The organism is Pseudarthrobacter sp. DSP2-3-2b1, assembly GCF_049895945.1.
Lineage (GTDB): Bacteria > Actinomycetota > Actinomycetes > Actinomycetales > Micrococcaceae > Arthrobacter.
Window position 1 is genome coordinate 105,573 of the sequence record NZ_JAFCTI010000011.1, and the last position, 54,229, is coordinate 159,801.

A 54,229-nucleotide genomic window follows, 5' to 3' on the forward strand; every position below is an offset into this window, starting at 1 on the left:
GGCTGGTGGCTGCCGGGCTGGTGCAGGGGGTGGTGGGTGCGGGTCCGGCGGGCCAGGTGGCGTCGGTTTCGTTCAGGGTTTCGGTGCCGTTGTCCCAGCCGGTGATCCAGGTCCGGGTGGTCCTGGTGCGGGCGGTTGCGGCGTCGGTGATGGCCTGGGTCCGGGTGCGGTCCACGGCTCCGGCGGCGAGGATCTGGAGGTATTCCACGGTCCGGGAGATGTCTTCGACGTGGCCGGCGAAATCCGCGGTTTCAACGTAGCCGGCCATCGCGAGCCGTGCGGGCGCGGCAGCAGCGGCGGCGTTCACAAGAGCGAGCAGCGCCGCCAACCCGCCGTCGGACATCCCATCAGCGGCCCTATCAGCCGTTCCCTGGTTGGAAGCGCCCCCGGCGGGCTGATCCGCGCGCGTGAGCACGGCAGTGGTACCGCCGGATTCCGCGACCTGATCACTCAAAGCTTCCATGGGAACACTCTGCCAACGGGGTACGACATTTAAGCCGTCGCCGTCCCCGTCGCCGGCGTTCGCTAGCCGAGCAGTGGAAGCGCCCCCAACGGGCTGATCCGCGCGCGTGAGCACGGCGGTGGTACCGCCGGATTCGGCGAGCTGACCAGTGGAAGCTTCCATGGGAACACTCTGCCAGGGGGGTACGACATTTAAGCCGTCGCCGTCCCCGTCGCCGGCGTTCGCTAGCCGAGCATTGGAAGCGCCCCCAGCAGGCTGATCCGCGCGCGTGAGCACGGCGGTGGTACCGCCGGATTCCGCAAGCTGACCAGTCGAAGCTTCCATGGGAACACTCTGCCAACGGGGTACGACATTAACGCAGAGAAGGTGGGTGCGATCAGCAAAAGTCCACTAAATGCGCATTAAACGCTGCCAGCCGCCGCGTCCCCCAAGGATCGCGACGGCCAGCAAGGTCAAACAGTTTTAGCACAGTTCCGCTCTGACCTCAGTGTCAAGTGGCGGGCCTGCGTAACGTTCCGGGTATGTGCCCGAAATCAGTCCCTCCGGGGGTCCACGTTCGTGGCTGCGCCGGCGGGAGTGGCACCACCTTCATCGGACCAGTCTTGGCCCTGGGCGTCATTGAGGGCGGGATCAGATTCAACATCCGAAGTCCCCAGATTCACTGTTTCCGGGTGGGTGCTGTGGGCCGGAATGTGATCCCCGGCTTCGGCTGAGCGGGCTTCGGCTGAGCCCGCAGCGTCAGCCGGCGAGGCAGTGCCCGGGGCACCGGCACTGACCGGGGCGCCGGCGTCGGACGTTTTACCCTTACCGTTTCCAGACGTATTACCCTTACCGTTTCCAGACGTACTGTCATGGTGCACGGCGGAACCGATGACGGTGCCGGCGCGGCGGGCGGCCTCACCCAGCTGGTCAGCCAAGTCCGGGGCTTTTTCCTTGATGGCCTCAGTGGCTGCAGTTACCTTGTCCTGAACAGGCTTGCTGTCCCAGAAGCCCGCCGCCCTGGACTTGAGCTTGTCATAGGCAGCACGGCCGGACCGCGAACCCAGGACGTAACCTGCCGCTACGCCGATACCCAAAAGAAGTTTGTTTTTCACGATGAACTCCTGCTCCGTGAGAAGGTTTTCAGTCCTGGCCTATTGGCCTGGAGAATAGAAAACCGGCCCGGGGATTTTGTCCCCAGGCCGGTTTCCTGGCGCACGTCGCAGTTAGCTGCGGACGCCGCGCTTGGTGATCATGCCGTAAACGAGAAGCACGATGAGGGCGCCGCCGATGGCGAGCAGCCAGGTCTGCAGGGAGAAGAACTCCTGCAGGCCGGTGCCGAAAATCATTCCACCGATCCAGCCGCCGAGCAGTGCTCCAACGACGCCGAGCACGAGGGTGATGATCCAGCCGCCACCCTGCTTGCCCGGAAGGATCGCCTTAGCGATCGCACCAGCGATAAGGCCGAGAATCAGAAATGCAAGAAATCCCATTTTTACGTTCCTCTTCCTAAGTAAAGGAGGTTCCCGGATCCCGGGGACGCTTAATCCTTCTGCCTCAATAGTAATCATGCTTACTATCGGTTTGCCAACCCCACCCGTTATAAAAACGCCTTGTCAGGGACGTTTCAGTGGCCGGTGGCGTCGGAATCGTTGCCAGCCCCCGGACCCTCGTCCAGGACGGCAATTTCCGCTAGATCCAGCGGATCCAGGGCGAAATCGAAGACGTCCAGATTGTCCCTCATCCGCTCCGGATTTCCGGACTTCGGAATCGTTACAAGACCCTGCTGAATATGCCACCGCAGCACCACCTGAGCAGGCGTTTTGTCGTACTTTTCGCCCAACTGGACAAGGATCGGGGCACTCAAAAGGTCTCCTCCTGAGCCGCCCAACGGACTGTAGGACTCCGTGACAATACCCAGCCTGGAGTGAAACTCCCGCTCCGCGGTCCTCGTAATGGCCGGGCTGAGCTGGATCTGGTTCACCGCCGGAACCACGTCCGTCTCCGCGAGCAGGCGCTCCAGGTGCGCAGGCTTGAAGTTGGACACCCCGATTGACCGGACTCTCCCCTCCGCCTGCAGCCGCTCGAACGTTTTCCACGTGGAGATGAACTCGTCACGCTGGGGGAGCGGCCAGTGGATCAGCAGCAGGTCCACATAATCCAGCCCCAGCCGCTGCAACGAGCCGTCCAGCCCGTCAACTGCGCGGTCGTTGCCCTGGAACACGCCATCCAGCTTGGTGGTGACGAAAAGTTCGCCGCGATCCACCCCGCTGGCCTTGATCCCGTCGCCCACCCCCTTTTCGTTGCCGTACTTCACGGCGGTATCGATGTGCCGGTACCCGGCTTCCACGGCGCGGACGACGGCGGCGCTCACCTGTTCGTCGTCCAGCGGCCAGGTGCCGAGACCCAGCTGAGGGATGCTGTAACCGTCATTGAGCTTGATCAGCGGTGCAAGTGTCATTTCAACAGTCTCCCCCGATTTGTCCCTTCCTAGCCCTCGAAGGCGCGGAGAATATTGCCCGCCTGGTAATCGAGCACGGTCCGGGCAACGCTGGACACCTGATCGGGGTTCTTCTGCTGGTCCAGGAACTTCACGAAGCGTGCGATGGCCTGCGCGGCCTTGGAGGCATCGCCGTCGGCAACTGCTTTAGCTGCCTGCTGGACGCTCGCTTCCAACTGTTTGCCCACCGGTCCCGAAACGCCGCCGGACTCAACCTGGTCCTCCAGTGTCTGCTGGAGTGCCTTCACGCTGCCCGGGAGCCAGGCCGCGCGCAGCGGCACGTCAGTAAAGTCCATGTCCGAGGCAAGGTAGAAGTCGGTGTACGAAGGCTGGTTGTAGGTGGTGTTCTGCCGCGCAACTTCGGCACGGTACTGCGGATCGTGCATCAGCGTGTAGAGCTTGTGGTTGGTCACTTCGGTGCTCATGTACATACGAAGGGCAGAGCTGTCAGCTGTCCGGACCAGCATCTCCTCGCGCCAGTCACCCACGACGTCGGCCACCAGGCTGGGGGTGCCCTTGGTGCCGTTGTTGGTGCGGGTTCCCTCGGCGGTCAGCAAGCGTCCGCGCTTGAAGTCATCGATGGTGGGGGTCTGTTCCTGCGAGCCGTTGATGAGCTGCGTAGTCATGTCCGCGGCCCACTTGATGCTCATGTTGGTGCCGGAACCGGTAGTGGAAAGCTTGTCGCCGTCGGCCGACTGCATGCCGATTGCCCAGTTCTCGATGCCGGGGACGGAAGGATCAACGTCGCCGATCATCCCGCGGCCGGTGTCCCTGCCGGAGTAGGCGCCGAACAGGACCTCGCCGGTGGCGGCGTCACGCATAGCGTAGCCGTAGGGGGCGTAGACGCCGCCCTCGTGGACCGTAAAGATCTCCTTGCCGGGGCGGTTTGGATCGATGTCGGTGACGTGCATGGCGTCGCCGTGGCCCAGCCTGGCCTCCTCGCCAGGGGTGGCGCTGGCGGGCGGCATGGTGTCGAACGAGCTGTAGAGGAGGGATCCGTCGTCGTCGATGGTGGCGGAACCGTACACAATCTCCTGCTTGCCGTCGCCGTCCACGTCCGAGGCGCTGAGCGAGTGGAAGCCCTGCGTGGTGAGCGTTCCGAACTCGGGGTCCGTGCCGTCGCGGCCGTGCGGGCCGTCGTTGAACGGGTTGGTCATGGGCGTCCAGCCGGAGTCCACATTCCAGACGGGGGAGAGGTTGGCGCCGTCCCAGGTGTAGGCAGCGAGTGTGCTGCGCGTGTAATAACCGCGGGCGAATACTGCAGCGGGCTTCTCGCCGTCCAGGTACGCGACGCCGGCAAGGAAGCGGTCCACGCGGTTGCCGGGTTCGATCCGGGCCATGGCGTAATCGCCCCACATCAGGCCGTCGTCGTGCCTGCCGGGCTCATATGCCACGGTCTTCAGTTCCTTGCCCGTGGCACCCTCGAACACCGTGAGGTATTCCGGTCCGGAGACAATGAAGCCCTCAAAAGCGCGCAGGACGTTACGGGGGCTTCGCGACGGCGCGTAGACGTCCATGAAATAGTCGGCCACGGCCTCGGCATCAGTCAGGGACAGCGGGTACTGGTACTTCGGGGCGATGCCGAAAGCTTCCTCCAGCGTCGCGGGCCAGTTGCCGGCCTTCACCTCGGGGTGGTCGCTCCAGCCCTGGAAGGTGGCCACCATGTGCTGGTAGTAGTCGGCGGCGCTCATCCGGTAGTCATCGGCGTTGGAGAAGCCGGCGTCCAGGTCGGACTGGAGCATGGAAATGAAGGACTCACCTGCCACCGAACCGTCCGCGTTGTACGAGATGGTCTTGGTCCCCGGCGCCGTCTTGAACATCATCTCCGAGCGTCCGTCGCCGTCGAAGTCGTTCACGAGCATCTGCGTGTAGTGCGCGCCGGAGCGGATGTTGACGCCCAGATCGATGCGGTGCAGCAGGGTTCCGTCCGCCTTGTAGGTGTCCACGTAGGTGTTGCCCGTGTAGCCCACCTGGGAGACGTCCTTGGAGTTGTTCGGGTCCCACTTGACCACGAACTCGTACGCTCCGTCCCCGTCCACGTCGCCCACCGACGCATCGTTGGCTGAGTACGTGTAAGCCTGGCCGGTGGGCGTGACGCCGTCGGCCGGCTTCTTCAGCGGAATGTCCCTGAAGTTGCCGCCCCACGAGGTGGCGGTTGCGCTCCGGTCCAGCTCAACGCCGCCGACGACGGCACGCACGTCGTATTCCGACGCTCCGGTGCCCTTCGCGTCAAGATAGTTGGTGCTGTCCGTGACTGTGGCCAGTTTCTGCCCGTCCCGGTAGACGTTGAAGTCGGTGCCTGTGAGGCCGGTTGCCGTGGCGCCCGTTGCCTCGTGGCCCAGGAGGCGCCAGCTGAGGAATACGCCTTCAGATGTGCCGGCTGCCACCAGCCCGCGGTCGAGGTAGTCCAGCTGCACGCCCGCGGCGCCTGGCTTCACGGAGGGCCCGACGGCGGCTGCCGGGGTTGCGAGGCAGCCAACGGTCAGTGCCAGGCCGGCAACGGCTGCCACAGAGAGGTGGCGCACGGATTTCCTGCTCGGATTCATCGATGAATCCTTTCAATTTTCGATTGGGAAAACGCTTCCCCAGTAACCTAGGGTGCATTGAGTCACAAAGCAACCCTTGCGGCGTGCCCTATATGACGGTATTTAGAACGTTGTAGAGGAGTTGTGCGCTTCGGTGCCTGCTGACTCTTCGGGCTCCCAGCGCAGCAAGTCGCCGGGCTGGCAATCGAGGACGTCGCACAGTGCCTCGAGCGTGGTGAAGCGCACGGCCTTGGCGCGGCCGTTCTTGAGGACGGCCAGGTTCGCCGGGGTGATCCCGACCCTGTCGGCCAGCGTGCCTACGGCCATCTTGCGGCGGGCCAGCATCACATCGATATCCACGACGATCGGCATTCAGATCACCTCGTCGAGCTCGGTGCGCAGGTGCTTCGCTTCCGCATCAAGGGCGACGGCCTGAGCCAGCAATGTTCGGAGCACCAGCACGATCAGCGCAACTCCGGCAATCAGCAATGACGCGCCAGAGATCAGCAGCACTACGCCCGGAGGAGCATCGCCCGGTGCGAGCATCACCGCCAGGGCGAATACGAGCACTGACGCGGCGGCAACGGCCCAGAAGATGATGTCCACGTACCGGAAGGCGCCGCGCGAGAAGACGGTGCCCTTCCGCGCCATCGTCAGGAGGCGCCAGACGCATACGAGCGTGACCTGGACGGCAACGATGCCCAGTACCACGATCAGGAGTGCCAGAATGCGGGTGCCGGTGTCCGTGCCGGACTCTTCAAGGTCTGTGGACAGCAGTGGCACCATCCGCACTTGGACAAAGAGCGAGCCGGCGAGCGCCAGGGCAAGTACTACGCGCAGTGCCAGGGTGGTCAGTTTTCCCACAAGGTCTCCTAGAGTATCGATTTACGGTGAAACTCTATCGATAATCAACAGGTACTACAAGTGCTCGGGCGCTGGTAAGGCTGGGCCCAATGGCGGTGGTGCGTTGCGGGTTGCAGGAGGACAATTCAAGGGTCAGCGGCCCACGGAATCGTCGAGAAATCAGGTCAATATCGTGGTTGAATCAAACGCCAATGAAGACGTGGTCAATCGGCTGATCGCGTGCATCAATGACCGCCACATAGACGTCATGGATGAACTCTTCCATGACGACGCGGTGATGCACTGGCCGCAATCCGGGGAAATCGTCCGCGGCGCGGAAAACCGGAGGGCAATCTACGGCGCATTCCCCCAGCTGCCCACCATCACGCCCCGGCGCCTGCTCAGTGGCGGGAACCTTGTAGTGGCCGAGGCGCTGCTGGACTACAACGGGCCGCAGTACGAAACGGTGTTCATCTTCGAATTCCGGGACGGCAAAATTGCCAAGGAAACGGCCTATTGGAGCGAAGCCTTCGAAGCGCCGGCCTGGCGCGCCCAATGGGTTGAAAAGGCCTGACAGCCGCCGCGCCAAGGCAGGCGCCGGGCCGAAACCCGCAACACCTCCCCGCGGCGCGGTCCGTTGCAGTGCCGTCAGCCGGTACGCCGCGCCCACCTGACGAGGCGGTCGCTCAGGTCCATGAACTTCGGGTCCACCACCTGCAGGGCAGGGTGGGCGTCGTACCACTGGACAATTTCCCGGGCGCCGTCCGCGAACGGGATGCTGGCGGCGTAGCCCGGCACCAGTGACTTGATCTTGGTGTTGTCGAACACCACCGAGTGGGAGCGGTCGCCCAGCAAACCGGGCCCAGTTCGGGGATGCTCCCCGCGTTGAACGCAGCGATGGTTTCCGACGCCACGTGGACCAGCTCAGGCTCCGGGACGCCCGCCGCCCGGGCGAACAGGCGGTAGATCTGGTTCCACGGCAGGTACTCATCGGAGGTGATGGTGTAGCTCTCGCCAACAGCCTGCGGCCTGCCGAGCAGTCCAACAAAGGCCTTGGCGAAGTCCCGGCTGTGGGTCACAGTCCACAGCGACGTGCCGTCCCCGTGCACCACCACCGGCTGGCCGGTGCGCATCCGGTGGATGTCCGTCCAACCGCCCAGCATGGCGATCTTGGTGCGGTCGTAGGTATGGGAGGGCCGGACCACCGTGACCGGAAAATCCTCCGAACGGTAGGCCTCGAACAGCAGGTCCTCGCAGGCAATCTTGTTGCGCGAGTACTGCCAGAAGGGGTTCTTCAGCGGAGTCGATTCCAGGATCGGCAGCCGGGTGGGCGGCTTCTGGTACGCCGAGGCCGAACTGATGAACACATACTGGCCGGTCCTACCGCGGAACAGCTCCATACTGGTGCGTGCCTGGTCCGGAGTGAAGGCAATAAAGTCCGCGACGGCGTCGAACTCCCGTCCGCCCAGCACCTCCTGCACGGATGCCGGGTCGCGGATATCCGCGTGCAGGACCTCGGCGCCGTCCGGCACGGGCCGGCCCGAAGATTGGCCGCGGTTGAGGATGGTTACCCGGTGCCCCAGCGCGACGGCGCGATCTGCCGCCGCCGCGCTGATGATCCCGGTGCCGCCGATGAACAGGATGCTCCGCGGCGCCACGGTATCGGCCACGGAAACCGTGCCGGCTTCGGGAGCGAGCGGATTCACCACGCGTAATCTTCAGGGGCCGGGCGGTGCCCCGGGAAGATGTCATCGAGACGCTTGAGCGCATCGGCGTCGAGCGTGACATCCAGAGCCCGGATGGCGGCGTCGAGCTGTTCCTGGGTCCGCGGGCCCACGATCGGTGCCGTAACCGCAGGCTGGTGCAGCAGCCAGGCGAGTGCAACGTCGCCGGGTGCGTGGCCCAGTTCGTCCGCGAAATCCTCGTACTGCTGGATCTGGTCCTGGTGCTTTTTCAGCGTCTCAAGGGCCCTGCCCTCCGTGCGGCGGACGCCCTGCTCCTGCTTCTTGAGCACGCCGCCCAGGAGGCCGCCCTGCAGTGGTGACCAGGGGATGAGCCCCAGGCCGTACTGCTGGGCGGACGGGATGACCTCAAGTTCCACTTCGCGGCGGAAGAGGTTGTAGATGGACTGCTCGCTGACCAGGCCCGTGTAGTTCCGCCGCCGGGCAGCTTCCTGTGCCTGCGCGATGTGCCAGCCCGCGAAGTTGCTGCTGCCGGAGTACAGGATCTTGCCCTGCTGGACGGCGACTTCGATGGCCTGCCAGATTTCGTCCCACGGGGTGTCGCGGTCGATGTGGTGGAACTGGTAGACGTCGATGTAATCGGTCTGCAGGCGCTTCAGGCTGGCATCCAGTGCCCGGCGGATGTTCAACGCGGAGAGCTTGGATTCGTTGGGCCTATCGGTCATGGTTCCGTACAGCTTGGTTGCCAGGACTGTGCGTTCGCGCCGTTCGCCGCCCTGGGCGAACCAGCGGCCAATGATTTCTTCTGTCCAGCCCCGGTGCCCGGTGCCGCCGTACACATTGGCGGTATCAAAGAAGTTGATGCCCGAGTCCAGGGCGGAATCCATGATCGAGTGGGCGTCCACCTCCTCGGTCTGGGGGCCGAAATTCATGGTGCCGAGGCAGAGTCGGGAAACCTTCAGGCCTGAACGGCCAAGGTGGGTGTACTGCATGGGTGGATCCTTAGGGTCGGTGGGGGCTAAGCGTCGGGAATGTCTGGGTCAGAGCTGGGTGAAGGCAGCGGCAGCGGGATCGGAACCGATGCGTGCGCCGGACTCGAGGGCCGTGATGGAGGCAAGCTCGTCGTCGGTCAGGGTCAGGGAAGAGGCCCCCAGATTTTCCCGCATCCGGGCTGAATCGGCTGACTTGGGGATGACGATGTTGCCGGCGGCAAGGTGCCAGGCGAGGACAACCTGCGCGGTGGTGGCGCCGTGGGCCTGGGCGATCGCCGTGACGGCGCGGCCGTTGAGGTCCCCGCCCTGGCCCAGCGGACTGTAGGCCTCCACCTCGATACCCAGCGCACGGCACTTCGCTGCGAGTTCGGCCTGCTGGTAACTGGGGTGCAGTTCGATCTGGTTGACGGCAGGAACAACTTCGGCGGAGGTCAGCAGCGTATCCACGTGATCTGCCAGGAAGTTGGACACTCCGATGGCGCGGATCTCCTTGTTGTTATACAGGCGCTCCATCTCCTTCCAGGCCTGGACGTAAAGGTCCTGTGACGGGACGGGCCAGTGGATGAGGTACAGATCCACGAAGTCCAAGCCGAGTGCCTTGCGGCTGTTCTGGAATGCTTCCTGCGCCCGGCCCTGCTCGCCGTTGCGGAGTTTTGTGGTGATAAAGAGTTCTTCGCGCGGAATCCCGGCGGCCGCGATGGCAGCGCCCACGCCGGCCTCGTTGCGGTACGCGGCGGCTGTGTCGATGTGGCGGTAGCCGGCTTCCAGGGCATCTTCGACGATCCGCTGGGTATCTTCCGGCGGCACCTGGAAGACTCCGAAACCTAGCTGGGGAATGGTGACGCCGTTGTTCAGGGTCAGCTCTGACATGGTGTGGCTCCTTTGCTGCGGGTATTGCCTACGCTGGGGCCTGGCTGGGAAGCCGGGAAACCGCTTTCAGTGAGGCTCTGGAACGAGCCTATGCACTTTTGGGCAGATAGTCAGCCCTTGACCGTGTTCCTGTTTGTCCTAGGACTGCCAGTCCTACCTTCGTTGTAGATAGCGGTCATTCCGCCGGGGCACAATGGGGTGCATGGGTCAGAGCGCCGAATTCGGAAAGTTCCTCAAAGCCATGCGGTCCCGGTTGAGCCCCGAGGACGCGGGGGCAGAGGGGACCTCAGGCGCGCGCAGGGTGCCCGGTCTCCGCCGCGAAGAAGTGGCCAGGCTTGCCGGTGTCAGCACCGACTACTACGTCCGCCTGGAACAGGGTCGGAACATTCACCCGTCCCGGGCCGTGCTGGATTCAGTGTCGCGCGCACTCCGGCTGGACAGCAGCGAACACGCGCACATGATGGACCTGCTGGAAAACTGCGCTGCCACGTCCCGCGCGCCCGGACCGGCCCAGAGCGCGCGCCCTGCCCTCCGCCAGTTCCTCGAGGCAGTCGGCGATGTTCCCGCGCTGCTCCTGGGCCGCCGGACCGATGTCCTTGCCGGAAACCGGATGGCCTTCCTGATCTTCGCAGATTTCCCCAGGCTTCCTGCTGCGGAGCGGAACCTGACCCGGTGGCTGATCCTCGATCCCCAGGCCCGGGAGTTGTTCCGCGACTGGAAGACTGTGGCAGCGGAAGCCGCGGGTGCGTTGCGCGTGGACGTGGGCAGGCACCCGAATGACGCCCAGGCAAACCAGCTGGTGGGGGAGCTCGCCGTCCACAGCGAGCACTTCCGTCAATGGTGGGCGGGGCACCGGGTGGCTACCAGGTCTTCGGGCGTCCTCAGGCTCCGCCACCCCGCCGTCGGCGATCTTGAACTGAACTTTGAAAACCTCGTCCTCCCCGACGATCCGGACCAGCAACTCAGGGTGTTTTCCGCCAAGCCCGGTTCGCCGTCGGCCGATGCGCTTCTCCTGCTGGGCAGCCTGGGCGCCCCGGCGCTGCCGGATCAACTTGGGCAGCCGGCGCAACCTGAGCCGCCGGCGCAACGTGGGCAGCCGGAGCAACCCGTGCGGCTCGCTGCTGAAGCCGGTCCGCCGTCACCCTGAGAAACGATGATGGCTGCGCCGGAGCGGCGCAGCCATCATCTTTCGGAGCTTGTTGTGGTCAGTGTTCTTCCAGTCGGAAACCGAGCTTGATGGTGACCTGCCAGTCGGCGATCTTGCCTTCTTCGAGGTGACCACGGACTTCCTTGACCTCAAACCAATCGAGGTGGCGGAGGGTCTGGGATGCCTTCGCAATGCCATTGCGGACGGCGTCATCCACGCCCTCGGTCGATGTGCCGACAATTTCAGAAATGCTGTACGTGTGGTTGGACAACTTCGCTCCTCGTGATCGCCTTTGAGTCCCGGTGCGGGCCGTCCTTGCAGACTAGTAGGACTTCCGGGCGGGGGGAAGTGGCAAATCCCGTGGTCAGGCGCCCTGCGGTACGTCCAGCACCAGGGTTTTCAGGTCATTGAGGGTCTGCTGCATGTGTGCATCCATGGCCTCACGGGAGCGGCCGGCGTCCCGTGACTCGAGCGCCTCAGCGATGTTCTGGTGATGCCCGATCGCGTGCTCCTGGATCTCCGGCACTGCAGATGTCTCCGCCCGGCGCTTTTCCAGCACCCGGTGCAGGGGTTCAAAAAGGACAGCCACAAAGACGTTCTCCGACGCCCGCAGGATCAGGTCGTGAAAGGCGAGATCGGCCTCAACAAATGCAGCGACGTCGTTGACATCATGGGCTGCGCGCATCGCAGCCACATGGCCGAAAAGCGTCTGGACGTCCTCGTCGCCAATGCGGGCTGCGGCCAATTCGCAGGCCCCGGTCTCGAGCATCCGGCGCAGTTCGATGAGCTGAACCGATGCGTCCGCCTCATTCTTACCTTCCGAGGCCGCGCGCAGCACAGCTTCCAGGGAAGCCCAGCGATTCAGCGGGTTCACGAAGGTGCCGCGGCCACGTTCGACGCTCAGGATCCGTTGCGCCTCCAGGGTCTTCATGGCCTCGCGGACGGTCATGCGGCTGACATCGTGCCGGGCGCTGAGTTCAAGCTCTCCAGGCACGCTGGACCCGGGCGGAAAGTCCCCTGCAATGATCCGGTCGAGGAGTTCGTCAGCAACGACGCCCACCAGTGATTTCCTTGCCATGTTCCCCCTGCCGAGCATTGCCACATATGTCTGACAAGTCTACTTGCGCGTTTTCGTTGTGGTGTGCCACACTATTTCAAATGTTAGATGTCAGACATCTTACAGATACCAAATTCACCACAAGATTTCACACAACGGAGTGCACAGTGACGCTTGAAGCAGACATCCTGGCGGCCTTCCCGGCAGAGGTCCAGATTCCCGCCCGCCTGGTCGCGGATGCGGTGGCCGCCTCCAGCGCGGTGACTCCCAGGATGCTGGTAGTGCTCGACGACGACCCCACCGGAACGCAGTCCGTTTCAGATCTGCCCGTGCTCACCAGTTGGGACGTCGAGGACTTCATCTGGGCGTTCGGCCAGGCAAAACCCGCCGTCTACGTGCTGACCAACACCCGCAGTCTGGATCCCGCCGAAGCAGCCGAGCGGAACGAGGAAGTGGTCCGCAACGCGCTGGCCGCCGCCGGTTCGAGCGCTGCCGGAACCGGCTCCACCGGTGAGTCCAACCTGCGGCTGGGGTTTGTCAGCCGCAGCGACTCGACCCTCCGCGGCCACTACCCGCTGGAACCTGACGTCATCGCCGCCACCGTGGCTGAGGTCACCGGCGAAAAGACCGACGGCGTGGTGCTGGTCCCGGCGTTCCCCGACGCCGGCCGCGTGACCATCGGCGGGGTGCACTACATGCGCGGCACCGGGGAGGATGCCGGAAAGCTCACGCCCGTCGCGGAGACCGAATTCGCCAGGGACGCCAGCTTCGGCTTCGCCAACTCGGACATGGCCAAGTACGTGGAGGAGAAGTCGCAGGGCCGTTTCGCCGCAGAATCGGTGATTGTGCTGGACCTAAACATCATCCGCGCCGCCACCGATCCTCAGACCACCGCCAATGCCATCGCCGACGCCATCGCGCCGGCCACCGATTCCACCCCGATCGTGGCGGACATCGTCACCGAGAACGACCTCCGCGCTCTGTCCCTGGGTCTGGAGGAAGCCGAACGCCGCGGAAAGAAGCTGCTGTACCGCGTGGGTCCGCCGTTCGGCCGTGCCCGGATCGGCCAGGAAATCCGTAAAGAACTCAGCGGCGCCGAAGCCTATGCCGGCAACACCCCGTCCCTGGCCGGTGGCCTGATCGTGGTCGGTTCCCACGTGGGCGTCACCACCCGCCAGCTCAAGGCCCTGACGGAACAGCACAGTGCGGCGCGCATCATCGAGATCGACGTCGAAAAACTTCTCGCTGCCGAGACCGAAACAGCTGCCGACGACTACCTGAACCAGACCGTCAGCACCGTGGTGGATGCGCTGCGCGGGGGAGACGTCATTGTCCACACCAGCCGCCTGCTCATTAAGACGGACAACCCCGCCGAAAGCCTCCGGATCGCCCGGACCGTCTCGGCCGCCGTCGTCGCCGTGGTGAACCGGACCCTAAAGACCTTCCCGCCCCGGTTTGTCATTGCCAAGGGCGGCATCACGTCCTCAGACGTCGCCGCCCACGGCCTGGAAATCCGCCACGCCATTGTTCGCGGGCCCATGCTCCCCGGCATCGTCAGCCTCTGGGAGCCGGTGGACGGCCCCGCAAAGGGCATTCCGTACATCGTCTTCGCCGGAAACGTGGGCGATGACCAGTCCCTGGCGGACGTCACCCGCAAGCTCAGCAACACCTTCTAACCAGCGCCCCACCCAACGCCACTGCCATTCGCCGCCACCGGAATTCACAGGAGAACACCATGACCAGCAACTACACCGTCACCGTCCTGGGCCTCGGCGCCATGGGCCTGCCCATGGCCACCCGCCTGGCCTCCCAGCTCACCGTCCACGGCTTCGACATCGCCGAGCCGCGCCTCAAGCTCGCCGAAGAAGCCGGCATCCGCACCTTCGCCTCCGCCAGGGAAGCCTCCAAGGGCGCCGACGCCCTGCTCCTGGCCGTCCGCAATGGCGAGCAGCTCAACGATGTCCTCTTCGGCGAGAACGGCGTGGCCTCCGTACTCGAGCCGGGCGCCGTGGTCATCCTCGGCAGCACCGTGGGCACCGAAGCCATCCCCGCCACGGTCGCAAAGCTGGCCGAATACGGCGTCGAGCTCGTGGACGCGCCGCTGTCCGGCGGCCCCAAGCGCGCCGGCGAAGGCGATCTGCTGATCGTCGTCGGCGCGTCCCCCGAGGCCCGCGAAAAAGCTGCCCCGGCGCTTGAACTCCTCGCTTCCACGCTGACCGTTGTTGGCGACAAGCCCGGCGACGGCCAGGCCCTCAAGACCGTCAACCAGCTCCTCTGCGGCATCCACATCGCCGCCGCAGCAGAGGCCATGGCCCTCGCCGACGCACTTGGACTGGACCAGGCCAAGACCCTGGCCGCCCTCGAAGCCGGCGCCGCAGGTTCGTTCATGCTCTCCAACCGCGGCCCGCGCATCCTCGAGGCCTACACCGAGGAAGGCGCCGAGGTCCTGTCCCGCCTGGACATCTTCGTCAAGGACATGGGCATCGTGGGCAAAGCCACCCGCGCCGCCGGCCTGGCAGCCCCCGTTGCCGCCGCCGCGGAGCAGCTCTACCTCCTGGGCCAGGCCCAGGGCCTCGCCGCCGCCGACGACTCAGCCGTCATCAAAGTCGTGGCGCCCACCAAACGCACCGCCTAAGCACAACGGCCTCAAGCGCCTCACCCCAAACGTACGACGACGGCGGTCCCCCCTCCGCCGTCGTCGTACCTTCCGGAATCCCCGGCACAGCACTACCCGGCACCACGTCCCAAACAGAAATATCCAGCGCCCGCTAGCCCGTCTTCTGGAAGACTGGCTTGTCAAAGGAGACACCCGCAATGAACCCCCTGATTAACTCGCTGATGGTGCGGGCGGCCGATGCCCCAGCCATCAAACCCGCCGTGGAGCTGGGTACTCCGCTGCTGCTCACCATCGCGGCCATTGGCATCGCCGTACTGCTGGTGATGATCATCCGCTTCAAGATCCAGGCCTTCGTGGCCCTGCTGACCGTCAGCATCGCGGTGGCCGTGGCCTCGCAGATCCCGCTCAAGGACGTCTTCACAGTCGTGGCCAACGGCGTGGGCGGCACCATGGGCAAGGTGGCGCTGCTGATCGCACTCGGCGCGGTGCTCGGCCGGATGATTGAAGTCTCCGGCGGCGTGCAGTCGCTGGCCTCCCACTTCACGGAGAAGCTTGGTGCCAAACGCGTGGCGGTGGCCCTGACCGCCGTCGGCTTCCTGGTGGCCATTCCCGTGTTCTTCGAGGTGGGCATCATCGTGCTGGTCCCGATCGTCTACGCGTTCGCCAAGATCGCCAACGTGCACCCGGTCAAATTCGGCCTGCCGATGGCCGGCATCATGCTTGCCATCCACGTGGCCGTTCCGCCGCACCCCGGCATCGTGGCGGGCGCAGGCGTGTTCGGCGCCGACATTGGTTTGATCACCCTGATCTCACTGATCATCTGCATCCCGCTGGGCTTCCTGTCCTACTTCGTTGCCAGCATCATGAACCGCAAGGATTACGAGCTGCTCCCCGGCGTCAAGGCCCAGGTGGACGAGTTCGGTTCCGATTCCCTGGTGAAGGTGGGCCACGACGGCCCCGGCGCGGCAGCGATTGCTCCTCCCCGCCCGGCCCTGATCATGTTCCTCATCGCCGCTCCGATCGTGCAGATCCTGATCGGCACCCTGGGCACGCTCACCATCCCCAAGGATAATTCGTGGTACGGCCTGGCGGTTTTCATCGGTAACCCGTTCTTCGCCCTCCTGGTGGCCGTTGCACTGTCCTTCTTCCTGCTGGCTGTCCGCCGCAACTGGTCGCTGCGCGAAACCGGCGAGATCTTCGAGGGCGCGCTGCCTCCCATCGCCTCCATCCTGATGGTGGTTGCCGCCGGCGGCGTGTTCGGCGAAGTCCTGCGCACCTCCGGGATCGGCGCCGCGCTGTCCCAGACCCTTGACCACCTGGGCCTGCCGGTCATCGTGCTCGGCTTCGTCATCTCCCTGGCACTGCGCGCAGCCCAGGGTTCGGCCACCGTCGCGATCGTCACCACCACCGGCCTGCTGACCTCGGCCGTGATGGAAGGCGGCTACTCACCGGCCCAGATCGCCGTGATCGTCATCGCCATCGGCTTCGGCTCGCTGGGCCTGTCCCACGTGACCGACGCCGGCTTCTGGACCGTGGTGCGCTACTACGGCCTTACCGTGTCCGACGGACTCCGCACCTGGACCGTGCTCACCACCATCCTCGGCCTGGCCGGCTTCGCGCTGACCTTCGTCGCCTGGATCCTGGTGGGAGGCCTCGGCATCTGATGCGCACCCGACTCGACCAGCTGGTCACCTCCGCCCTGCAGCAGAACTCCGCCGTTCCGGCGTTCACCTGCTACGACTTCACCACCGCGCTTGCCGTGGTGGGCGCCGCCGAAGACGCGGGCCACGGCATCATCCTGCTGGTGGCCCCCAAAACGGCCGCAACCACCAACGGCCTGCGCCTGATCGCCGCCCTCCGCGGGCTGGCGGACGGTGCGTCCGTCCCGGTAGCCGTCCAGCTTGATCACGCCACTGACCTCAAGGTGATGGCCGACGCCGTCGCCGCAGGGGCGGATTCCGTCCTTGCGGACGGCTCTTCCCTCGCGTATGAGGACAACATCGCGCTGGTCCGTGAGGCGCGCGCCCTGCTGGGTGCCGGCGTCGTACTCGAAGCGGAACTCGGCGGCCTGGCCGGTGACGAGGACCGCGCCTTCGGCGCGGATGAGGCCGGCGTTGACGTAGCCGGCCTGACGGATTCCGCCCTCGTGGAGGACTTCCTGGCCCGGACCGGCGCGCAGCTGCTGGCCGTCGCCGTGGGGAACGTGCACGGCAAGTACAAGGGCGAGCCGCAGCTGCGCTGGGATGTCCTCCAGGACATCGCGGTGCGGACCCACATCCCGCTGGTGCTCCACGGGGCTTCCGGCATCCCGGCCGGCGAGCTGGTCAAGGCTGCCGCCATGAACGTGGGCAAGGTGAACTTCAATACCGAGCTCCGCACCGGCGTCCTGTCCACGCTCCAGGAGCAGCTGCCGGCGCACCGGGCCGACGGCGAGAACCTTCAGGGCCTGCTGGGCCACTGGAACACCTCCGCCAGGGAGTTCGCAACAGCGGCGCTGGGCATGCTCACCCGCTGAGCTTGCAGGGCACGACGCCGTTGCTCGCCGTCGTGCCCGGTCTCGCCGCCGTAGCGGCTTAGGAGCGCCCGGTAGGAGGTCCGCCGGAGTTCTGGCCGCGGCCGCGCTTCAGGCGGAGAATGTTCGTAACAGGTAAGGACGGAATCCGGCGCAGGTAGGGGACCGCAGGTGAGTGGCGTAAAGGAGCGCAGGCCAGCCCCGCGGTATAGGCCGTCCAGGCGGCCGGGGCCTGCCCCACAGCCCGAAGGCGTGATCCAGCGCGACCTTGGCATCGACGCAGTCCGCTTCATCTGCCTGGCCCTCGTGGTGGTGAGCCATTGCATGATGGTCAGCCCTGTCCTGCATGCGGACGGCACTGTGACCAGCGAAAACACGCTGGGCGAGCAGCCTTGGTTCGAACCCGTCATCTGGATCTTCATGGTGATGCCGCTGTTCTTTGTGACCGGCGGAACCACCGGCCTGCGGTCCTGGTTGCGGCTGAAGGCCCGCGGCGGCACCGGGTTCGAGTTCGCCCAGGCCCGGCTTCTGCGGCTCGTCCGGCCCGCGGCGGCGCTCCTGGCAGTGATGTACGTGGGCCTGTGGACGGCACTGCTGCTGGGGGTGGACCCCCAGGTGACCCAGCTGATCGCCACCGGCGCGGGTATGCCCCTCTGGTTCCTTGCGGCCTATCTCGCGGCACAGCTGAACATCCCGCTGCTGGCACGGTTCCATGCGCGTGCACCCTGGCTGACCCTTGCCGCTTTGGTGACGCTCGTGGTGGCCGTGGACTGCCTGCGCGGAGCCCTGCCCCAGCTCGCATACGCAAACCTGGTCTTCGTGTGGTGTGCCGTGCAGCAGCTGGGCTTCCTGATGGCCGGCGGTCACTTCGCCAAGCTCCCGCGCTCCGGCCTGCTGGGACTGATTGCGGCGGCCAACCTCGTGCTGGGCCTGGCCACCGGGCTGGGCCTCTACCCGGGAAACATGCTGGTTAACCTCAACCCGCCCAACCTGTGCCTCGTTCTCCTGGGCGTTTCCCAGGCCGCTGCGCTCCAGCTTTTCCGGCCGGGCCTCGACTGGGTATCCACGGTGCGCTGGGTCCGCGCCGTGGTGTCCGCGGCCGGGCGGCGTGCCATGACGGTGTACCTGTGGCACCTGCCGTTGCTGGCCGCGATGTCAGGGCTGCTGCTCCTGACCGACCTCCCCAAACCCGCGGCCGGTACGGCGGCATGGTGGTGGGCGCGGCCCCTGGTCCTCTTGAGCGTCATTGCCCTCCTGCTCCCCGTGATTGCCGTATTCGGGCGCCTTGAGGAACGTCCGACGGCGGCTGTCCACGTCCGCGGCAGGCCCGCCGCCGCGGTGGTGACGGCCGCCGTCGCCGTCTTCATTCCGGTGGCGGATGCCGCCTTCAACGGCCTCACCCTGGCACTGCTTGGCGGCGGCGCAGCGTGCTTTGTGTTGGCTGTCCTGCTGCTGGGCCGGATCCCGGAGCGCCCGCCCGGGCAGGCTGTTTCCGAATCCGGGAAGGGGGAGGGCAGGGCATTGCAAGCGGGGCCAAGTAGTGCCAGTGTCGAACCATGACTGAGAACATGGTTTCCCTTGAGGATGAGTTCAGCCCCGACGTATCGCTGGCACGGGACGATGTGCATCACCGTTACGAGCTGCGGGTGGGCGGGAAGGTGGCCGTCCAGTCTTTCTTCCGGGACCAGCCCGGGCACATTGATTTCACCCACACGGAAACCGCCGAGGAATTCACCGGCCAGGGGCTGGGCAAGGTACTGGCCCACTTCGCGCTGGATGACGTCATAGCATCAGGTAAACGGGTCATTCCGCACTGCCCGTTCATTGCCAGTTACCTCCGCAAGCACGAGGGCTACGAACAGCACATCGACTGGCCCGAGGACTAAAAGGGCTGCCGGTCCCCGCTCCGGAAAGGCGGGCTGGTAGACCGGGCATTCCTGGCAGGCGGGCGTGGCAGCCAGGGTAGCTCCCAGCCTTGTGGGCCGGGCCGCATCTTCGTAGAGTCGTAAGTGGGCCATGCAGCCGGCCCACGGTACTTTCCGTGGAGATTCCCGTGAGCCACAGGCTTTCCCACCATAAGCTTCGAGTCGTTGTCCATTGCGACGTTGACCCGGGGCAGATCCGGTTGGACGCCGGCGGTTGCCTGACACAGTCCACCTTTCCGGCGCTTCTGCACCTGCTGCTCCGGGCGCACCGGTTGGTGTCCAGCCCCGCCATTTCGCTGGACCTGAGGCGTACCATCCATCTTGACGCAGGGGTTCTGGCCCACCTTCGCCGGCTCGCCAACCCTGACAGCCAGCCCGGGGGTCACCATGATGTGCTGCACCAGGGGCTCGGACGGGCGGCCGCCGCTGCGTTGGAGGAGGCCGAAAATCTCCGGCTGACCCTCATTGAACCGGTCTACCTGCCGGTGTGCCCGGTCCATTCCGGTACCCACTTCGAGGCTGCCCACCGGGACGCTGCCGAAGCTTCGGTGGTTGAGCACCCCAGCCAGCCGACGGATCCGGCCAGCCCGGTACGTCCCTCCCGCGCAGCGTCAGCCAAGCGGGCGCGGCGCGAACGGGCAAACAAGGCCGTCCACCTGCACCTTTGAGGGTCCTACGCGCCCGTCCGCTGTGCTGGAATGCCTTTCTTGCGTTGCCACTCAATCGCATGCCAGAAGAGGAGCGCCAGGACGTTCAACAGCCCCGCGAGGACTGCCCAGGGCGCAAGACTCATCAGAATGTAAGCCAGGGGCTGGACGGCGGGGTTCGGGCCCATCATGGACGCTGCGTTTGCCGAGACCCCCACTCCGCCGATCAGGAGAATTGCCGCAACAAGCCACAGGGCAACGATGAAGGGGTTCACCGAGGTCCAGGCGGGGCGGCCTGCATCGGTGGACTCTTCGAGTTCGAGGGAGGCCGGCTCGATCGGCTTGCCGTCCTGATCCACCTCGCGGAACCTGATGTTGTTTCCCGCGTCCTGCTCCATTGTTGCCCCCTGATGATCGATCCCGCGCTGATGATCGTGCGCCGGTACGGCCTGCTGATACCAAGACCCTACTAGGACCGGGGGAAGCGGTGGGGGACCGCCGGTTAGGCTTGGGCCCATGACGCCACAGGACAGCAGGACCACAGCGCTGATCACCGGTGCCAGCGCCGGCATCGGCGCTGAATTTGCCCGGCAGCTTGCCAGCCAGGGCCACAATCTGGTGCTCGTGGCGAGGGACCGGGCCCGCCTCGAGGAGGAGGCTGAGGACCTTGAACGGCGGTACGGGATCAGCGCTGAGGTGCTGCCCGCAGACCTGACGGACGACGGCGGTGTGGCCGCCGTCGTCGGACGTCTCACCGAGAGCGCACGGCCGGTGGAGATCCTGGTGAACAACGCGGGCCGCGGGCTGCTGGGCGAGTTCGAGCAGAACAGCATCCTGGACGAGAAGCGGGGGCTGGTGCTGCACTGTCAGGTGCCGCTGGAACTCACGCACGCCGTCCTGCCGGGCATGCTGGCGCGCGGATCCGGGCGGATCATCAACGTGGCCAGCATCGCAGCGTTTCTCCCACGGGGGACGTACTCTGCGGCCAAGGCCTGGGTGCTGAGCTTCAGCCGCTGGGGGAACGCGGCTTACGGAAAGCGGGGCGTGAAGGTCACGGCCGTGTGCCCGGGCTCAACCCACACCGAGTTCCACGAGCGGATGGGAACGGACAAATCCGCAACACCGTCCTGGCTGTGGCTGACCGCCGAACGGGTGGTCCGGGAAGGGCTGGCTGACAACGCCCGCGGCAGGGCCGTGTGCGTCCCGTCCAAGCGCTACAAGGCGCTGGCATTGGTGGCGCCGCTGCTGCCTGGGCGTCTGGTCATCCGGCCGGCCCCGCGTGCGAAGCAGGTCCCGGCTTCATAACCTGCAGCAGCCGGACACGGCTGAGGCCCGCCCTGCGTGATTCCCCCAAGGAAATCACGCAGCACGGGCCTCATGAGCGGACTACAAGACGCAGTCAGGCACTGCCTTCACTAGGAACCGCCTCTGTCAGAAGCTGCCTTTGTAAGCCACAGCCACCATCAGGGAGCGCTGCTATCAGCGGGTTCCCGCAGGCACCTTGTCGGCTGCTGCGCTCGCCGCGGTGATGTCCTGGGTCTCGAACGGCATTTCGGCCAGGTCGATCAGCGGATTTTCATCCTGTCCGGCAACCAGTTCGCGTGCTTCTGCCTGGGTGTCCACGCTGGGCATGGAGCCCGGCAGCGGACGCTGGGCAGATTCCTTCAGGAAGTAGATGGCCACGGCTCCGATCGCCGAAGTGCCCATCAGGTAGTACGCGGGCATCATGTCATCGCCCGTTGCCGTAATGAGGGCTGCCACGATGAACGGCGTGGTTCCACCGAAGATCGCCACGGAGAAGTTGTAGGCAATGCCCATCGCACCGTAACGGCTCGAGGTCGGGAACTGGGCCGGCAGGGCCGAGGCCAGGTTGGCTACGTAGAACGTCACCGGGAAGGCGATCAGGGAGAGGCCGGCCAGTGTGGACCAGATCTCACCGATACCGATCAGCATGAATGCCGGGGTGGCCAGGACCACTGTGCTCAGCGCGCCAATCCAGAGGACAGGGCGGCGGCCGATACGGTCCGAGAGCTTACCGGTGAGCGGAATGCAGAGGCTCATGATGACCAGTACGGGGATGGTCAGCAAGGTGCCGTGGACCGGATCGTAACCCTTGGATTCGGTGAGGTACGTCGGCATGTAGGACGTGAGGGCGTAGCCGGCGGTGTTGGCGGCGGCCACCAGGATCATGGCCACGATGATGGAGCGCCAGTAAGCCTTGACGATCCCAACCGGTCCCTTGACTACGGCTTCGTCGCCGGCGGCGGCGTGCTTGGCGAGGTCTTCCTGGGCATCCAGGGTTGCCTGGAACTGGGGGGATTCCTCGATCTTGCTACGGAAGTAGACCGCGATCAGGCCGAGCGGGCCGGCGATGAGGAACGGAATCCTCCAACCCCACTCTTCCATGGCAGCCTGGCCGAGCGTCAGCTGCAGCACGGAGACCAGGGCGGCGCCGAGTGCGAAGCCCATGTAGCTGCCCATGTCCAGGAAGCTGGCGAAGAACCCGCGGCGTTTATCCGGCGCGTACTCGCTGACGAAGGTGGTGGCACCGGCGTATTCGCCGCCGGTGGAGAACCCTTGGACAACCTTAAGGAGGACCAGAAGACCCGCGGCCCAGAGGCCGATCTGGGCGTAGCCGGGCAACAGGCCGATGGCGAAAGTGCTGGCGGCCATGATCATCAGGGTGGTGGCCAGGATCTTCTGGCGGCCCATCTTGTCGCCAAGCCAGCCGAAGATCACGCCGCCCAGCGGACGGGCAATGAAGGTGGCAGCAAAGGTACCCAAGAGGAAAAGGGTTTGCGTGGACGGATCGGATTCCGGCAGGAAAACGGGTCCCATGGTGGTGATGAGGTAGCCGAACACGCCGACGTCGTACCACTCCATGGTGTTACCCACGATGGTTCCGCCGAGCGCCTTTTTCAGCATCGGCTGGTTGACCACGTTGACGTCGGATTCTTTGAGCCGACGGCGGCCGAGGAGCTTGGGTTTGCGCGCACTGCTGGGTGCTGCGCTGGTGTTTAATGCATTGCTGGGTGTTGCAGTCCTGGGTACTGCGTCGTTGGTTCCGCGGGCGTTGTTCTCGCCTGCTGAAGAGTCGGTCGTGCTTCGGTCTGTGGGCATTTGGGCGACTCCTATGGAGGTCATTTGCTTGCGACTTGTAGCTGCCCCGCTCTGGGCAGGCTTTCAATTTTACGCGAATTCTCTGGCAACTCAGAGCTGGATGGCGTAGGGTGCCCTGTTTCACCACCCGTTCGGGCATGTTTTGGAGATCTTTTTTTCGGCGATCCTGCCGCTCCATCACTGGCATCCGGCGGTTTGGCGGGCTCGGCAGCCAATCTTTTTCGGGAATTGCGCTCTTTGGCGGCACTTGGCACCCGCTGGAGCCGCCGAAAGTGACGGCTACCACTGCTGTGGGCGGGACCGGGGGCGCTGCTGCAGGGCGGTCCTGGAGCCGGCGCCGGAAGGGGTTCACAAGCTGCTCCCACACTGCCTATTGTTGTGCCATGGGAACACTGATTTTTGAGTAGGCGGACGCCCGCGGCCTGGTTTCGCAGGTCCTCGTCCCGGCCGAGCTCGTCAGATACGCTGATCCACCTCAGAAAGGTTCCAAAGAATGACCAAGAATACTGCTTCAAGCAACCCCGAATCCAGTGCGGAAAGCGCCAACGAGGCCACTGATCATCCCGCGCCCAAGGGCATCCGCTCGGGCCTGACGGAGGCCCAGCAGGCGATGCTCGCCAGTAAGTCCAGGGGCGGGGACGCCGGCCTGCAGAGCGTGGGCAAGAGCCACAAGCCCACGCATGCCAGTGGCAAACAGGGGCCGGCGGAAAAGAAGGTCCGCTGGTAATTCGCCGGTAATCCAGCGGCGCGCAGTAGTTGGCCCCCCAATTCAGGGAGCACTTCATTTTCATCGTGGAAAGGAAGAAAAATGGCTGAAAAAAAGACTCAGGCAATGATCGAACCGGAGGTTGCGGGCCACCTCACGGCGGCCATGGACCAGCCGGCAGTTCCCGGCCCGGCAACCATCGCCGTGGGCATGGCGATGGCGGGTGAACAGCACTGGCCGGACGGTAACGGGAAGAAGCGTCACCCGAAAGAGAACGACGCGATGCACGGCCGTGCCGGTCACGAGGCAGCCGTGAACGCTGTTCACCGGACAGGCCGGCCGCAGATGCCGCACTCCTCCTGACAGGGCTCACGCGCCTGATGAGTTGACATACATACGGCCTGGTGGCACTCGGATGCGGGCGCCACCAGGGCTTTTCCATGTCCGCGATTTCCATGTCCGGGACGGGTTTTCGTGTCTAAGCCTCCGGAACCACTTCGTCCGGCTCCTTATCCACCCGCCAGCCGCGCCACACCGGGTGGCGGAGCCTCCCGCTGCCCGTCCATTCGCCGAACGTCACTTCCCCCACCAGTTGCGGCGTGACCCAATGGGCGTCGGACGCGTCCTCGCGCGGGACGTCGTCGAACGGTGAGGTCTTACGTGCCAGATCGTCCATTTTCTGCCGCAGCTCGGTCAGCTCCCGGGAACTGAAACCGCTGCCCACCCGGCCCACGTACCGCAGGTTCTTACCTTCCGGGATGCCAACCAGCAGTGATCCAACTGAGCTTTCCCGCCCGCCGCGGCCGGGGCGCCAGCCGCCTACCACCACTTCCTGCGTTCTTGAGAGTTTGATCTTGATCCATGTCCTGGTCCGTTGGCCGCTGACGTAGCGGCTGTCCGGACGTTTAGCCATCACCCCCTCCAGGCCCAGTTCCTCTGCGCTTTCCAAGATGTGGTCCAGCCGTTCGTCCAGCACGGGCGATAGCTCCACCGGAAGATCAGACGGCGAAAAGAACTCCTCCAACTGTTGCCGCCGCGTCTGGAAATGCTTTCGACGGAGGTCCTCGCCTCCCACGGAGAGCAGGTCGAACAGCATGAGCCGGACCGGGATGGCATGGCGGGCCTTCTCGACGTCGGCCGTTTTGGTCAGTTTCATGCGCCCTTGGAGCACCCCGAAATCGGGCCGCCCGGAAGGCCCGACGGCGATGATCTCACCATCGGCAACGAACGGCCCGGCCGGCCAGCCTGCCCGGTCCGTCAGCTCGGGATAGGTTGCCGTGACGTCGTTGCCGTTGCGGCTCAGGATGCGGACTTTCGTCTCATCGGCCACGATCACCCCGCGGACACCGTCCCATTTCAGCTCGAACAGCCATTCGCTGCCCTGCAGGTCCGCGGGGGTTCCGGCGGTCGCCATCATGGGCCGGAAGTCGTCCAGGGGTGCAGCGGAAGTCTCGGCGGCTGTCTCCGCGTCTGCGTCAGCCTCACCGTTGGTGTCAGCATCAGCGTCGTCGCGGGCCGGCGCGTGCCGGTGCCTGCCGCCGTGGTGGTCCTTGTCCATCAGGTGGATGAGCCATTGCCCCTCCTCGCCCCGTCCGCGGCCGGTGTGGATCAGGGCGAACTTCCTGGTTCCGCCCAGGCCGCCGCCTTCAGACCCGGTGAGGGTGGCGATGACTTCCTTGCCGTTGATCCACTTCTCAAGCTCGTACGTCCCGTGGTCCCAGATGGTGACCTCGCCGGCGCCGTACTGTCCTTTCGGAATGGTCCCCTCGAACGTGGCGTAGTCCATGGGATGGTCCTCGGTCTGGACCGCAAGGTGGTTCTTGTCGCTGGATTCGGGAACGCCCTTAGGCAGCGCCCAGGACACCAGGACCCCTTCGTGCTCCAGCCGGAAATCGAAGTGCAGCCGGCTGGCATGGTGTTCCTGGATCACGAAGGTATCGCCCGTGCCGCCGGCACCGGCGAACGGCTCGGGCGTGAGGTCCGGGTCGCGCATGGAACGGTACCGCTCGAGGCGCGGATGCGCGCCGCCGTCGTCCGCGTTCTTATCAGCCTTGCCACCGGCCCCACCAGCATCGCCCTGCGGGCTCCCGGGGTGCCCCCCACCGTGTTCGACGGCGGTGAACGGGTCCTTGCCCGCCTCAACCCGGCGCAACACGGCCTTGTAGTCCAGGTGTTGGAGGTTGGGGGAGCTGAGCTCCCGCCAGGTCCGCGGGGCGGCGACCGTGGGGGTGGGCCGGCCGCGAAGCGAATACGGCACGATGGTGGTCTTGGCCGCGCTGTTCTGGCTCCAGTCCACCAAAACCTTTCCCGCCCGCAACGTTTTCTTCATGTCGCTGACCGCGAGATCCGGGTGGTCCGCTTCCAAAGCCCGAGCCAGCTCGTGGGCGAAGTCAGAGATCTGGTCCGACGTCTGGGATCCGTCCAGGCCGGCGTAGAGATGGATGCCCTTGCTGCCGCTGGTCACCGGGACGGGATCCAGGCCAACGTCCTGCAGGATGGCCCGGGCCAGGAACGCCACCTCCACGCACTCGTCAAGCCCTGCGCCCACGCCGGGGTCGAGGTCCAGGACCAGGCGGTCCGGGTTCAGCTGCTTTCCGTGGGAGTCCACCTGCCACTGGGGCACGTGGATCTCCAGCGAGTTGATCTGGCCGAACCACGTGAGGGTGGCTGGATCGTTGACCATCGGATAGTAGATGGTGCGGTCCTTGTGCGTGATGGCGGCGCGGGGGAGCCAGCCCGGCGCCGAATCTTCAAGGTTCTTCTGGAAGAACACCTCGCCGGGGTGCTCGGCCGTGCCCACACCGTTGACCCAGCGCTTCCTGGTGGCCGGCCGGTTGGCTGCGGCAGGGATCAGGACATGGGCCACCGCGGCGTAGTAGGCCAGGACGTCGGCCTTGGTGGTGCCAGTCTCCGGGTAGATGATTTTGTCCAGGTTGGTGAGGGTCAGCTGCCGTCCCGCCACCCGGACACGTTCCTTAGGAGGGGCCAAAGGTCTTCACCTCCGGCCCTGCGTGCGGTTCACTTGAGGAATGAGAGCCATCTGGAAAGGTGCCATCGCGTTTGGCCTGGTCAACGTGCCCGTGAAGGTCTACAGCGCTACCGAGGATCATGACATAAGTCTGCACCAGGTCCACAATGCCGACGGCGGCCGGATCAGGTACCAGCGCCGCTGCGAGGTGTGCAGCAAGATCATCGATTATTCGGACATTGAGAAGGCGTTTGAGGACGGCGGCCGGACGGTTGTCCTGTCCAAGGACGAGCTCAAGTCCATTCCGGCGGAAAACAGCCACGAGATCGAGGTGGTCCAGTTTGTCCCCTCGGAGCAGCTCGAACCCATGATGTTCGAAAAGAGCTATTACCTGGAGCCGGACTCGAAATCGCCCAAGGCGTACGTCCTGCTGCGCCGTGCGCTCGAGGACACGGACCGGGTGGCGATCGTCCAGTTCGCCCTGCGCGAGAAGACCCGGCTGGGGGCGCTGCGCATCAAGGATGACGTGCTGGTGCTGCAATCGCTGCTGTGGCCAGACGAGGTCCGGGAGGCCAAGTTCCCGTCCCTCGACGAGTCCGTGCGGATCTCCGCCCAGGAACGCGAAATGTCCGCGGCTCTGGTGGAATCCATGGCCGCCGATTTTGATCCGGACCACTTCACTGACGAGTATCAGGTCCAGCTGCGCACGCTCATTGAGGCCAAGCTGGAAAAGGGCGATTCCCTGGACACCGAAGAGACCTTCGGTGCGGAAGCCGGCGAAGGCGGCAAGGGTGAAGTCATTGACCTGATGGAAGCCCTCAAGCGCAGCCTGGACCGGAAGCGTGGAGGTGGGGCTGCAGGCGGCTCCTCTGCGGAGGCCGCCTCGGGGGAGGATGAGGACGAGGACGAAGAGGCCGAGGAGTCCGGCAGCGGAACGAGGAAGGCTCCGGCAAAGTCCAGCAGTGCAAAGTCCGGCGCTGCGAAGTCCACCACAGCGAAGTCCGGCGCTGCGAAGTCCACAACCACGAAGTCCACCGGTACCGGATCCACCACCCGCAAGCCCGCCGCCAAGACTGCAGGCAAAGCAGACCCCGCTGCCAAGCCTGCGGCGAAGACCACCACCACGCGCACGCGGAAGGGCGCCTAACGCCGACGGACCGGCTGCTGGCCTGGTATTTCCGGGGCCGGCTGTACCCGGAAACGCACAAGCTGTGCCGGTGATGGCCGCCGCCTAAGAGTTTCGGAGCGCGGAGATGAGTTCGCTTTTCTTTTTGGCGGAGTAGCCGGTGAGCCCGATTTCTTTGGCTTTGGATTTCAGCTGCGGGACGGTCCAGTCTTCGTAGCTGCCGGACTTACCACCTTTGCGGCCCACCGAGGAGCGGCTTTTTTGGGCAGCAGCGTTCGAGATGCTCGCGGCCTTCTGCTTGGATGCGCCGTCTTCCCGCAGTTCCTCGTACAGTTCCGGATCCTTCAGGCTCGGGTTCTTCTTGCCGGGCATGACGTCCTCCTTCAGCCGGGTGGAATGGTGGTGCCTGGGCTTCCACGCTAATTCCGGGCCTGTGGAAAAACAAGGAAACACTAACGTTGCTTGCTTTCGGTGCCGGGCCGGCACCGCAGGACGCTTTACAGCCCGCCGGCGTGCGGCCACAATGGGTCGCATCGCAGCCTCCACTGTGCCAACAGCGTGCTGTCACTCAAAACCTGTCAAAGAAGAGGGGTCCCGAGATGAATGGCGAAGCGAAAGTAGACGAGGCAGACCTGGCGCTGAAGCAGAAGCACCGCGCCATGTGGGCCTCCGGAGATTACCCGGCCCTGGCCGCCGAACTGGTCAACGATCTGGGGGCCATCCTGGTTGATGCCTGCGGAATCAAGCCCAAGCAGCGCGTGCTGGACGTGGCTGCGGGCGCCGGCAATGCAGCCATTCCCGCTGCCATGATGGGCGGCAAGGTTGTAGCCAGTGACCTCACGCCGGAACTGTTCGAGGCCGGCAGGCGGCTGGCAGCCGATCGCGGTGTTGAGCTGGAATGGAAGGAAGCCGACGCCGAGGCCCTGCCGTTTGAAGACAACGAATTTGATGTGGTCACATCCTGCCTGGGGGTGATGTTTGCTCCCCACCATCAGGCCGGAGCAGACGAGATGGTGCGGGTGTGCAAGCCCGGCGGCACGATCGGCCTGCTCAGCTGGACACCTGAAGGGTTCATCGGGAAGATGTTTGCCGCCATGAAGCCGTTCGCACCTCCACCACCGTCTGGGGCGCAACCGCCGCCGCTCTGGGGCAGCGAGGACCACGTGCGGGAACTTTTCGGCGACAGGATCACGGACATCAAGGCCGAAAAACGCACTCTCGCCGTCCACAGCTTCCATCAGCCGCAGGACTTCCTGCGGTACTTCAAGTCCCATTACGGTCCCACCATCTCGGTCTACAAATTCATCGGTGAGGACGCGGACAAGGTCAAGGAACTGGACAGTGCCCTCATCGAGTTGGCTGATTCCTTTGGCGAGGCCCACGGTGACGCGGTGTGGCAGATGCAGTGGGAATACCTGCTCCTGACTGCCCGGAAAGCCCGTTGATGCCAGGGGCCTTTGTGGCCGAATCCGCGATCACCATCGATGCCCCGCCGGACCGCGTCTGGGAGGTCATCACGGATCCGGACGCGGTGAAGGAGTTTATGTTCGGCGCGGATCTTCAGACTGACTGGACGGTGGGCGGGCCCATTGTGTGGCGCGGCGAATGGGAAGGCAAACCCTACGAGGACAAGGGACAGATCCTTGAGGTGGAGCCCGGACGGAAGCTGGTCCACACCCACTTCAGCCCGCTCGGCGGCGAGGAAGACAAGCCCGAGAACTACCACACGCTGACGTGGCTCCTTGAGGGCCAGGACGGTCAGACGCGGCTCACGCTCTCGCAAGACAATAACGCCAGCGCGGCTGCGGCGGAGCACTCCCAGGGGATGTGGGACATGCTCGTCGCGGACGTCAGAAGGATCTCGGAACGGGGCTAGCAGCGCAGCTCCCCAAGCGATGGGGCCCTTAAAAGCCAACAGCCGCCGTCGCGCCCTCCCATTTAGGGAAAGCGCGACGGCGGCCATCGGTGTGAGTGCCTTACTCGGCGTCGTGGTCCGTTTCGAGGATCCGGACCAGGCTGTCCAGGGCGTCGTCGGCTCCGGTGCCTTCGGCGCGAAGCACCACAACATCGCCGTGGGAAGCGCCCAGGCTCATCAGGGACAGGATGCTGGCGGCATCCATTGCTTCGTCCACCGGCTCCCCTTCGCGGGCGATGGTGATCTCGAGGTCGTACTCACCGGCGGCCTCGGCGAAGATGGCGGCGGGGCGGGCGTGCAGGCCTACGCGGCTGGCGACTGTTGCGGTGCGTTCTGACATTCTTGCTCCTTTGTCTTTCGGCTGCCTGTTGGTTCAGGGCCGTGGATCAGTAAATCGGTGAGGCGGGGTCAGACCGTTGCTGGAACGGCTTCCACCGTAGCAGCGCTCTTGGGGGCTGCCCAGCGCTTGAGTGCCACCACGGCCAGTGCGCTGACGATGGTTCCGGCGATGATCGAGATCACGAACCACTGCAGTTGACCGATGGCGAAGAATACGAAGATGCCACCGTGCGGTGCCTGCGACGTGACGTTGAAGGCCATGGTCATGGCGCCGGTGAGGGCGCCGCCCACCATGCTGGCAGGGATGACACGCAGCGGGTCTGCGGCGGCGAACGGGATGGCGCCCTCTGAGATGAAGGAAGCGCCCAGCAGCCAGGCTGCCTTGCCGTTTTCACGCTCAGCAAGGCTGAAAAGCTTCTTGTCCAGGACGGTGGCCAGTGCCATCGCCAGCGGCGGAACCATGCCTGCAGCCATTACGGTGGCCATGATCGCCCACGGAGCCTGGTTGTCGGCACTGCCGGCACTCAGACCGGCAACCGCGAAGGCGTAGGCAACCTTGTTGACCGGGCCGCCGAGGTCGAAGCACATCATGAGGCCGAGGATGATTCCCAGGACCACGGCCGAGGCGCCGGTCATACCCGAGAGCCAGGAGTTCAGGGCAGTGGTGAGTCCGGCAATGGGTCCACCGAGGACCAGGAACATCAGGCCTGAGGCAAAGATCGAAGCGAGCAGGGGGATGATCACCACGGGCATCAGGCCGCGCAGCCAGCGCGGCACCTGCCAGGTGCCGACCAGATGAGCCATGTAGCCGGCGAGCAGGCCGCCTACGATGCCGCCGAGGAAGCCCGCACCCATGAAGCCGGATACCGCACCGGCAACAAAACCTGGTGCGATACCTGGCCGGTCAGCGATGGCGTACGCAATGTAGCCGGCAAGGGCAGGCACCAGGAAGCCCATGGACAGGGCGCCGATTTTGAAAAGTACAGCACCGAGATAGGTGGCAAGGCCACCTTCGGGCAGGTTGCCGAAGTTGTTCTCGAGCACCACCTTGTCAGCGACTTCGGTGATGTCATAGCCGCCCAGCAGGAATCCGAGGGCGATCAGCAGGCCGCCACCGGCCACAAACGGGATCATGTAGCTGACACCCGTGAGCAGTGCCCGCTTCAGCTTCTGGCCGATGTGCTCACCCTTTTCGGCTGCAGCCTGCTCGGCCTGTTCCTCAGCACCGAAGTGCGGGACTCGGCGCGCGTTCGGGTCCTTGGCTGCAGCGAGTGCTTCCTGGACCATTTTGGCGGGCTCGTCGATGCCACGCTTGACGGGTGCGTTGATGACGGGCTTGCCGGCGAAGCGCTCTTTGCCGCGGACGTCGACGTCCACCGCGAAGATCACGGCATCGGCGGCTGCGATGACTGCGGGATCCAGCGGCTTGGCCCCTGAAGAGCCTTGCGTTTCGACCTGCAGGTCCACGCCCATTTCCTGCGCGGCGGCAACCAGGGAATCGGCGGCCATGTAGGTGTGGGCGATGCCGGTGGGGCAGGCGGTCACGGCCACGAGGCGCCGCGGTGCCTCGGCGGTGGAGGCTGCACCCGTGGTGGCGCCTGTCGAGGCTGCAGCTGCAGCTCCCGCGCCGGCAGCGCCGGCCGCACCGCCAACTGCGTCAGCGGGCGCGGCAGCGGCGTGGGCTGCGGGCTTATCCGCAAGGGCGCCGTCCACCAGTGCCACGATCTCCTCCCGGGAGGCAGCATTGCGCAGGGCCGCGGTGAAATCCTTTTTGATCAGGGACCGGGCCAGCTTGGACAGGAGCTTGAGGTGCTCCTGGTCTGCGCCGTCAGGTGCAGCGATGAAGAAGATGAGGTCCGCCGGGCCGTCCTTGGCGCCGAAGTCCACCTTGGGGTTAAGGCGGGCCATGGCCAGCGTGGGTTCGATGACCGCAGCCGAACGGCAGTGGGGGATGGCGATGCCGCCGGGGATGCCGGTGGCCGTCTTCTGCTCCCGGGCGAAGGCGTCGGCAAATAGGCCCTCAACTTCCGAGGCGCGTCCGGTGGCAGCAACTTTGCTGGCCAGGTGCCGGATCACGTCCTGGGGCGAGCTGCCCAGGTTCTGGTCGAGCTCGACCAGTTCTGTGGTGATGAGCTGAGTCACTGTCAATCCTTTCGAAGGGCCGTGATGGTTACGGCATCCGGGGTGGTTTGGTGGACTGCCGGGACAGTGGAACCCGGCAGGGAAGCGGCGGCGGCACCGTGTGCCACAGCCTGACGGAGGCAATCGGCCGGGGCGGCGCCCTGGCCGTGGGCGAGCAGATAGCCAGCCAGCGACGAATCGCCCGCGCCGACCGTACTGACCGCGGCGACCGGCGGATGCGTGGCCAGCCACGCGCCGTCGGCCGTTACAAGGACAGCTCCCTTGGATCCGAGAGTTGCCAGCACAGCACCCACCCCGGAACGCACGACGGCGGCGGCGGCCGCTGCGGCAGCCGCGGGGTCCGCTTCGAGTTCCTCAGCGGTTGACGCCGTGGCAAAGCCGGCTGCTGCAGCCAGTTCCGCCAGTTCCTCGGCGTTGGGTTTGAGGAGGTCCGGCTTTCCGGACACCCCGTCCTGTGAGGTCCCTGAGACGGCGCCGGCCAGCGGGCCGCCGGAGGAATCGACGGCGATCAGCGGTGCTGCCTGCTGTGCGCCGGCTCCAGCGGACGCAGCACGCAGCCGCCGGGTGACCGTGGCATAGAAATCGGCGGGGAAGCCGGGAGGCAGGGAGCCTGCCAGAATCACCCAGCCGGCGCCGCGGGACTGCTCCAGGAGCAGCCCGATCAGTGCTTCCTGCTGGTCTTCGCTCAGCAGCGGACCGGGTTCGTTGATCTTGGTGGTGACACCACCCGGTTCGGTCAGGGCAACATTGGTACGCAGCGGCTCGTCAATGGCGAGGGCTGCGAAGGGAACCCCGTCGTGGCGGAGCCCGGCAAGGACAGGATCGCTGTCCGCGCCGGGAAGGACCGCAACCGTCTCAACGCCCGAGGCGCACAGTGCCCGGGACACGTTGACGCCCTTGCCCCCGGACTCCTGGCTGACCGAAACGGCGCGCTGGACTTCGCCGCGTTCCAGCGGGCCGGGCAGGGCCACGGTGCGGTCCAGGCTGGGATTGGCCGTGAACGTGACGATCATACGATCACCACGTCAACGCCGGCCTCGGTGAGGGCTGCTGTGAGTTCTGCGCTGGGCTCGCTGTCTGTTATCAAGGTGTCCAGATCTTTCAGTGAGGCGAACTGGACCAGGGTTTCCGCGTCCAGCTTGGAGGAATCGGCAAGCACCACAATGCGGCGGGCCGAATGGACGAAGGCAGCCTTGACGGCGGCTTCTTCAGGATCGGGCGTGCTGAGGCCAAAATCGGCGTGGATGCCGTTGGTGCCGATGAACGCGATGTCCGGCCGCATCCGGTTAGCAGCCTCCACGGTTGCCTGGCCCACCGCCGCCTGGGTCAGGCCGCGCACCCGGCCGCCCAGGAGCTGAAGGGCAATTCCAGGTGTGCTCGCCAGCTTCGCGGCGATGGGGACCGCGTGGGTGATGACGACTAGTTCGGGCGCCGTAGAAGCGGAGGTTGCGACGACGGCGCGCCGGGACAGCAGGTCAGCCAATGCTTCTGTGGTGGAGCCGGCGTCGAGGAGGATGCTCCCGGACTTCGCCGGCGGGATCAGGGCCAGGGCAGCGTCCGCGATCCGCATCTTCTGCCCCGGGCGCTGGACCGTCCGGTCGTTGATGCTTTCCTCGATGGTGCTGAAGCGGTCCGCTGCAACGGCCCCGCCGTGGACCCGGCGTACCGTGCCGGCGGTTTCAAGGGTGGCGAGATCACGGCGGACCGTTTCGGTGGTGATGCTGAAGCGCTCCGCGAGCAGGTTCACGCTGACGCGGCCGCTGCCGGCAACAAGCTCGGCGATCTTCTGCTGGCGCTCTTCGGCGAACACGTACCCTCCGTTGCGTAAAGTGCTGAATCCAGTGGCTGAATCCCCGTGACAGTGGAGTCCGGTGATCAACATCACATGATGTTGGATTACCTGACTTTATCTGTGTTTGTGTTGGTTTGTCAATGGAAACCCACATGAAACAAAGGAGGGTGGAGGTGGCGCGCGGCGGCCGGGCCGGCCCACGAAAAAGCCGGGCCGGACCGTGGTGGTCTGGCCCGGCTTATCGGGATCCATGATGAGGCGCTTTACGTCCGGCCTTCAGGTCCGGCTGTTCCGGCAGTTACAGCTTGCCGTCACGGCTTTCGTTGCGGGTGATCCGCTCGCCGGTGTTGGGATCAACCACGGAACGCGTTTCGCTGACGCGGCGGCTGCGGCCAGGCGATGCCAGGACCAGCGATGCGATCAGTCCGATCACGCCAACAGCCATGAGGATGTAGCCGATCATCACCTGGTCGATGAACGGGATGAGCCCTGGAGCGACTGCCCAGGCCAGGATGGCTCCGAGGGCGATGAGGAAGATGGAAGAACCGATTCTCATGACTTGCTCCTTGTAGTTCGAGTATGTGGTGGTCCGCATGCCGGTGGTGCCGAAGGTAATAAGCATGCTGTCTTATGCTCAAGGTACAGCCCGGCAGTGCCCGATTCAATCATTGGCCAGGCGGCGCGGCGTGGGCGTCGTGCCTGTTCAATGGCCCGCACTGGCTAGGCTGATCTGATGGAAACAGTTGTGTGGTCCAAGCCGGAGGCTGAACGGGCGGGAACCCCGCTGTTGGTCATGATGCACGGCTACGGCACCGACGAATCCCGGATGGTGCGGCTGTTCGAGTACCTGCCCTCCGAGTTCACTTGTGCTGCGCTGCGGGCGCCCATGGTGATCGGAGACCACTACGGCTGGTTCCTGCTGGACTACTTCCTGGCCAACGACTTTGCGGATGTCATCACCGCCACCAATGCCGTCCAGACGTGGATCAACGTGGCCAGGGGCCAGCACAGCAGCGTGAGCCTCCTCGGCTACTCGCAGGGAATGGCCATGGCCAGCACACTCCTGCGCCTTCACCCCAACGATTACAAGGCCACGGTAGGGCTGTCCGGCTTCGTGCTGGAGAACGAACTCTTGTCCCTCAGCGAAACTTTCACCACTCCGCCGCCATTCTTTTGGGGCCGCGACAAGGCTGACCTGGTCATCAACGAGGACGCCACCGCCTACACGGAGGAGTGGCTGCACGAGCACACCCTGCTGACGGCCAGGACCTACCCCGGGATGGGCCATGCCATGAGCAAGCGGGAGATGGTGGACGTCAGCTCGTTCCTCCGGCATTACGTGTTGGGCCGGCCCGAACCGGTGTGAACGTGCTGAACCGGTCTGGGCCGGCCTGAACCGCCCCGGGGCGAGGATCGGGAAAAACAGTTGCGCGCGAAATTTGCAAGCGCTTACACTTCTTGAGGCCGATTTCGGCGGGCGCTGAAGCCCAACAGCCGCGGCAAATCACCAGGCAGCTTGTCAGGGCGCGCCAGTGCGCTCATGATGGGAGAAGACGTTTTTCAGCAGCCCCTTGGCCCGCCCCGGCGTCTCAGCCCGCGCCCGGCCCCCGCGCTCGCAGATTCAAATGCAGCTTTACCGGACATCGTGGTCCGTACTTCCCGGCTTCACGCCAGTTGAAGACCCCTTTAGAGCAGGTCCCTGACCACGCTCTTTCTCCGTGACCACGTTACTGGGACATGCCCCTTGAGGCTGCCCGCAGTCTGAAAGGACACCCCGCATGACTGAACTTTTGAAGCCGCTCGACACCGGCTGGGCCACAGCCTCGGCTATCCTCTTCGACCTGGACGGGGTGCTGACGCCAACAGCCACCGTCCACGAACGGGCGTGGCAGGAGCTGTTCGACGGTTTCCTGGCATCCCGCCCCGACGTGCCCGCGTACAGGGAAGATGACTACTTCGACCACATCGACGGCAAGCCCAGGTTCGACGGCGTCCGGGACTTCCTGGCCTCCCGCGGCATCGTTCTCCCTGAAGGGCCCACCGATGAGGACCCCACGAAGGTGACCGTGCAGGGACTGGGCAACCGCAAAAATGAAGTCTTCAACGAAATTGTCAGCGCCGGCGTCGAGCCCTTCGAGGGCTCGGTGCTTTTCCTCGAAGCCGCACTGGACCGCGGACTGATGGTCGCCGTCGTCTCCTCTTCCCGCAACGCACCTGCCGTCCTGAAAGCCGCCGGCCTGAACGGGCACTTCACTGTTGTGGTGGACGGCGTTGTGGCCGCGGCGGAGGGCCTGCCCGGCAAGCCAAACCCGGACACATACGAGTACGCCGCCGAACTGCTGGGCCTGCCCAGCGAGGAATGCGTGGTGGTTGAGGACGCTGTCTCCGGTGTCCGGGCCGGCCACGCCGGGCGGTTCCACTCGGTGATCGGCGTGGACCGTGGCGCCGGCCGGCAGACCCTGCTCGACGCCGGAGCCACCCACGTGGTGAACGATCTCAAGGAACTTCTCTAGCACCATCCACCCGCGGCGCCCTCCCCACGCCGCGCGCCTTCACCTGCTCACCCCTGCCCACCACCCGGCTGCCTGCTGGCCAGCCGCACACCACACGCCTGAGGACCCCAACACCATGGCACTAATCACCGCGGACCGCGACCGGTTCCCCAACACCCCCTGGCAGCTCGTGGAAACACGGCACGAGCCCGGCACTGAGGGCGTCCTGGAGACACTGTTTGCCCTGGGCAACGGGCATCTGGGTATCCGCGGCGCCCACTGGGCGGCCGGGGACGCCGACCTTCCGGGCAGCTTCATCAACGGGCTGCACGAGATCTGGGACATCAAACACGCGGAAAACGCGTTCGGTTTCGCCAGGACCGGCCAGCGCATCATCTACATCCCGGACGCCAACAACTTCACGGTCATCATCGACGGCGAGAGCCTGTCCCTTGCCGAATCAAACGTGCTGGAATACCGCCGCTCCGTCGACTTCTCCACCGGCACCTACGAATGCCGCATCACCTGGCAGTGCCGGTCCGGTGCCACCGTGACCACCACCGAGCGCCGGGCCGTAGGGTTCGCCTCGCGCGGCAGCCTGGGCATCTCACTTGAGGTGGCAGCGGACCGGGATGTTTCCGCCGATGTCACGTCGTCCATCATCAACCGCCAGGACCAGCCTGTGGAGGACCACTCCACGCACGATCCGCGCCGGGCCGGCCGCCACGCGGGCAGGGTCCTGCTGCCCCTGCGCATCGAGGGTTCTGACGGGTCGCTCCGGCTCGCCTGGGAAGCCGCCGAATCGAGGCAGCGCGTAGGACTTGCCGCGGACCACTGGACCTCCGCGGGCCATCAGCCGTTCGAAACCCTGGCGGGCCAGGATGAAAGCAGCGTCCGCTATGTCCTGGCCGTTGGCGCAGGCGAGCCCTTCCGGCTCGAAAAAAGTGTTAGCTACGCCGCCGGCCGCGGCGTCCAGGACTCCAACCAGGACCCGGCCGAAGCTGCTGAAGCCGGCCTGCGGAGCGTGGCGGACATCTTCGCCGAGAGCGAGGAGCACTACAGCCAGTACTGGGCCACCTCGGACATCCAGGTAGGAGGCCAGCCCGAACTCCAGCAGGCCATCCGCTGGAACCTGTTCCAGCTGGCGCAGGCCACGGCAAGGGCCGACGTCGCAGGCATTCCCGCCAAGGGCGTCAGCGGTTCCGGCTACGAAGGCCACTACTTCTGGGACCAGGAGGTGTACCTCCTGCCCTACCTCACGTACACCAACCCCGACGGCGCCCGCCGGGTCCTGGAGTTCCGGCATGACATGCTCCCGGCTGCCAAAATACGCGCCAAAGAGCTCAGCGTGGATGGCGCACTGTTCCCGTGGCGCACCATCAACGGCCTGGAAGCCAGCGCCTACTATGCTGCCGGCACGGCCCAGTTCCACATTGCCGCTGCCATCGCCTTCGCCACCAACCGCTACATCTGGGCCACTGGCGACGAAACCTTCCGCGAGGGCATGGGCGCCGAGCTGCTGATCGAAACAGCCCGCATGTGGAGCTCGCTTGGCTTCTTCGGCAAGGACGGCCAGTTCCACATCCACGGCGTCACGGGCCCGGATGAATACACCGCCGTGGTCAACGACAACCTGTACACCAACGTGATGGCCCGGTTTAATCTCCGTGCCGCGGCCGAGCTGGACCATGCCGAAATTGACGAGGCCGAACGGGAATTCTGGATGCAGGCAGCGAACCGCATGCAGCTGCCCTTCGACGAAGACCTGGAAGTTTATTCGCAGGACAACGATTTCATGACCCTGGAGGCGTGGGACTGGACCACTCCCCGTTCCAAGTACCCGCTGCTGCTGCACTTCCACCCGCTGGTGATCTACCGCCACCAGGTGCTCAAGCAGGCCGATACGGTGCTGGCCATGTTCCTGCAGTGGCAGGACTTCACGCCTGTCGAAAAGCGCCGCGCCTTCGACTTCTACGATCCCATCACCACCGGGGACTCCACCCTCTCCGCCTGCGTCCAGGGAATCATGGCGGCCGAGGTGGGGCACCACGACGCGGCCCTGAAACACTTCACGGATGCTGCGTTCATCGATCTGGATGACACTCACGGAAACACCATCGACGGCGTGCACATTGCCTCAACCGGCGGGGTCTGGAGCTCCCTGGTCTCCGGTTTCGCCGGCCTCCGGGACCAGGGGCCGGTACCGTTCTTTGACCCGCGGCTGCCCGTGGAATGGGACGGACTCTCGTTCCACCTGAAGATCCTGGGCCGGCTGCTGCTGGTGGAGCTCGACGCCGGTGCCCTCACCCTCAGCGTCCGCAGCGGTGGGCTGCTGGACGTGGATGTCCGCGGGCAAGTCTTCAGCATCGGGGCGGAACCTGTGCGCATAGTTTTGGAACCCGTTGAGTTCCAGGAACGTACGGTCTTCCCCAGCGGACCGCCGACGGCGAGCCTGCCGATCGTGCGCGCCCTGGGTTAGGACCTTTCCGGGTGGTGCTTTCAGGAGATTGGCGCAGCGGCGTCAGTCTCCTGCCGTCGTCGTGCGTTCATCTGACGCTGTGCGTTCATCTCACGCTGTTTTTTCAGCGCCGGCCGGGGTGTCCAGCGGGTGGGACAGTTCGTCCTGGGGCATCCGGGCAACGATCATGGCGATGACCGCCAGGATGGGGCAGACCCCGCCGGCCACGAGGAAGATTACCCAGATGGGGAGAACTTCGGCGGCAGGCCCGGCCAATGCCATAGAGACCGGCATGAGCGCCAGGGAAACGAAGAAGTCCAGGCTGGAGACGCGGCCCAGCAGGTGGCTGGGTACGCGCCGCTGGAGCAGGGTGCCCCAAATGACCATGCCCACACCGCCGGTGGCGCCGAAGATGAACATCGAAGCGGCCACGGGCCAGAAGCTGTCCAGGATTCCGATCGCGGCCAGCGGCAGGCTGCCTGCTCCCCAGCACACCATCATCACCGTGAGGTAGCGGCGCGGCAGTTTCAGGGAAGCAGTCAGCAGCGAGCCGGCCGCCCCGCCCACGCCCATGACGGCCAGCAGGAAGCCGAACATGCTGGAGTCCCCACCCAGCTGGTCGCGGACCACAAACGGCATCAGCACTTCGATGGGCCCGATCAGGAACAGTACCGAAACACAGGCCCACAGCAACGTCCACAGCAGCCAGGGCGTGCGGACGGTGTAGCGGATGCCCTCCCGAAGATCGGCAAAGAAGGAAGTTTTGCCGGCGTCCGTTGTGCCGGTGCCTTGCTCGACGTGGCTGCCGCTGTGGGCTGTGCTTACGTGCGCACCGTTGTTCGGCGCGCTGCTGCCGGACGCGCCGTTAACCGGCGCGGCCAGGGCATGCCGGCCCAGAAAGGTCAGGGTGACGAACGCCAGCAGATGGCAGGCAGCGACGCCCGTGACAGCGTGCGCGGGAGAGAGTGCGGCCACCAGGATGCCGGCCACGGCGGGTCCCGCCGCCTGCTGCAGCATGGGGCGCATGGTCCCCTCCATGCCGTTGGCAGCAAGCAGGTCCTCGGGCGGCAGGATGCGGGGCAGGATTGCCGAATACGCCGGGAAGAAGAATGCCGCCCCCACGCCCAGCACAAAACTGCCCACGGCCAGATGCCACAGTTGAAGCCAGCCGGTCATGGCCAGCACGCTGATGGTGGCGATCACGGCCAGGTTGGCGCCTTCGACGCCGATAATCAGGAGCCGCTGCGGTACCCGGTCTGCGGCGATCCCGCCCGCCAGGACGAAGGCCACCAGCCCGACGCTTCCCGCCGTTGCCACCAGGGACAGCTCCAGCGGGCCGCCGCCGAGGTGGATCACCTGGTAGACCATCGCCACAGCCCACATGCCCGATCCGAAGATGGAAATGGCGAGGGCGGCGATGAGGACCCTGTACTCCCGGTGCGCGAAGGGCCGCAGGGCCTGGAGTGTGGGCATAAGCCAAGTCTAGGCTTAGCCCCCTTACTGTTAAGGCAGGGCCGCAGCCAAAGCTGCCGGCGGATGGAAGCAGCACAGAAGCAGAGGTGACCATGTCCAAGCGCAGCAATCCCGCAGTTCGAATCGCTCAGGAGACCGCCCACAACGCGGTGTTCGATGCGGAAGGCAAGCCAAAACCCGGAGTCCACAATGTGCTGCTCCGGGCAGTGGAGATCCAGCGGCCGTTCGTGCTCGCGTACGTGCGCCGGCTGCAGCGCAAGCATCCCCAAGCCAGCGCAGCGAAACTCGCGGAGATCCTGGAACGCGACTACCTGCGTGCCGTGACCGGAGGCGGCGCGATAGTCGGGGCAACTGCCGTTGTGCCCGGCGTCGGTACCGTGGCCTCCCTTGGGTTGTCCGCCGCGGCAACAGTCGGGTTCCTCGAAGCTACGGCGCTGTACGCCACCTCGCTCGCAGAGCTGCACGGGATCCGGCTGACCAACCCGGAAAAGGCCAGCACCATGGTGATGGCCATCATGCTGGGGGAGGAGGGCACTGCCCTGCTGGGAACGGTGAGCGGCCAGGCGATGGGCAAGGGCGTCAATGCCACCCAGACATGGGGGAATGTTCTCTCCAAGTCCATGCCCACCGGGTTCGGCGCGGTCCGGAACAGGATCCAGAAGGCCTTCCTGAAGAACCTGCTCAAACGCCAGGGCACCGCGCTGTTCGGCCGGGCGCTTCCGTTCGGCATAGGGGCGGTTGTTGGTGGTGCGGGAAACCTCATCATGGGCCGCGCCGTGGTGGCCAACGCCAAGGAGGCCTTCGGTCCGATGCCGGACACCGTTCCGGGGGAGCTCAAGGCCACGGCGGCACCGGAGAAACTCACACTGGAAGGCAACAATCTTGGATCTTAATGCTGATCTCGGCGAATCGTTCGGCTCATGGAACATGGGCGACGACGCCGGGATGTTCCAGCTGGTGACCAGCGCCAACGTCGCCTGCGGCCTGCACGCCGGCGATCCCATTACCATGCTCGACAGCTGCCGCGCCGCCTTCGAGCTGGACGTGACGGTGGGGGCCCATGTGGGTTACCGGGACCTGGCCGGGTTCGGCCGCCGGTCCATGGACATGTCTTTCGACGAACTTTTTGGTGACGTCCTGTACCAGCTCGGTGCACTCGACGGTGTTGCTCACGCGGTCGGCGCCTCGGTTGACTACGTGAAGCCGCACGGCGCGCTGTACAACCGGCTCTTCCATGACGCCGAGCAGGCCTCCGCCGTGGTTGCCGCCATCCAGGCCTACGATCCCGGACTTCCCATCCTGGGCCTGCCCGGCTCTGAGCTCCTGGTGCAGGCGAAGGAAGCAGGCCACCCTGTGTTCGTTGAAGCCTTCGTGGACCGCGCCTACCAGCCGGACGGGACGCTCGTGCCCCGCTCGCAGGAGGGCGCGGTGCTGCACGACGTCGACTCGATCGTTGAGCGGGCAGTGCGCCTCGCTGTCAAGGGGGAAGTGGTGGCCGTGGACGGAACCGTGGTCCAGGTCAGGCCCGATTCCCTGTGCATCCATGGCGATACACCCGGAGCCGTGGAGATGGCCACCCGCGTGCGGGCAGGCCTCGAAGCGGCGGGTGTGGCACTGGAATCGTTCGCCCACTGACCGCAGGTTTTTACAGCAACGCGGGTCTTCAAAAGGGGCGGGGCTAGCCGAAGACCAGGTGCGCTGCGCTGAAGATGACCAGCCCTGCCAGGGACCCCACCACGGTGCCGTTGATCCGGATGAACTGCAGGTCCTTGCCCACCTGGAGTTCGATCTTCTGCGAGGTTTCTTCGGCATCCCAGCGGGCCACGGTATCGGTGATGACGCCCGCGATGTCCTTGCGGTAGGTCCGCACCAGGTAGCCCGCGGCGTCCCCGATCCAGGCGTTGACCTTGCCTGCCAGTTCGTCGTCGTTCACCAGCCGGGTACCGAAGTCCCGTACGGCCGCCTTGAACTTCACGGTGAGCTCGCTGTCCGGATCGTCCACGGCGCTGAGGAGGGCGCTCTTCACGGTGCCCCACGTGCGGGAAGCGAGTTCACGGACCTCGGGATCACCCAGGACCTGGGCCTTGATGTCCTCCGCGCGGGCAATCATCTTCGGGTCATGCTGGAGGTCCTGGGCGAGATCGTTCAAGTACTTGTCGATCGACTGCCGGACCTGATGGTTCGGATCGGACTGCACCGCGCGGGTGAACTTGAGGATCTCCACGTAGACCTTGTCTCCCACCAGCCCGTCCACGAACTGCGGGACCCAGGTGGGGGAGCGGTCCGTGACCAACCGGCTGACCGTCTCGTGGTTGTCGTCGACCCAGTCCGCGGCCCGGTCCACCAGCAGGTCCACCAGCTGGTGGTGGTGCCCGTCGTGAAAAATCCGCTCGGCCAGCCTGCCCACCGGAGGTCCCCACGGCGGAGCCAGCAGATGCTTGCGCACCATGCCCTCAATGACTGCCTGGACGTCGTCGTCGTTCAACACCTTGAAGGCACCGCGGATGACGGCGGCACCCTCCTTGGCGACGCGTTCGGCGCCGCCGGGAGCGGCGAGCCATTCGCCGGCCTTGCGGGCGATGTTCACGCTGGCCAGCTTGTCCTGGACCACCTGCTCGGACAGGAAATTGGTCTCCACAAATTCGCCCAGCGACGCGCCGATCTGGTCCTTGCGGCGCGGGATAATGGCCGTGTGCGGGATCTTGATGCCCATGGGGTATTTGAACAGCGCGGTCACGGCAAACCAGTCAGCGAGCGCGCCCACCATGCCGCCCTCAGCGGCCGCCCGGACGTATTGCAGCCACGGATACTCCTTCTGGAAGGCGTACGCAAAGACAAAAATGATGGCCATGACAATGAGCAGTCCCAGCGCCAGAAGCTTCATTTTCCGCAGCGCAGCCGCCTTTTCGGCGTCGCCTGCACTGAGTTGATGGCCCACGACGGCGGCGACCCCTTGGGCGGGGCGGGTGGCACCTGCGGCCGGGGCTGGGTCTTGCCGGGTAGTTGGCTCAGAGTTCACCTGCATGAGCCCAGCCTAGCCCCGCGAGCCTGCGCCGGGTCCGCTAACGTGTCCTCATGACATTGGACAAGGCTGGGCCACACAGGCCACTGGTATTCGCCCACCGGGGCGCCAGCGCGGCGTTTGCCGAACATACCCGGGCCGCTTACCTCCAGGCCATCGCCGACGGCGCGGACGGGGTTGAGTGCGATATCCACCTCACCCGGGACCAGCACCCGGTGCTGCTGCACGACGCCAACCTGGACCGGACCTCGGACGGAACCGGCCCTGTGGCGGACCGGACGTTGGCTGAGTTGCGGATGCTGGATTTCTCGTCATGGAAGGGTGTCCGGATCCCGGAGAAGTACGGTGCCCGCTCCGAGCAGTTCCTGACGTTGCCGGATCTCCTGAACATCCTGCGCGCGGCCGGCCGTCCGATCGGACTGGCCATCGAACTCAAGCATCCCAGTCCCTACCAGCTCAAGCTTGAGGACCGCGTGCTGCAGGTTCTGCGGAGCCAGGGCTGGGACGCCAACACGTCAAAAGTGGAGAACATCCAGGTGACGTTCATGAGCTTCAGCCCGGACTCCGTGAAGCATCTCCTCCGGACGGTCCCGTCCCAGTTCATCTGTCAGCTCGTGGACGACATCGACGTCGACGAGATCCGCGATGAGCTGGGGCTGGGGCCGTTCACGGGCACCGCCGTCGCAAATGTCATGAAAGCCGCGCAGCTGGAAGGCGAGCGGATCCTCGACGACTGCGAGGTGCTCCTCGCCGGACCCGGCATCATCTACGTCCGCGAACACGCCAGGACTGTTCGGCGTTGGCTGGAATCCGGCCGCCGCTTCCGGGTGTGGACCGTGGACACCGAACGGGACGTGGCCCTGTGCCAGGAGGTGGGGATTCAGGAAATCACCACCAATGAACCGGGGCGGGTGCTGGCACAGCTCCTCTCGACCGGGCAACAGGTCCAGCTGCCTTCCTGAGCCGTTCCTGTGATTGAGTGGACCCATGCCTTTTCGCTGGTCCGCGCCGAAACTCCTCGCTTCTCCCGCGGTCCGGGTAGGTCTCTCAATCAGCATCGCAACCGGGCTCTACGGCATCTCGTTCGGCGCGCTGTCCGTCACCTCGGGACTTGATTTCTGGCAGACCATGGCGCTGAGCCTCCTGCTGTTCAGCGGAGGTTCCCAGTTCGCTTTCATCGGTGTGGTGGCGGGCGGCGGCTCCGGCGTGGCCGCGATGAGCGCGGCAACACTGCTGGGCATGCGCAACGGGATCTATGGGATGCAGTTGAACGCCCTCCTGCATCCCACCGGGTGGCGGCGGTTTGTTGCCGCGCAACTCACCATTGACGAGTCCACGGCGACCAGCAGCGGCCAGACCGACCCGGCTGAGCAGCAGCGGGGTTTCTGGACGGCGGGGATTGGCATCTACGTGCTCTGGAACCTGTTTACGGCGGTGGGGGCCCTCGCGGGAAGCGGGCTGGGCGACCCCAAACAGTGGGGACTGGACGGTGCAGCGGTGGCGGCATTCCTGGCGTTGCTGTGGCCGCGGCTGAAGGGGCGCGAGCCTGCGGCCATTGCCGTGGTCTGCGCTCTGGCTACCGTCGTGGCGGTGCCGTTCGTGCCCGCCGGTGTGCCCATCCTTATTGCCGCCGTGGTGGCAGCGCTGATCGGCTGGTTCAGCCATGGGCGCAGTGACGAAGGCCTGGAACCGGACGTGGATCCCTACGAGGAGCATCACCACGGTCACAGACGTGGTCACGGGGATGCCCGGCAGGCGGGTCTATGAACCTGTGGATCTGGCTGCTGTTGGCCTGCGCCCTCGCCTATGCATGGAAGCTGGTGGGCTACTTCGTCCCGGCCAAATTGCTGAAGGACCCGCGGATGTCGCGCGTGGCCGGGACCATGACCATCGGACTGCTGGCCTCGTTAACCATCGTCAATACCGTTGCGTCCGGTCAGACCCTGGCGGCTGACGCACGGCTGGGCGCCCTCGTTGCCGCCGCGGTTGCCCTGGCGCTCCGGGCGCCTTTCCTGCTGGTGGTTCTGGTGGGGGCCGGGACTGCGGCCCTGCTGCGGCTGATTGGGTGGAACTAGCCGCAGCCTCTGGTGGCGCAGGTTAGTGCGGTTGTAGGCTGGGTTCTGGCTATGCAGTTGGCCGTGGAACTCTGGCGTCAGGGATCACCATGGAAAAAAGACTGCACGCAGTAAGTGCCAGATCCGGCAACGGCCGGAAGGATGGGCGGGCCGGGCTTCCGATCAAGCGGTTCTTCACACGGTTCCGGTCGCTGGCCGAATTGCCGGCCGAGGATCTGGACCTGCTCTCGGAACGTATCAGGCTTGCCTTGGATGTTAATCAGGGATCGGAAATGACTGCCTTGCACGAGGCGGTCCGGGCCGAACTCCACCACCGGGAATCGGCGCGCTGAGCAGACGCGCCGAAGTAATACTGGCTGAATACTGAAACTCGCCGGACACAAATTCGACGGGAGCGATTGTGCGCCCGAGAGGAGCCAAAAGGCGATGAACGAACCACAGACCGATGAAACCCAGGCGGAAGATTTAGCGGCCGGGCCACAGGCTACGGAAACACCGGCCACCGCTCCGGATGCCGAGAACACCGCCCCGAAGCAGCAGGGGGCGGAGGCCAAAGCGCGGCAGAAGTACGATGCGAGCACGTCCGAAGCGACCAGGGAGATGCGCGATACCTCGAGGCGCCGCCGTGATGCTGAAGTAAAGCTGCAGCAGCACCTGCGCGAGGCCAAGGACCACGTGCCCCATCAGCACGAGCCCGAGCCAGAGCACGAGCCCCAGCCCGAGGCGGAGCCCCAGCCAGAGCAACAGCCAGAGCAACAGCCCCAGGAATCCGGGCGCGAAGAAGCCGACGGGACCAGCTGAACAGACGCTCGGCCTGCTGAAAGTCTCGGCTTGCTGAAAATTCAGTAATGGGAAGTCAGGCTATTTTCGGGACCGATTACTTGGCTCAGGCAGTCTGTTCGGCTTCCGGCGACCCGGTGCGGCGGGCGCTTTCCTCGACGGCCAGCTCGTACCAGGACTGCGCACCGAAGGCCGGGGCGGGAGTGTCGAGGTTCTGGTAGAGCGCGTCCAGCAGATTAGCGAGTTCTTCAGCCGCCAGCAAGGGAAGGACTTCTTCCGGGCCCCGGGGATCGCTGATGATCAGGGAAAGCTGGGAGTCGTTCATCGCGGAATGAAGTGGGTCGAAATAAGTGCGCAGGACGTTTTCATGAATACTCCTCTGGTGATTCAGAGGCTGGCTGCGTAACCCCACTTGAGTCTAATCCAACGAAGTGATGCCTACAATCACCGCGGCGTGACGCCCGCCGTTGTGAGCTGAACCGTCGTGAGCTGAACCGTCGTGAGCTGAGCCGTCGTGAGCTGAGCCGTCGTCAGCTGAACCGGGGACCGTTGGCCCGGGACGGCGGCTGGTACTGGGAGGGCTGGGATGGACTCTGGAACGGCGGCGGAGGCGGACCGGGGATTTGGGACGCGGGCAGCGGGACGTGCGCCGGCAGTGGACGGCTGGGCCGTTCGCTGCGGATGGCGTCCTCGATCAGTGCCACCGGCCGGCGCCAGGCATCCGAGCCGGGCTCCATGGTGTCCACCACGCCGATCAGCATGGCGAGCAGCCGGAACAGGTCGGTCATGGAAATGTCGGGGCGCAGGGTGCCCTGGCCCTGGCCACGGCTCAGCAGGACGCTGATGGAATCGATGAGGGAGCCGGTGATCCCGGTCAGCAATTCGCGCCGCCCTGCCACGGCGCCCAGCAGGTTCGCGTTATCGCTGGCGGCGGCCATGATGGCCTCGATGACGCGCATCAGTCCGGTGGCCGGATCGATATCGGCCAAGGCGTCGACGATGACGGGGTCCACTGTCTCGCGGAGCTGGCGGTTCAGGGCGGCCAGGACCAGCTCCTCCTTGTCGGCGAAGTTCCTGAACAGCGTGGCCGGGCCAACGCCTGCCGTCGTCGCGATGGTCTGGAGGGGAACTTCCGGACCGTGCTCACGGAAGCACTGACGCGCCGCCGCGATGATCTTGTCAACGTTCCTGGCAGCGTCTGCGCGCAGTGGTTTGCGGACGACGTCGATGCTCATCCGATCAGGCTAGCAACGCAACAGACGGCAATCATGGTTACTGCGGGGTAGCTGCTTATGTGACGTTCTGCGCTTCGATTTGGCCCCGGGTGAGGCCCTGCTGCATGGCAGACTGGCCGTATGTTGCTTGCATTTTCAGTTGCCCCCTCCGGAACCCCTGCCAGTGGTGCCCGCCCCACGGATGCTTCAGTGCACGACGCCGTTGCCGCCGCGGTGAAAATCGTCCGTGAGTCCGGGCTCCCCAACCGGACCAGCTCCATGTTCACCGAGATCGAAGGCGAATGGGACGAGGTCTTTGATGTCGTAAAGCGGGCCACCGAAGCTGTGGGCGAGTTCGGCAGCCGCGTCTCACTGGTGATCAAGGCTGATATCCGCCCGGGCTACTCGGGCGAACTCAGTGCCAAGGTTGACCGCCTGGAACAGGCACTGCGCTAACGCAGCATTTCTGCCAGACTGTGGCCATGTCTGAGCACAAGCCCTCTGGGCGCGAGCCTTTTGAACACAAGTCCCAGCCACCGTGGGTGGCTGTTGAAGACTTCCTCACCGAAACCGTGGTGCACCCGGACGCAGCCCTGCAGCGCGCAGTGCAGTCCGCCACCGATGCAGGTATGCCGCCCATCGAAGTGACCCCGAACGCCGGCAAGCTGCTCAAGCTCCTGGTCCAGGTGTCCGGTGCGCACCGGGTGCTGGAGATCGGCACCCTCGCCGGGTTCAGCGCAATCTGGATGGCACAGGGACTTCCCGACGGCGGCCGGCTGGTGACGTGCGAATACCTCACCAAGCATGCGGAGATAGCCCGTGCGAACGTGGCGGCTGCAGGCCTGGCGGACAAGGTGGAGGTCCGGGTGGGCCCAGCAATGGAGACGTTGGCAGCCTTGCACGCCGAAGGCCAGGAACCCTTCGATTTCGTGTTCATCGACGCCGACAAGGAAAACAATTCCAACTACCTCGAGTGGGCCGTCCGGCTGGGCAGGCCCGGAACCACGGTGGTATTGGACAACGCCGTGTGGGAGGGCGTGGTCCTGGACCCTTCCATCGACGAGATCAATGCGCCGGGGATTATTGGCGCACTCGAGTTGCTGGGGAAGCACCCGCAGCTCGACGCCACGGTGATCCAGACCGTCGGGTCCAAAGGCTGGGACGGGTTCGCCCTTGCCCGGGTCCGGTGACGGACGTCCGGCAGGCTGCCAGCGCCAAGTGGTAAGTATGCTTGGAACAAGTTTTCCGTTCGGATCACCGGACGGTGTGCACAGCAGCGGAGGAACATGATGAAAGCGTCACCCACCCTGGCCGGCAACCTTCAGATGGTGCTCACGGACCTGATCGAACTGCACATGCAAGGCAAACAGGCGCACTGGAACATCGTGGGAACCAACTTCCGCGATCTCCACCTCCAGCTGGACGAGATCATCGCGGCGGCCCGGTTGTTCGCCGACCAGGCAGCTGAGCGGATGAGGGCCCTGCACGCCCTTCCGGACGGCCGGAGCATTACGGTTTCCGGTGACACCCGCTTGGACCAGTTCCCCGCCGGACTGACGTCCACGAAGGATGCGGTCAAGCTGGTCACGAACAGGCTGGAACGGACCGTTAAAACCATGCGGGACGTCCATGACGAGGTGGATGACGAGGACCCCACCAGCGCCGACCTCCTGCACGCCGCCATTGAACGCCTGGAGCAGCTGGCATGGATGGTGAACGCGGAGACCATGAGCCCCTCAGCGGCTGTCACCGAACCTGCCGATAAATAGGCGCCCGTGGACCGCGCCGCTCCGAGGCCCGTGCACTTCAGTCCCGATGCAGCGCCCGACGCCGGTCTGGTCACCTTGTTGGGAGATGTTGCCAGGGCGGTAGGGGACGTCCCGGCTCTCCTGGAGCTTGCCAGGGCGGCGGGCGCCAAGGCCCCGCTGCCGGGCCAGGGCAGGACGTCCACGCTCTGGGAGCTGCTGGCAACAGTGGCGGCCGTGGACGTTGCTGCAGCCCGGATCTTCGAGCCGCACTTTGACGCGCTCGCCATCCTCGCCCAGTCAGGGGTTGATCCGGTGGACGGACACGGGGAAGGGCGGGGGAAGGAGCCAGGGCAGTCCCGCGGGGCCTGGGGTGTTTTCGCCGCCGAAGGTCCCGGAGCCAGGCTGGAGGCGAAAGCGGGCGACGCCGGGATCCTCCTGAGCGGCTCGAAGCCGTGGTGTTCGCTGGCATCGAAGTTGGACAGTGCCGTCATCACTGCCCACACTGTTACCGGGGGCAGGGCTGCTTTTGCCGTGGACCTACGCCACCCCGGAGTGACGTGTGAGGAACCTGCCTGGGTGGCGCGGGGGTTGCGCGAGATCCCCAGCGGGACTGTCCATTTCAGCCAGGTTCCGGCAGTACCCCTGGGCGGGGATAACTGGTACTTCAGCCGTCCCGGATTCGCGTGGGGCGGCATGGGCGTGGCTGCCTGCTGGCTTGGCGGTGCCGTGGGCGTGGCCAGGGACTACAGGGACTCCCTCATCGCCGCTGCGGAGTCCGGCCGGGAACCCGATCAGATTGCGCTGGCCGCCTTGGGCGAAACGGATCGGATTCTCACGGCGGCGTTCCAGTATCTTGCGCGCACAGCCGCTCGGATCGACGCCGAAGCGGGTGCCACCGCCGGCACCGGCACCGGCGGGGCCAAACCGGCCACAGGGCCAAGCGAGTGGAGCGAAGCGCTGCGTGTCCGCGGAACTGCAGCGTCCGCCGTCGAACGTGTCCTTGCCCTGGTCACGAGCAACCGGGGGCCCGCGCCGCTGGCGTTCGACGAACAGTACGCTAAGCGCATGGCTGACCTGGCACTGTATGTGCGCCAGCATCATGGGATGCGGGACGATGCGCAGCTGGGAAAACTGACGCTCAAAGAGGGGCAGCCGTGGTGACCTTCTCCCATACCGGCCACGGGACGGACGAGGCAGCCTGGGCAGCGAGTGGGCTGCCGGCCATTGCCGAGCTGCCCTTGGACGGGCAGGAACTGGCAGCGATGCGGTTCCTGGTCCTCGTGGCCCACCCGGATGACGAGGCGTTGGGCGCAGGGGGCCTGCTGGCGGGTCTGCATGCGCTGGGCGCGGAGGTGGAGGTGCTGCTGTTTACGGCGGGGGAGGGATCTCACCCTGACTCGGTGACCGTTACTCCGGAGCAGCTGGCGGCCACCCGGTTGCAGGAGTTTGCCGCCGCCATGGAAGCCTTGGGGCTGGAGGGGTCCTGGCGCTTTCTCGGTCTCCCGGACAGCGGCCTGAGCAAGCGAAAGCCTGAAATTGCTGCGCTGTTGAGGGACACCGTCGGCCGGCACCCCGGGCAGCAGCAGTTGGCCATCGTGGCTCCCTACCGTGCGGATGGCCACGCTGACCATGACGCCCTGGGGTTGGTCGCTGCTGAGATCGCGGGGGAGGACGGGCACGCCCTGCTGGAGTTTCCCATCTGGTACTGGTTCTGGGCCTCGCCTGAGGACCCGGCCTGGCAGTCGTGGGTCCGGCTTCCCCTGGACCGGAAACAGCAGGCCGCCAAGGCCGCCGCCCTCAGTGCCCACACGAGCCAGCGCAGTCCCCTTTCGGACCTGCCGGGGGACGAAGTGCTCCTGAGCGAGGGCTTCGTGGAGCATTTCACGCGCGGGTTTGAGACCTTCGCCTGGACCCGGCCCCGTTCACTTGCGCCCCACACCAACGCGCCCCACGCCAACGCGCCCCACACCAGCGCCGACGCGCAACGGATTTTCGATGCCGTCCACGCGGGCTCAGAGGACCCTTGGGGGTACACCACCAGCTGGTACGAGCGGCGCAAACGCTCCCTTACCCTCGCCGCACTGCCGGCGGAACGGTACCGCTCAGGGCTGGAAATCGGCTGCTCCATCGGCACCCTGACCGCTGATCTGGCCGGCCGGTGCGCCAGCCTGCTGGCAGTGGATGCCAGCAGCACCGCGCTGGAACTCGCGGCCGGGCGGCTCGCGGCGGTGCCCGGCGTCGAAACCCGGCAACTGACGCTGCCGGCGCAGTGGCCAGGCGGCAGCTACGACCTGGTGGTGGTCTCTGAAGTCGGTTATTACCTGCCGCCCGCGGAACTGGAGGTGCTGCTGCGGCAGGTCCAGGAATCCATGCAGGCCGGCGGCACGCTGCTGCTGTGCCACTGGCGGCACCCGGTGTCGGGCTGGGAGCTCGACGGCGATTCGGTCCATTCGTTGGCCCGGAACCTTCTGCGCTGGCCCACCGCAGGGTTGTACCGGGAACGCGATTTTGTACTGGAAACGCTGGTGGCGCCCGGTGACCCCGGACCGCGGGGGAGTTGACGTGGAGCAGGCGGGGACGGACAGCCGGATCGCGAAAGTTGCCGTGGTGATTCCGGTACACAACGAGGAGCAGCACCTGGAGCGGGCCCTCGACGGGGTCCGGGCGGCAGCCGATGTACTGCAGGCCAGCCGGCCGGAGCTGGACATCGCCGTTGTGGTGGTCCTGGACAGCTGCACGGACAACTCAGGCGCGGTGGCGGCCCGAACCGCGGCGGCGGACCCGCGCATCAGCCTCTTCCGCGTTGCCTTCCACAGTGTCGGCAGAAGCAGGCGTGCAGGGATCACCTCCATCCTCAACGGCCGCTATAGGCAAGAGGTCGAAGCGGGCGCCCCGCAGGCCACCGGAAAGTTATGGCTGGCCAATACCGATGCTGATTCCCATGTCCCCGAAGACTGGCTCTTACGCCAGGTGATACTTGCTGACACCGGGGCCGACGCAGTCCTGGGGACGGTGGAACCCGATGCCGCCGGCATGGACGGCGAACTGCTGCGGCGGTGGCACCTCCGGCATACGTTGGTGGAGGACCATCCGCACGTGTTTGGTGCGAATCTGGGCGTGCGGGCGTCGGCTTACCTCCTTGCCGGCGGCTTTCCACGGCAGCGCTCGCACGAGGACCGGGTGCTGGTGGAGCGGCTCCGCCGTCGGGGGTTCAGTGTTACTTCCACGGACAGCGTCCGGGTCCTCACCTCCGGACGGACCGAAGGACGGGCGCCGCACGGGTTGGGCGCCTATCTCCTGGCGCTGCGGATGGAATCGGCGGTTGCACTGGAAAGCTGAGGAGGCAAAGCGAGGGGGCCGACGACGACTGGGGGGACTGGCCTCGGTCTCAGAAGAGGCCACCTCGCCGCCGACCCCGCCTGATACCCGGGCGTCACGGACCGGGAAACCTGGAGGAATCTGCTGATAACAATTTTCCTCCAAGTCGCCCCCGCTGCCTAGTCCCGCCCCGTTTGCTTTCGATCGGTGCTGTGTGAGCCCTTGCTGTCCGGGCCCTCGCTGTCCCGGCCGGTCCCGTCCTCATTCTTTTGGTGGCTTTCGCGCAGTTCACGGCCGCGCTTGACGTCTTCTTCTTCCTGCTTCTGGATTTTGTCGCTCTTCTTGGTGTCCCGCGGCGGCAGCTGGATGGTTTCCTCAGCCTCGATGCCTGCCTGGAGTTGGCGACCGCGTTCCATTTCGGCGTCGAACTCTGCGCCGAACAGCAGCGACATGTTCAGGATCCACAGCCACAGCAGCGCGACGATCACGCCGCCGATTGCGCCGTAGGTCTTGTTGTAGCTGCTGAAGTTGGCCACGTAGAAGCCGAAGGCCAGCGAGGCCAGCAGGAACACCACCAGGGCGATTGCCGAACCCATGCTCATCCAGCGGAATTTCGGCTGCTTTACGTTCGGGGTGGCGTAATAGAGGATGGCGATCGCTGCGATGATCAGCACCAGCATCACCGGCCACTTGGCGATGTCCCAGACGGTCAGGAAGGCGCCGCCGAGGCCGATCATGTTTCCCACGGATTCGGCCACAGGGCCGCTCAGGACAAGCATCGCGGCGATGGCAACGACTATCAGCAAATTGACGATGGTGACGCCGAGCATGGTACCGCGCAGCTTCACAAAGGGGCGGCCTTCATCGGTTTCGTAAATCCTGTTCATGGCCCGGCCGAAGGCCCCGACGTAACCGGAGGCGGACCAGAGTGCGGTGAGGAGGCCGAGGACCAGCGTCAGGCCGGCAGCTGAGGAGCTGGCAAGGTCCTGGACCACCGGGCGGATTGTGTCCAGGGTCTGGCCGGGAGCGAAACCCTGGACGATGTCGAGCAGGGCGGAGGTGGTCTTTTGCGGGTCCCCGAAGATCCCGAGGAGGGACACGAGCGCCAGGAGTGCCGGGAAGATCGAAAGCACTGAGTAGTAGGTCAGTGAGGCGGCCAGGTCGGGGCACTGGTCCTTGGTGAACTCCCTGAGGGTCTTCTTGGCGATGTACTTCCATGAGGGCTTGGAAACCTCTGTTGGGCTGTCTGGTTTGCGGGAATCATCCGGCGCTGGAGCCTGGCCAGCTTTGGCGGTGCTGGTTTCGGAGGCGTCTTGGGTGGCCATGGGGTGTCATCTCATTTCGGTTGGCAAAGGACAGGCCGGTCCTGCCAGCGGGGGCGGAACCGGCCTGTCTGTAATGCTGCTTGAAGCAGGGCACCGGTTGGTGCCGGGTGCTTAGGGATTACGTGTTTTGGACGTGGTCTTTGGCGTCGGTGGCGCGGTCTTTGACGTCTGCTGCTGCGTTCTGGCCTTCGGCCTTGACGTGTTCGGCGGCGTCGGTGGCGGTGGCTTTGACGTTTTCCATCGCTTCGCGGGCGGGCTCTTTGAGTCCTTCGGCCATGTCCTTGGCGGCGTCGGTCAGTTCCGTGGTCATCGGTTCGGCCGCGGTCTTGAGCGCGTCGGCGGCTTCGCGTTCTTTGGTGCTGGCCGGGATCAGGGAGGAGATCAGCATGCCGGCGCCGAAGGCCACCAGGCCGGCGGCCAGGGGGTTGCCCTGGGTCTTGGCCTTGACCTGCTGGGG

55 protein-coding genes and 3 pseudogenes are annotated in these 54,229 nt (G+C 65.4%); 31 read left to right on the forward strand and 27 right to left on the reverse strand.

Going from position 1 to position 54,229, the window contains the following annotated elements; translation table 11 throughout:
* From ACP7AX_RS14340 to ACP7AX_RS14370, 7 genes and pseudogenes are all read right to left on the reverse strand, one after another.
* Nucleotides 1–463 (reverse strand): annotated as a pseudogene (locus tag ACP7AX_RS14340) (HNH endonuclease signature motif containing protein); the annotation flags it as partial.
* 533 nt (nt 464–996) lie between these two features.
* Nucleotides 997–1,557, reverse strand: a complete 561-nt coding sequence (locus ACP7AX_RS14345; RefSeq protein WP_426227215.1) for a hypothetical protein — start codon at nt 1,555–1,557, stop codon at nt 997–999.
* A gap of 111 nt (nt 1,558–1,668) precedes the next feature.
* Nucleotides 1,669–1,935: a GlsB/YeaQ/YmgE family stress response membrane protein gene (locus ACP7AX_RS14350; RefSeq protein ID WP_108599113.1), complete on the reverse strand. Its 267-nt coding sequence runs from the start codon at nt 1,933–1,935 to the stop codon at nt 1,669–1,671.
* A gap of 134 nt (nt 1,936–2,069) precedes the next feature.
* Complete coding sequence (locus ACP7AX_RS14355; RefSeq protein WP_426227217.1) at nt 2,070–2,903, reverse strand: aldo/keto reductase; 834 nt, start codon at nt 2,901–2,903, stop codon at nt 2,070–2,072.
* A gap of 29 nt (nt 2,904–2,932) precedes the next feature.
* Complete coding sequence (locus ACP7AX_RS14360) at nt 2,933–5,488, reverse strand: rhamnogalacturonan lyase (RefSeq protein WP_426227219.1); 2,556 nt, start codon at nt 5,486–5,488, stop codon at nt 2,933–2,935.
* A gap of 102 nt (nt 5,489–5,590) precedes the next feature.
* Nucleotides 5,591–5,839, reverse strand: coding sequence for a helix-turn-helix domain-containing protein (locus tag ACP7AX_RS14365; RefSeq protein WP_426227221.1), 249 nt, complete (start codon nt 5,837–5,839; stop codon nt 5,591–5,593).
* Nucleotides 5,840–6,331: a DUF2975 domain-containing protein gene (locus ACP7AX_RS14370; protein WP_426227223.1), complete on the reverse strand. Its 492-nt coding sequence runs from the start codon at nt 6,329–6,331 to the stop codon at nt 5,840–5,842.
* Between the two features lie 172 nt (nt 6,332–6,503).
* Here ACP7AX_RS14370 and ACP7AX_RS14375 point away from each other — a divergent pair, with 172 nt between their 5' ends.
* Nucleotides 6,504–6,884, forward strand: a complete 381-nt coding sequence (locus ACP7AX_RS14375; RefSeq protein ID WP_426227225.1) for a nuclear transport factor 2 family protein — start codon at nt 6,504–6,506, stop codon at nt 6,882–6,884.
* A 74-nt stretch (nt 6,885–6,958) separates the two neighbouring features.
* Here the strand turns inward: ACP7AX_RS14375 and ACP7AX_RS14380 are convergent.
* From ACP7AX_RS14380 to ACP7AX_RS14390, 3 genes and pseudogenes are all read right to left on the reverse strand, one after another.
* Nucleotides 6,959–8,019: pseudogene (locus ACP7AX_RS14380) on the reverse strand (SDR family oxidoreductase).
* Nucleotides 8,013–8,984 (reverse strand): aldo/keto reductase, encoded by a 972-nt coding sequence (locus ACP7AX_RS14385; RefSeq protein WP_426227227.1) that lies wholly within the window; start codon nt 8,982–8,984, stop codon nt 8,013–8,015. The pseudogene ACP7AX_RS14380 and the gene ACP7AX_RS14385 overlap by 7 nt, the downstream one beginning before the upstream one ends.
* Before the next feature lie 48 nt (nt 8,985–9,032).
* Entirely contained in the window at nt 9,033–9,854 is an 822-nt protein-coding gene (locus tag ACP7AX_RS14390) for an aldo/keto reductase (protein ID WP_426227229.1), read from the reverse strand.
* Nucleotides 9,855–10,056: 202 nt separating this feature from the next.
* On the opposite strand from ACP7AX_RS14390, the gene ACP7AX_RS14395 reads away from it, so the two are divergent.
* Nucleotides 10,057–11,001 (forward strand): helix-turn-helix domain-containing protein, encoded by a 945-nt coding sequence (locus ACP7AX_RS14395; RefSeq protein WP_426227231.1) that lies wholly within the window; start codon nt 10,057–10,059, stop codon nt 10,999–11,001.
* 58 nt (nt 11,002–11,059) lie between these two features.
* On the opposite strand, the gene ACP7AX_RS14400 is transcribed toward ACP7AX_RS14395, so the two are convergent.
* Both ACP7AX_RS14400 and ACP7AX_RS14405 read right to left on the reverse strand, forming a co-directional pair.
* Nucleotides 11,060–11,272, reverse strand: a complete 213-nt coding sequence (locus ACP7AX_RS14400) for a dodecin (protein WP_131684733.1) — start codon at nt 11,270–11,272, stop codon at nt 11,060–11,062.
* A 93-nt stretch (nt 11,273–11,365) separates the two neighbouring features.
* A complete protein-coding gene (locus ACP7AX_RS14405; protein WP_131684732.1) occupies nt 11,366–12,079 on the reverse strand; it encodes an FCD domain-containing protein in 714 nt (237 codons plus the stop codon).
* 146 nt (nt 12,080–12,225) lie between these two features.
* Here ACP7AX_RS14405 and ACP7AX_RS14410 point away from each other — a divergent pair, with 146 nt between their 5' ends.
* From ACP7AX_RS14410 to ACP7AX_RS14440, 7 genes are all read left to right on the forward strand, one after another.
* Nucleotides 12,226–13,734 carry a four-carbon acid sugar kinase family protein gene (locus tag ACP7AX_RS14410; RefSeq protein WP_426227234.1) on the forward strand — a complete coding sequence of 503 codons (1,509 nt, stop codon included), beginning with the start codon at nt 12,226–12,228 and terminating at the stop codon, nt 13,732–13,734.
* A gap of 59 nt (nt 13,735–13,793) precedes the next feature.
* A complete protein-coding gene (locus tag ACP7AX_RS14415; protein WP_426227236.1) occupies nt 13,794–14,693 on the forward strand; it encodes an NAD(P)-dependent oxidoreductase in 900 nt (299 codons plus the stop codon).
* Between the two features lie 179 nt (nt 14,694–14,872).
* Nucleotides 14,873–16,339 (forward strand): GntP family transporter, encoded by a 1,467-nt coding sequence (locus ACP7AX_RS14420; RefSeq protein WP_131684729.1) that lies wholly within the window; start codon nt 14,873–14,875, stop codon nt 16,337–16,339.
* Entirely contained in the window at nt 16,339–17,190 is an 852-nt protein-coding gene (locus tag ACP7AX_RS14425) for a class II fructose-bisphosphate aldolase (RefSeq protein ID WP_426227238.1), read from the forward strand. The genes ACP7AX_RS14420 and ACP7AX_RS14425 overlap by 1 nt, the downstream gene beginning before the upstream one ends.
* Before the next feature lie 249 nt (nt 17,191–17,439).
* Nucleotides 17,440–18,747, forward strand: coding sequence for an acyltransferase family protein (locus ACP7AX_RS14430; RefSeq protein ID WP_426227240.1), 1,308 nt, complete (start codon nt 17,440–17,442; stop codon nt 18,745–18,747).
* Nucleotides 18,744–19,073 carry an N-acetyltransferase gene (locus tag ACP7AX_RS14435; RefSeq protein ID WP_131684727.1) on the forward strand — a complete coding sequence of 110 codons (330 nt, stop codon included), beginning with the start codon at nt 18,744–18,746 and terminating at the stop codon, nt 19,071–19,073. The genes ACP7AX_RS14430 and ACP7AX_RS14435 overlap by 4 nt, the downstream gene beginning before the upstream one ends.
* Nucleotides 19,074–19,240: 167 nt before the next feature.
* On the forward strand, nt 19,241–19,780 hold the full coding sequence (locus tag ACP7AX_RS14440; protein WP_426227242.1) for a hypothetical protein: 540 nt from the start codon (nt 19,241–19,243) through the stop codon (nt 19,778–19,780).
* A 5-nt stretch (nt 19,781–19,785) separates the two neighbouring features.
* On the opposite strand, the gene ACP7AX_RS14445 is transcribed toward ACP7AX_RS14440, so the two are convergent.
* Nucleotides 19,786–20,157, reverse strand: coding sequence for a hypothetical protein (locus tag ACP7AX_RS14445; RefSeq protein ID WP_426227244.1), 372 nt, complete (start codon nt 20,155–20,157; stop codon nt 19,786–19,788).
* Nucleotides 20,158–20,275: 118 nt separating this feature from the next.
* Here ACP7AX_RS14445 and ACP7AX_RS14450 point away from each other — a divergent pair, with 118 nt between their 5' ends.
* On the forward strand, nt 20,276–21,064 hold the full coding sequence (locus ACP7AX_RS14450; protein WP_426227246.1) for an SDR family NAD(P)-dependent oxidoreductase: 789 nt from the start codon (nt 20,276–20,278) through the stop codon (nt 21,062–21,064).
* A 174-nt stretch (nt 21,065–21,238) separates the two neighbouring features.
* Here ACP7AX_RS14450 and ACP7AX_RS14455 read toward each other — a convergent pair whose 3' ends face one another.
* Nucleotides 21,239–22,879, reverse strand: a complete 1,641-nt coding sequence (locus ACP7AX_RS14455) for an MFS transporter (RefSeq protein WP_426227248.1) — start codon at nt 22,877–22,879, stop codon at nt 21,239–21,241.
* Between the two features lie 493 nt (nt 22,880–23,372).
* On the opposite strand from ACP7AX_RS14455, the gene ACP7AX_RS14460 reads away from it, so the two are divergent.
* Together ACP7AX_RS14460 and ACP7AX_RS14465 are read left to right on the forward strand one after the other, a co-directional pair.
* A complete protein-coding gene (locus tag ACP7AX_RS14460) occupies nt 23,373–23,606 on the forward strand; it encodes a hypothetical protein (protein WP_426227250.1) in 234 nt (77 codons plus the stop codon).
* A gap of 81 nt (nt 23,607–23,687) precedes the next feature.
* Entirely contained in the window at nt 23,688–23,948 is a 261-nt protein-coding gene (locus ACP7AX_RS14465; protein ID WP_426227252.1) for a hypothetical protein, read from the forward strand.
* A gap of 115 nt (nt 23,949–24,063) precedes the next feature.
* On the opposite strand, the gene ACP7AX_RS14470 is transcribed toward ACP7AX_RS14465, so the two are convergent.
* Nucleotides 24,064–26,574, reverse strand: coding sequence for an ATP-dependent DNA ligase (locus ACP7AX_RS14470; RefSeq protein WP_426227254.1), 2,511 nt, complete (start codon nt 26,572–26,574; stop codon nt 24,064–24,066).
* A 40-nt stretch (nt 26,575–26,614) separates the two neighbouring features.
* Between ACP7AX_RS14470 and ACP7AX_RS14475 the strand changes: the two genes are divergently transcribed.
* The gene (locus ACP7AX_RS14475) at nt 26,615–27,700 is read left to right on the forward strand and encodes a Ku protein (protein ID WP_426227256.1); all 1,086 of its coding nucleotides are present in this window, start codon (nt 26,615–26,617) and stop codon (nt 27,698–27,700) included.
* 84 nt (nt 27,701–27,784) lie between these two features.
* Here ACP7AX_RS14475 and ACP7AX_RS14480 read toward each other — a convergent pair whose 3' ends face one another.
* Entirely contained in the window at nt 27,785–28,051 is a 267-nt protein-coding gene (locus ACP7AX_RS14480) for a DUF7218 family protein (RefSeq protein WP_426227258.1), read from the reverse strand.
* Nucleotides 28,052–28,278: 227 nt separating this feature from the next.
* Between ACP7AX_RS14480 and ACP7AX_RS14485 the strand changes: the two genes are divergently transcribed.
* A complete protein-coding gene (locus ACP7AX_RS14485; RefSeq protein WP_426227260.1) occupies nt 28,279–29,124 on the forward strand; it encodes a class I SAM-dependent methyltransferase in 846 nt (281 codons plus the stop codon).
* Nucleotides 29,125–29,138: 14 nt separating this feature from the next.
* Nucleotides 29,139–29,555 carry an SRPBCC domain-containing protein gene (locus ACP7AX_RS14490; RefSeq protein ID WP_426227262.1) on the forward strand — a complete coding sequence of 139 codons (417 nt, stop codon included), beginning with the start codon at nt 29,139–29,141 and terminating at the stop codon, nt 29,553–29,555.
* 100 nt (nt 29,556–29,655) lie between these two features.
* Here ACP7AX_RS14490 and ACP7AX_RS14495 read toward each other — a convergent pair whose 3' ends face one another.
* From ACP7AX_RS14495 to ACP7AX_RS14515, 5 genes are all read right to left on the reverse strand, one after another.
* The gene (locus ACP7AX_RS14495) at nt 29,656–29,934 is read right to left on the reverse strand and encodes an HPr family phosphocarrier protein (protein ID WP_131684717.1); all 279 of its coding nucleotides are present in this window, start codon (nt 29,932–29,934) and stop codon (nt 29,656–29,658) included.
* A 68-nt stretch (nt 29,935–30,002) separates the two neighbouring features.
* Nucleotides 30,003–32,075, reverse strand: coding sequence for a PTS fructose transporter subunit IIABC (locus ACP7AX_RS14500; RefSeq protein WP_426227265.1), 2,073 nt, complete (start codon nt 32,073–32,075; stop codon nt 30,003–30,005).
* 2 nt (nt 32,076–32,077) lie between these two features.
* Complete coding sequence (locus ACP7AX_RS14505) at nt 32,078–33,088, reverse strand: 1-phosphofructokinase family hexose kinase (protein WP_426227267.1); 1,011 nt, start codon at nt 33,086–33,088, stop codon at nt 32,078–32,080.
* Nucleotides 33,085–33,885 carry a DeoR/GlpR family DNA-binding transcription regulator gene (locus tag ACP7AX_RS14510; protein WP_426227269.1) on the reverse strand — a complete coding sequence of 267 codons (801 nt, stop codon included), beginning with the start codon at nt 33,883–33,885 and terminating at the stop codon, nt 33,085–33,087. The genes ACP7AX_RS14505 and ACP7AX_RS14510 overlap by 4 nt, the downstream gene beginning before the upstream one ends.
* Before the next feature lie 280 nt (nt 33,886–34,165).
* Nucleotides 34,166–34,423 carry a DUF6458 family protein gene (locus tag ACP7AX_RS14515; protein ID WP_131684713.1) on the reverse strand — a complete coding sequence of 86 codons (258 nt, stop codon included), beginning with the start codon at nt 34,421–34,423 and terminating at the stop codon, nt 34,166–34,168.
* Between the two features lie 177 nt (nt 34,424–34,600).
* Between ACP7AX_RS14515 and ACP7AX_RS14520 the strand changes: the two genes are divergently transcribed.
* The 3 genes from ACP7AX_RS14520 (at nt 34,601) to ACP7AX_RS14530 (ending at nt 38,838) form a co-directional block, all read left to right on the forward strand.
* Nucleotides 34,601–35,233 (forward strand): alpha/beta hydrolase, encoded by a 633-nt coding sequence (locus ACP7AX_RS14520; RefSeq protein ID WP_426227272.1) that lies wholly within the window; start codon nt 34,601–34,603, stop codon nt 35,231–35,233.
* A 412-nt stretch (nt 35,234–35,645) separates the two neighbouring features.
* Complete coding sequence (locus tag ACP7AX_RS14525) at nt 35,646–36,380, forward strand: HAD-IA family hydrolase (protein ID WP_131684711.1); 735 nt, start codon at nt 35,646–35,648, stop codon at nt 36,378–36,380.
* A 115-nt stretch (nt 36,381–36,495) separates the two neighbouring features.
* Nucleotides 36,496–38,838, forward strand: a complete 2,343-nt coding sequence (locus tag ACP7AX_RS14530) for a glycoside hydrolase family 65 protein (RefSeq protein WP_426227275.1) — start codon at nt 36,496–36,498, stop codon at nt 38,836–38,838.
* A 90-nt stretch (nt 38,839–38,928) separates the two neighbouring features.
* Here the strand turns inward: ACP7AX_RS14530 and ACP7AX_RS14535 are convergent, their stop codons facing one another.
* Complete coding sequence (locus tag ACP7AX_RS14535; protein ID WP_426227277.1) at nt 38,929–40,290, reverse strand: MFS transporter; 1,362 nt, start codon at nt 40,288–40,290, stop codon at nt 38,929–38,931.
* A 92-nt stretch (nt 40,291–40,382) separates the two neighbouring features.
* Between ACP7AX_RS14535 and ACP7AX_RS14540 the strand changes: the two genes are divergently transcribed.
* A complete protein-coding gene (locus tag ACP7AX_RS14540) occupies nt 40,383–41,183 on the forward strand; it encodes a hypothetical protein (RefSeq protein WP_426227279.1) in 801 nt (266 codons plus the stop codon).
* On the forward strand, nt 41,173–41,925 hold the full coding sequence (locus tag ACP7AX_RS14545) for a LamB/YcsF family protein (RefSeq protein WP_426227281.1): 753 nt from the start codon (nt 41,173–41,175) through the stop codon (nt 41,923–41,925). Before ACP7AX_RS14540 ends, ACP7AX_RS14545 begins: the two co-directional genes overlap by 11 nt.
* A gap of 43 nt (nt 41,926–41,968) precedes the next feature.
* Here the strand turns inward: ACP7AX_RS14545 and ACP7AX_RS14550 are convergent, their stop codons facing one another.
* Nucleotides 41,969–43,315, reverse strand: a complete 1,347-nt coding sequence (locus tag ACP7AX_RS14550; protein WP_426227283.1) for a DUF445 domain-containing protein — start codon at nt 43,313–43,315, stop codon at nt 41,969–41,971.
* A gap of 50 nt (nt 43,316–43,365) precedes the next feature.
* Here ACP7AX_RS14550 and ACP7AX_RS14555 point away from each other — a divergent pair, with 50 nt between their 5' ends.
* The 5 genes from ACP7AX_RS14555 (at nt 43,366) to ACP7AX_RS14575 (ending at nt 46,188) form a co-directional block, all read left to right on the forward strand.
* Nucleotides 43,366–44,274 carry a glycerophosphodiester phosphodiesterase gene (locus ACP7AX_RS14555; RefSeq protein ID WP_426227285.1) on the forward strand — a complete coding sequence of 303 codons (909 nt, stop codon included), beginning with the start codon at nt 43,366–43,368 and terminating at the stop codon, nt 44,272–44,274.
* Nucleotides 44,275–44,299: 25 nt separating this feature from the next.
* Nucleotides 44,300–45,079, forward strand: a complete 780-nt coding sequence (locus ACP7AX_RS14560; RefSeq protein ID WP_426227287.1) for an AzlC family ABC transporter permease — start codon at nt 44,300–44,302, stop codon at nt 45,077–45,079.
* Nucleotides 45,076–45,387, forward strand: a complete 312-nt coding sequence (locus ACP7AX_RS14565; protein WP_426227289.1) for an AzlD domain-containing protein — start codon at nt 45,076–45,078, stop codon at nt 45,385–45,387. The genes ACP7AX_RS14560 and ACP7AX_RS14565 overlap by 4 nt, the downstream gene beginning before the upstream one ends.
* Before the next feature lie 89 nt (nt 45,388–45,476).
* Nucleotides 45,477–45,719 carry a hypothetical protein gene (locus tag ACP7AX_RS14570; protein WP_426227291.1) on the forward strand — a complete coding sequence of 81 codons (243 nt, stop codon included), beginning with the start codon at nt 45,477–45,479 and terminating at the stop codon, nt 45,717–45,719.
* 94 nt (nt 45,720–45,813) lie between these two features.
* Nucleotides 45,814–46,188 (forward strand): hypothetical protein, encoded by a 375-nt coding sequence (locus ACP7AX_RS14575; RefSeq protein ID WP_426227293.1) that lies wholly within the window; start codon nt 45,814–45,816, stop codon nt 46,186–46,188.
* 85 nt (nt 46,189–46,273) lie between these two features.
* Here the strand turns inward: ACP7AX_RS14575 and ACP7AX_RS14580 are convergent, their stop codons facing one another.
* Both ACP7AX_RS14580 and ACP7AX_RS14585 read right to left on the reverse strand, forming a co-directional pair.
* Nucleotides 46,274–46,492 (reverse strand): hypothetical protein, encoded by a 219-nt coding sequence (locus tag ACP7AX_RS14580; protein ID WP_426227295.1) that lies wholly within the window; start codon nt 46,490–46,492, stop codon nt 46,274–46,276.
* Nucleotides 46,493–46,697: 205 nt separating this feature from the next.
* The gene (locus ACP7AX_RS14585; protein WP_426227297.1) at nt 46,698–47,402 is read right to left on the reverse strand and encodes a TetR/AcrR family transcriptional regulator; all 705 of its coding nucleotides are present in this window, start codon (nt 47,400–47,402) and stop codon (nt 46,698–46,700) included.
* A gap of 120 nt (nt 47,403–47,522) precedes the next feature.
* Here ACP7AX_RS14585 and ACP7AX_RS14590 point away from each other — a divergent pair, with 120 nt between their 5' ends.
* From ACP7AX_RS14590 to ACP7AX_RS14615, 6 genes are all read left to right on the forward strand, one after another.
* Nucleotides 47,523–47,837 (forward strand): thiamine-binding protein, encoded by a 315-nt coding sequence (locus ACP7AX_RS14590; protein ID WP_131684699.1) that lies wholly within the window; start codon nt 47,523–47,525, stop codon nt 47,835–47,837.
* A gap of 26 nt (nt 47,838–47,863) precedes the next feature.
* Nucleotides 47,864–48,571 (forward strand): O-methyltransferase, encoded by a 708-nt coding sequence (locus tag ACP7AX_RS14595; protein WP_426227299.1) that lies wholly within the window; start codon nt 47,864–47,866, stop codon nt 48,569–48,571.
* Nucleotides 48,572–48,670: 99 nt separating this feature from the next.
* The gene (locus ACP7AX_RS14600; protein ID WP_131684845.1) at nt 48,671–49,150 is read left to right on the forward strand and encodes a ferritin-like domain-containing protein; all 480 of its coding nucleotides are present in this window, start codon (nt 48,671–48,673) and stop codon (nt 49,148–49,150) included.
* A gap of 6 nt (nt 49,151–49,156) precedes the next feature.
* Nucleotides 49,157–50,290, forward strand: coding sequence for a hypothetical protein (locus tag ACP7AX_RS14605; RefSeq protein ID WP_426227302.1), 1,134 nt, complete (start codon nt 49,157–49,159; stop codon nt 50,288–50,290).
* Nucleotides 50,284–51,690 carry a PIG-L family deacetylase gene (locus ACP7AX_RS14610; RefSeq protein ID WP_426227304.1) on the forward strand — a complete coding sequence of 469 codons (1,407 nt, stop codon included), beginning with the start codon at nt 50,284–50,286 and terminating at the stop codon, nt 51,688–51,690. Before ACP7AX_RS14605 ends, ACP7AX_RS14610 begins: the two co-directional genes overlap by 7 nt.
* On the forward strand, nt 51,665–52,468 hold the full coding sequence (locus ACP7AX_RS14615; RefSeq protein ID WP_426227306.1) for a glycosyltransferase: 804 nt from the start codon (nt 51,665–51,667) through the stop codon (nt 52,466–52,468). Before ACP7AX_RS14610 ends, ACP7AX_RS14615 begins: the two co-directional genes overlap by 26 nt.
* Before the next feature lie 158 nt (nt 52,469–52,626).
* Here the strand turns inward: ACP7AX_RS14615 and ACP7AX_RS14620 are convergent, their stop codons facing one another.
* Both ACP7AX_RS14620 and ACP7AX_RS14625 read right to left on the reverse strand, forming a co-directional pair.
* Nucleotides 52,627–53,772: a YihY/virulence factor BrkB family protein gene (locus tag ACP7AX_RS14620; protein WP_426227308.1), complete on the reverse strand. Its 1,146-nt coding sequence runs from the start codon at nt 53,770–53,772 to the stop codon at nt 52,627–52,629.
* A gap of 118 nt (nt 53,773–53,890) precedes the next feature.
* A pseudogene (locus ACP7AX_RS14625) lies at nt 53,891–54,229 on the reverse strand (DUF3618 domain-containing protein); the annotation flags it as partial.

What these genes read in the sequence shown, in the direction of transcription:
- ACP7AX_RS14350 (WP_108599113.1), bottom strand. Translation starts at nt 1,935, where the DNA reads ATGGGATTTCTTGCATTTCTGATTCTCGGCCTTATCGCTGGTGCGATC.
- ACP7AX_RS14355 (WP_426227217.1), bottom strand. Translation starts at nt 2,903, where the DNA reads ATGACACTTGCACCGCTGATCAAGCTCAATGACGGTTACAGCATCCCT.
- ACP7AX_RS14360 (WP_426227219.1), bottom strand. Translation starts at nt 5,488, where the DNA reads ATGAATCCGAGCAGGAAATCCGTGCGCCACCTCTCTGTGGCAGCCGTT.
- ACP7AX_RS14365 (WP_426227221.1), bottom strand. Translation starts at nt 5,839, where the DNA reads ATGCCGATCGTCGTGGATATCGATGTGATGCTGGCCCGCCGCAAGATG.
- ACP7AX_RS14385 (WP_426227227.1), bottom strand. Translation starts at nt 8,984, where the DNA reads ATGCAGTACACCCACCTTGGCCGTTCAGGCCTGAAGGTTTCCCGACTC.
- ACP7AX_RS14390 (WP_426227229.1), bottom strand. Translation starts at nt 9,854, where the DNA reads ATGTCAGAGCTGACCCTGAACAACGGCGTCACCATTCCCCAGCTAGGT.
- ACP7AX_RS14395 (WP_426227231.1), top strand. Translation starts at nt 10,057, where the DNA reads ATGGGTCAGAGCGCCGAATTCGGAAAGTTCCTCAAAGCCATGCGGTCC.
- ACP7AX_RS14405 (WP_131684732.1), bottom strand. Translation starts at nt 12,079, where the DNA reads ATGGCAAGGAAATCACTGGTGGGCGTCGTTGCTGACGAACTCCTCGAC.
- ACP7AX_RS14415 (WP_426227236.1), top strand. Translation starts at nt 13,794, where the DNA reads ATGACCAGCAACTACACCGTCACCGTCCTGGGCCTCGGCGCCATGGGC.
- ACP7AX_RS14420 (WP_131684729.1), top strand. Translation starts at nt 14,873, where the DNA reads ATGAACCCCCTGATTAACTCGCTGATGGTGCGGGCGGCCGATGCCCCA.
- ACP7AX_RS14425 (WP_426227238.1), top strand. Translation starts at nt 16,339, where the DNA reads ATGCGCACCCGACTCGACCAGCTGGTCACCTCCGCCCTGCAGCAGAAC.
- ACP7AX_RS14435 (WP_131684727.1), top strand. Translation starts at nt 18,744, where the DNA reads ATGACTGAGAACATGGTTTCCCTTGAGGATGAGTTCAGCCCCGACGTA.
- ACP7AX_RS14445 (WP_426227244.1), bottom strand. Translation starts at nt 20,157, where the DNA reads ATGGAGCAGGACGCGGGAAACAACATCAGGTTCCGCGAGGTGGATCAG.
- ACP7AX_RS14450 (WP_426227246.1), top strand. Translation starts at nt 20,276, where the DNA reads ATGACGCCACAGGACAGCAGGACCACAGCGCTGATCACCGGTGCCAGC.
- ACP7AX_RS14455 (WP_426227248.1), bottom strand. Translation starts at nt 22,879, where the DNA reads ATGCCCACAGACCGAAGCACGACCGACTCTTCAGCAGGCGAGAACAAC.
- ACP7AX_RS14460 (WP_426227250.1), top strand. Translation starts at nt 23,373, where the DNA reads ATGACCAAGAATACTGCTTCAAGCAACCCCGAATCCAGTGCGGAAAGC.
- ACP7AX_RS14465 (WP_426227252.1), top strand. Translation starts at nt 23,688, where the DNA reads ATGGCTGAAAAAAAGACTCAGGCAATGATCGAACCGGAGGTTGCGGGC.
- ACP7AX_RS14475 (WP_426227256.1), top strand. Translation starts at nt 26,615, where the DNA reads ATGAGAGCCATCTGGAAAGGTGCCATCGCGTTTGGCCTGGTCAACGTG.
- ACP7AX_RS14480 (WP_426227258.1), bottom strand. Translation starts at nt 28,051, where the DNA reads ATGCCCGGCAAGAAGAACCCGAGCCTGAAGGATCCGGAACTGTACGAG.
- ACP7AX_RS14485 (WP_426227260.1), top strand. Translation starts at nt 28,279, where the DNA reads ATGAATGGCGAAGCGAAAGTAGACGAGGCAGACCTGGCGCTGAAGCAG.
- ACP7AX_RS14495 (WP_131684717.1), bottom strand. Translation starts at nt 29,934, where the DNA reads ATGTCAGAACGCACCGCAACAGTCGCCAGCCGCGTAGGCCTGCACGCC.
- ACP7AX_RS14505 (WP_426227267.1), bottom strand. Translation starts at nt 33,088, where the DNA reads ATGATCGTCACGTTCACGGCCAATCCCAGCCTGGACCGCACCGTGGCC.
- ACP7AX_RS14515 (WP_131684713.1), bottom strand. Translation starts at nt 34,423, where the DNA reads ATGAGAATCGGTTCTTCCATCTTCCTCATCGCCCTCGGAGCCATCCTG.
- ACP7AX_RS14520 (WP_426227272.1), top strand. Translation starts at nt 34,601, where the DNA reads ATGGAAACAGTTGTGTGGTCCAAGCCGGAGGCTGAACGGGCGGGAACC.
- ACP7AX_RS14525 (WP_131684711.1), top strand. Translation starts at nt 35,646, where the DNA reads ATGACTGAACTTTTGAAGCCGCTCGACACCGGCTGGGCCACAGCCTCG.
- ACP7AX_RS14530 (WP_426227275.1), top strand. Translation starts at nt 36,496, where the DNA reads ATGGCACTAATCACCGCGGACCGCGACCGGTTCCCCAACACCCCCTGG.
- ACP7AX_RS14535 (WP_426227277.1), bottom strand. Translation starts at nt 40,290, where the DNA reads ATGCCCACACTCCAGGCCCTGCGGCCCTTCGCGCACCGGGAGTACAGG.
- ACP7AX_RS14540 (WP_426227279.1), top strand. Translation starts at nt 40,383, where the DNA reads ATGTCCAAGCGCAGCAATCCCGCAGTTCGAATCGCTCAGGAGACCGCC.
- ACP7AX_RS14550 (WP_426227283.1), bottom strand. Translation starts at nt 43,315, where the DNA reads ATGCAGGTGAACTCTGAGCCAACTACCCGGCAAGACCCAGCCCCGGCC.
- ACP7AX_RS14555 (WP_426227285.1), top strand. Translation starts at nt 43,366, where the DNA reads ATGACATTGGACAAGGCTGGGCCACACAGGCCACTGGTATTCGCCCAC.
- ACP7AX_RS14560 (WP_426227287.1), top strand. Translation starts at nt 44,300, where the DNA reads ATGCCTTTTCGCTGGTCCGCGCCGAAACTCCTCGCTTCTCCCGCGGTC.
- ACP7AX_RS14565 (WP_426227289.1), top strand. Translation starts at nt 45,076, where the DNA reads ATGAACCTGTGGATCTGGCTGCTGTTGGCCTGCGCCCTCGCCTATGCA.
- ACP7AX_RS14570 (WP_426227291.1), top strand. Translation starts at nt 45,477, where the DNA reads ATGGAAAAAAGACTGCACGCAGTAAGTGCCAGATCCGGCAACGGCCGG.
- ACP7AX_RS14575 (WP_426227293.1), top strand. Translation starts at nt 45,814, where the DNA reads ATGAACGAACCACAGACCGATGAAACCCAGGCGGAAGATTTAGCGGCC.
- ACP7AX_RS14580 (WP_426227295.1), bottom strand. Translation starts at nt 46,492, where the DNA reads ATGAACGACTCCCAGCTTTCCCTGATCATCAGCGATCCCCGGGGCCCG.
- ACP7AX_RS14585 (WP_426227297.1), bottom strand. Translation starts at nt 47,402, where the DNA reads ATGAGCATCGACGTCGTCCGCAAACCACTGCGCGCAGACGCTGCCAGG.
- ACP7AX_RS14590 (WP_131684699.1), top strand. Translation starts at nt 47,523, where the DNA reads ATGTTGCTTGCATTTTCAGTTGCCCCCTCCGGAACCCCTGCCAGTGGT.
- ACP7AX_RS14595 (WP_426227299.1), top strand. Translation starts at nt 47,864, where the DNA reads ATGTCTGAGCACAAGCCCTCTGGGCGCGAGCCTTTTGAACACAAGTCC.
- ACP7AX_RS14600 (WP_131684845.1), top strand. Translation starts at nt 48,671, where the DNA reads ATGAAAGCGTCACCCACCCTGGCCGGCAACCTTCAGATGGTGCTCACG.
- ACP7AX_RS14620 (WP_426227308.1), bottom strand. Translation starts at nt 53,772, where the DNA reads ATGGCCACCCAAGACGCCTCCGAAACCAGCACCGCCAAAGCTGGCCAG.